The 57671-nt window shown below is 72.5% G+C and carries 46 protein-coding genes and 2 pseudogenes (1 of these 48 running past the window's edge); 23 read left to right on the plus strand and 25 right to left on the minus strand.

What is annotated here, in order from left to right:
• Both HPT28_RS16370 and HPT28_RS16375 read left to right on the plus strand, forming a co-directional pair.
• Nucleotides 1–789, plus strand: a 789-nt coding sequence (locus HPT28_RS16370) for a CAP domain-containing protein (protein ID WP_257578746.1), incomplete at its 5' end; no start/stop codon positions are given.
• A gap of 76 nt (nucleotides 790–865) precedes the next feature.
• On the plus strand, nucleotides 866–1099 hold the full coding sequence (locus HPT28_RS16375) for a hypothetical protein (RefSeq protein WP_219091839.1): 234 nt from the start codon (nucleotides 866–868) through the stop codon (nucleotides 1097–1099).
• Here HPT28_RS16375 and HPT28_RS16380 read toward each other — a convergent pair.
• From HPT28_RS16380 to HPT28_RS16405, 6 genes are all read right to left on the minus strand, one after another.
• Nucleotides 1089–1892: a thioesterase II family protein gene (locus HPT28_RS16380; protein ID WP_219091840.1), complete on the minus strand. Its 804-nt coding sequence runs from the start codon at nucleotides 1890–1892 to the stop codon at nucleotides 1089–1091. The genes HPT28_RS16375 and HPT28_RS16380 overlap by 11 nt on opposite strands.
• A gap of 106 nt (nucleotides 1893–1998) precedes the next feature.
• Nucleotides 1999–2178, minus strand: coding sequence for a hypothetical protein (locus HPT28_RS16385; RefSeq protein WP_219091841.1), 180 nt, complete (start codon nucleotides 2176–2178; stop codon nucleotides 1999–2001).
• Between the two features lie 198 nt (nucleotides 2179–2376).
• Entirely contained in the window at nucleotides 2377–3027 is a 651-nt protein-coding gene (locus tag HPT28_RS27460; RefSeq protein ID WP_219091842.1) for a LuxR C-terminal-related transcriptional regulator, read from the minus strand.
• Nucleotides 3028–3194: 167 nt separating this feature from the next.
• On the minus strand, nucleotides 3195–4598 hold the full coding sequence (locus HPT28_RS16395; protein ID WP_219091843.1) for a cation:dicarboxylate symporter family transporter: 1404 nt from the start codon (nucleotides 4596–4598) through the stop codon (nucleotides 3195–3197).
• Between the two features lie 127 nt (nucleotides 4599–4725).
• Nucleotides 4726–5517, minus strand: coding sequence for a LuxR C-terminal-related transcriptional regulator (locus HPT28_RS16400; RefSeq protein ID WP_219091844.1), 792 nt, complete (start codon nucleotides 5515–5517; stop codon nucleotides 4726–4728).
• Nucleotides 5518–5620: 103 nt separating this feature from the next.
• A complete protein-coding gene (locus HPT28_RS16405) occupies nucleotides 5621–6958 on the minus strand; it encodes a cation:dicarboxylate symporter family transporter (protein WP_219091845.1) in 1338 nt (445 codons plus the stop codon).
• A 236-nt stretch (nucleotides 6959–7194) separates the two neighbouring features.
• Between HPT28_RS16405 and HPT28_RS16410 the strand changes: the two genes are divergently transcribed.
• From HPT28_RS16410 to HPT28_RS27465, 3 genes are all read left to right on the plus strand, one after another.
• The gene (locus tag HPT28_RS16410; RefSeq protein ID WP_219091846.1) at nucleotides 7195–7944 is read left to right on the plus strand and encodes a response regulator transcription factor; all 750 of its coding nucleotides are present in this window, start codon (nucleotides 7195–7197) and stop codon (nucleotides 7942–7944) included.
• Entirely contained in the window at nucleotides 7935–9398 is a 1464-nt protein-coding gene (locus HPT28_RS16415) for a HAMP domain-containing sensor histidine kinase (RefSeq protein WP_219091847.1), read from the plus strand. Before HPT28_RS16410 ends, HPT28_RS16415 begins: the two co-directional genes overlap by 10 nt.
• 64 nt (nucleotides 9399–9462) lie before the next feature.
• Nucleotides 9463–10659 (plus strand): helix-turn-helix transcriptional regulator, encoded by a 1197-nt coding sequence (locus HPT28_RS27465; protein ID WP_219091848.1) that lies wholly within the window; start codon nucleotides 9463–9465, stop codon nucleotides 10657–10659.
• Between the two features lie 13 nt (nucleotides 10660–10672).
• Here HPT28_RS27465 and HPT28_RS16425 read toward each other — a convergent pair whose 3' ends face one another.
• From HPT28_RS16425 to mgtE, 3 genes are all read right to left on the minus strand, one after another.
• Nucleotides 10673–11098: an ASCH domain-containing protein gene (locus HPT28_RS16425; RefSeq protein WP_219091849.1), complete on the minus strand. Its 426-nt coding sequence runs from the start codon at nucleotides 11096–11098 to the stop codon at nucleotides 10673–10675.
• Between the two features lie 25 nt (nucleotides 11099–11123).
• On the minus strand, nucleotides 11124–11957 hold the full coding sequence (locus tag HPT28_RS16430) for a metallophosphoesterase (RefSeq protein WP_219091850.1): 834 nt from the start codon (nucleotides 11955–11957) through the stop codon (nucleotides 11124–11126).
• 76 nt (nucleotides 11958–12033) lie between these two features.
• Nucleotides 12034–13401: a magnesium transporter gene (mgtE, locus tag HPT28_RS16435; protein ID WP_219091851.1), complete on the minus strand. Its 1368-nt coding sequence runs from the start codon at nucleotides 13399–13401 to the stop codon at nucleotides 12034–12036.
• Between the two features lie 630 nt (nucleotides 13402–14031).
• On the opposite strand from mgtE, the gene HPT28_RS16440 reads away from it, so the two are divergent.
• The 5 genes from HPT28_RS16440 (at nucleotide 14032) to HPT28_RS16460 (ending at nucleotide 20752) form a co-directional block, all read left to right on the plus strand.
• On the plus strand, nucleotides 14032–14934 hold the full coding sequence (locus HPT28_RS16440) for a lysozyme (RefSeq protein ID WP_219091852.1): 903 nt from the start codon (nucleotides 14032–14034) through the stop codon (nucleotides 14932–14934).
• Between the two features lie 99 nt (nucleotides 14935–15033).
• Entirely contained in the window at nucleotides 15034–15705 is a 672-nt protein-coding gene (locus tag HPT28_RS16445; protein WP_219091853.1) for a peptidoglycan recognition family protein, read from the plus strand.
• Between the two features lie 54 nt (nucleotides 15706–15759).
• The gene (locus HPT28_RS16450) at nucleotides 15760–17607 is read left to right on the plus strand and encodes a glycoside hydrolase family 3 protein (protein WP_219091854.1); all 1848 of its coding nucleotides are present in this window, start codon (nucleotides 15760–15762) and stop codon (nucleotides 17605–17607) included.
• Nucleotides 17604–18920, plus strand: a complete 1317-nt coding sequence (locus HPT28_RS16455) for a DUF1343 domain-containing protein (protein WP_308119308.1) — start codon at nucleotides 17604–17606, stop codon at nucleotides 18918–18920. The genes HPT28_RS16450 and HPT28_RS16455 overlap by 4 nt, the downstream gene beginning before the upstream one ends.
• Nucleotides 18921–18946: 26 nt before the next feature.
• Nucleotides 18947–20752, plus strand: coding sequence for a serine hydrolase domain-containing protein (locus tag HPT28_RS16460; RefSeq protein WP_219091855.1), 1806 nt, complete (start codon nucleotides 18947–18949; stop codon nucleotides 20750–20752).
• A 160-nt stretch (nucleotides 20753–20912) separates the two neighbouring features.
• Here the strand turns inward: HPT28_RS16460 and HPT28_RS16465 are convergent, their stop codons facing one another.
• Both HPT28_RS16465 and HPT28_RS16470 read right to left on the minus strand, forming a co-directional pair.
• Nucleotides 20913–21578, minus strand: coding sequence for a response regulator transcription factor (locus HPT28_RS16465; RefSeq protein ID WP_219091856.1), 666 nt, complete (start codon nucleotides 21576–21578; stop codon nucleotides 20913–20915).
• Nucleotides 21575–22777 (minus strand): sensor histidine kinase, encoded by a 1203-nt coding sequence (locus HPT28_RS16470; RefSeq protein ID WP_257578749.1) that lies wholly within the window; start codon nucleotides 22775–22777, stop codon nucleotides 21575–21577. The genes HPT28_RS16465 and HPT28_RS16470 overlap by 4 nt, the downstream gene beginning before the upstream one ends.
• Nucleotides 22778–22967: 190 nt before the next feature.
• Between HPT28_RS16470 and HPT28_RS16475 the strand changes: the two genes are divergently transcribed.
• The 5 genes from HPT28_RS16475 (at nucleotide 22968) to HPT28_RS16495 (ending at nucleotide 26676) form a co-directional block, all read left to right on the plus strand.
• Nucleotides 22968–23894, plus strand: a complete 927-nt coding sequence (locus tag HPT28_RS16475; RefSeq protein ID WP_219091858.1) for an ABC transporter ATP-binding protein — start codon at nucleotides 22968–22970, stop codon at nucleotides 23892–23894.
• A complete protein-coding gene (locus tag HPT28_RS16480; protein ID WP_219091859.1) occupies nucleotides 23891–24748 on the plus strand; it encodes an ABC transporter permease in 858 nt (285 codons plus the stop codon). The genes HPT28_RS16475 and HPT28_RS16480 overlap by 4 nt, the downstream gene beginning before the upstream one ends.
• A gap of 144 nt (nucleotides 24749–24892) precedes the next feature.
• Complete coding sequence (locus HPT28_RS16485; RefSeq protein WP_219091860.1) at nucleotides 24893–25444, plus strand: SigE family RNA polymerase sigma factor; 552 nt, start codon at nucleotides 24893–24895, stop codon at nucleotides 25442–25444.
• Nucleotides 25437–26021 carry a hypothetical protein gene (locus HPT28_RS16490; protein ID WP_219091861.1) on the plus strand — a complete coding sequence of 195 codons (585 nt, stop codon included), beginning with the start codon at nucleotides 25437–25439 and terminating at the stop codon, nucleotides 26019–26021. Before HPT28_RS16485 ends, HPT28_RS16490 begins: the two co-directional genes overlap by 8 nt.
• 124 nt (nucleotides 26022–26145) lie before the next feature.
• Nucleotides 26146–26676 (plus strand): hypothetical protein, encoded by a 531-nt coding sequence (locus tag HPT28_RS16495; protein ID WP_219091862.1) that lies wholly within the window; start codon nucleotides 26146–26148, stop codon nucleotides 26674–26676.
• A gap of 159 nt (nucleotides 26677–26835) precedes the next feature.
• Here the strand turns inward: HPT28_RS16495 and HPT28_RS16500 are convergent, their stop codons facing one another.
• On the minus strand, nucleotides 26836–27384 hold the full coding sequence (locus HPT28_RS16500) for a GNAT family N-acetyltransferase (protein ID WP_219091863.1): 549 nt from the start codon (nucleotides 27382–27384) through the stop codon (nucleotides 26836–26838).
• 1077 nt (nucleotides 27385–28461) lie between these two features.
• Between HPT28_RS16500 and HPT28_RS16505 the strand changes: the two are divergent.
• Nucleotides 28462–28938, plus strand: a pseudogene (locus HPT28_RS16505) (glycoside hydrolase domain-containing protein); the annotation flags it as partial.
• A 126-nt stretch (nucleotides 28939–29064) separates the two neighbouring features.
• On the opposite strand, the pseudogene HPT28_RS16510 reads toward HPT28_RS16505, so the two are convergent.
• A pseudogene (locus tag HPT28_RS16510) lies at nucleotides 29065–30030 on the minus strand (peptidoglycan-binding protein); the annotation flags it as partial.
• Nucleotides 30031–32406: 2376 nt separating this feature from the next.
• Nucleotides 32407–33096, minus strand: coding sequence for an ATP-binding protein (locus HPT28_RS27055; RefSeq protein WP_257578764.1), 690 nt, complete (start codon nucleotides 33094–33096; stop codon nucleotides 32407–32409).
• A gap of 319 nt (nucleotides 33097–33415) precedes the next feature.
• On the opposite strand from HPT28_RS27055, the gene HPT28_RS16520 reads away from it, so the two are divergent.
• Both HPT28_RS16520 and HPT28_RS16525 read left to right on the plus strand, forming a co-directional pair.
• Nucleotides 33416–34093: a DUF5753 domain-containing protein gene (locus HPT28_RS16520; protein WP_308119309.1), complete on the plus strand. Its 678-nt coding sequence runs from the start codon at nucleotides 33416–33418 to the stop codon at nucleotides 34091–34093.
• Entirely contained in the window at nucleotides 34090–34338 is a 249-nt protein-coding gene (locus HPT28_RS16525; protein WP_219091865.1) for a DUF397 domain-containing protein, read from the plus strand. The genes HPT28_RS16520 and HPT28_RS16525 overlap by 4 nt, the downstream gene beginning before the upstream one ends.
• Nucleotides 34339–34570: 232 nt before the next feature.
• Here the strand turns inward: HPT28_RS16525 and HPT28_RS16530 are convergent, their stop codons facing one another.
• The 3 genes from HPT28_RS16530 to HPT28_RS16540 all read right to left on the minus strand — a co-directional run bounded on the left by HPT28_RS16530 (nucleotide 34571) and on the right by HPT28_RS16540 (nucleotide 37112).
• The gene (locus HPT28_RS16530; RefSeq protein WP_219091866.1) at nucleotides 34571–34852 is read right to left on the minus strand and encodes a hypothetical protein; all 282 of its coding nucleotides are present in this window, start codon (nucleotides 34850–34852) and stop codon (nucleotides 34571–34573) included.
• Nucleotides 34853–35447: 595 nt separating this feature from the next.
• Nucleotides 35448–35813, minus strand: coding sequence for an antibiotic biosynthesis monooxygenase (locus tag HPT28_RS16535; protein ID WP_219091867.1), 366 nt, complete (start codon nucleotides 35811–35813; stop codon nucleotides 35448–35450).
• A 162-nt stretch (nucleotides 35814–35975) separates the two neighbouring features.
• A complete protein-coding gene (locus tag HPT28_RS16540) occupies nucleotides 35976–37112 on the minus strand; it encodes a winged helix DNA-binding domain-containing protein (RefSeq protein ID WP_219091868.1) in 1137 nt (378 codons plus the stop codon).
• Nucleotides 37113–37439: 327 nt separating this feature from the next.
• Here HPT28_RS16540 and HPT28_RS16545 point away from each other — a divergent pair, with 327 nt between their 5' ends.
• Both HPT28_RS16545 and HPT28_RS16550 read left to right on the plus strand, forming a co-directional pair.
• Complete coding sequence (locus tag HPT28_RS16545; RefSeq protein WP_219091869.1) at nucleotides 37440–38201, plus strand: RNA polymerase sigma factor; 762 nt, start codon at nucleotides 37440–37442, stop codon at nucleotides 38199–38201.
• Nucleotides 38202–38281: 80 nt separating this feature from the next.
• Nucleotides 38282–40153, plus strand: a complete 1872-nt coding sequence (locus HPT28_RS16550) for a M48 family metalloprotease (RefSeq protein WP_219091870.1) — start codon at nucleotides 38282–38284, stop codon at nucleotides 40151–40153.
• Here HPT28_RS16550 and HPT28_RS16555 read toward each other — a convergent pair.
• The 4 genes from HPT28_RS16555 to HPT28_RS16570 form a co-directional block, all read right to left on the minus strand.
• On the minus strand, nucleotides 40116–44918 hold the full coding sequence (locus tag HPT28_RS16555) for a DNA repair ATPase (protein WP_219091871.1): 4803 nt from the start codon (nucleotides 44916–44918) through the stop codon (nucleotides 40116–40118). The genes HPT28_RS16550 and HPT28_RS16555 overlap by 38 nt on opposite strands.
• A 134-nt stretch (nucleotides 44919–45052) precedes the next feature.
• The gene (locus HPT28_RS16560; protein ID WP_257578751.1) at nucleotides 45053–47032 is read right to left on the minus strand and encodes a flotillin family protein; all 1980 of its coding nucleotides are present in this window, start codon (nucleotides 47030–47032) and stop codon (nucleotides 45053–45055) included.
• Between the two features lie 56 nt (nucleotides 47033–47088).
• A complete protein-coding gene (locus tag HPT28_RS16565; protein ID WP_219091925.1) occupies nucleotides 47089–47754 on the minus strand; it encodes an OB-fold-containig protein in 666 nt (221 codons plus the stop codon).
• A 219-nt stretch (nucleotides 47755–47973) separates the two neighbouring features.
• Nucleotides 47974–49083, minus strand: a complete 1110-nt coding sequence (locus HPT28_RS16570; RefSeq protein WP_219091872.1) for a CdaR family transcriptional regulator — start codon at nucleotides 49081–49083, stop codon at nucleotides 47974–47976.
• A 312-nt stretch (nucleotides 49084–49395) separates the two neighbouring features.
• Here HPT28_RS16570 and nhaA point away from each other — a divergent pair, with 312 nt between their 5' ends.
• On the plus strand, nucleotides 49396–50787 hold the full coding sequence (gene nhaA, locus HPT28_RS16575) for a Na+/H+ antiporter NhaA (protein WP_219091873.1): 1392 nt from the start codon (nucleotides 49396–49398) through the stop codon (nucleotides 50785–50787).
• Here nhaA and HPT28_RS16580 read toward each other — a convergent pair.
• Entirely contained in the window at nucleotides 50771–52093 is a 1323-nt protein-coding gene (locus tag HPT28_RS16580; RefSeq protein WP_257578753.1) for a DUF4185 domain-containing protein, read from the minus strand. The two genes, nhaA and HPT28_RS16580, sit on opposite strands and share 17 nt — an antisense overlap.
• A 46-nt stretch (nucleotides 52094–52139) precedes the next feature.
• On the minus strand, nucleotides 52140–54239 hold the full coding sequence (locus HPT28_RS16585; protein ID WP_219091874.1) for an FUSC family protein: 2100 nt from the start codon (nucleotides 54237–54239) through the stop codon (nucleotides 52140–52142).
• Nucleotides 54240–54501: 262 nt separating this feature from the next.
• Here HPT28_RS16585 and HPT28_RS16590 point away from each other — a divergent pair, with 262 nt between their 5' ends.
• Together HPT28_RS16590 and HPT28_RS16595 are read left to right on the plus strand one after the other, a co-directional pair.
• Nucleotides 54502–54702, plus strand: coding sequence for an AlpA family transcriptional regulator (locus HPT28_RS16590; RefSeq protein WP_219091875.1), 201 nt, complete (start codon nucleotides 54502–54504; stop codon nucleotides 54700–54702).
• Between the two features lie 143 nt (nucleotides 54703–54845).
• On the plus strand, nucleotides 54846–55064 hold the full coding sequence (locus HPT28_RS16595) for a heavy-metal-associated domain-containing protein (protein ID WP_219091876.1): 219 nt from the start codon (nucleotides 54846–54848) through the stop codon (nucleotides 55062–55064).
• 401 nt (nucleotides 55065–55465) lie between these two features.
• Here HPT28_RS16595 and HPT28_RS16600 read toward each other — a convergent pair whose 3' ends face one another.
• Complete coding sequence (locus HPT28_RS16600) at nucleotides 55466–56785, minus strand: citrate synthase (RefSeq protein ID WP_219091877.1); 1320 nt, start codon at nucleotides 56783–56785, stop codon at nucleotides 55466–55468.
• 168 nt (nucleotides 56786–56953) lie between these two features.
• On the minus strand, nucleotides 56954–57671 hold the 3' portion of the coding sequence (locus HPT28_RS16605) for an ATP-dependent RecD-like DNA helicase (protein ID WP_219091878.1). It continues 1523 nt past the right edge of the window; only the last 718 of its 2241 coding nucleotides appear in the window; its start codon lies off the right edge, out of view — the gene reads right to left on this strand; its stop codon occupies nucleotides 56954–56956.

Raw genomic sequence — 57671 nt, forward strand, 5'->3', positions numbered from 1 at the left:
GGTGCGGGCCCGTCCCCGGGCGACGGCGGGGCCGCGCGCGGGGCCGGGGCGGGCGAGGGCGGACGGCACCGGTCCACGGCAGGCGGGGGGCGGGCGACGCGGCCGGGCGTGGTGACGGCCACGGTGGCCACGCTCGTCGCCGGCGGCGCGATCATCGGGCTGGTGACGCTGTGGCCGGAGGGGTCGACCCCGGTGACCCGCTCCGGGATACCGACCGAGGCCGGGCTGCCCGACACCGGGCCCCTGCCCTCGTCCCCCGAGGCTTCTCCCTCCCGCGCACCGAGCCCGTCCACCTCCCCCAGCCCCACCACGTCCCCGTCGCCGTCGCCCACACCCACGCCCGAGAAACCCTCCCCCTCGCCGAGCCGCCCGACGCCGCCCCCGGCGCCGGAGCCCCCCGCGCCGCCGTCCACGGGCGAGGAGGTCGAGAGCCTCGTCAACGCCGAGCGGGCCAAGGCGGGCTGCGGGCCGGTGCGGACGAACTCCCGGCTGGCCGAGGCGGCGCTGGCGCACTCCCGGGACATGGCTGCACGGAGCTTCTTCGACCACACCAACCCCGACGGCGAGGACCCGGGCGACCGCATCACCGCGGCGGGCTACCAGTGGTCCCGCTACGGTGAGAACATCGCGCGCGGGCAGCGCACGGCGAGCGAGGTCGTAGAGGGCTGGATGAACAGCCCGGGGCACCGCGCCAACATCCTCAACTGCTCGTTCGAGGAGATGGGGATCGGCCGGCACACGGGCTCGGGCGGCCCGTGGTGGACGCAGGTGTTCGGCACCTCACGCTGACGGCCCGCGGCGTCCCCGCGTTCGTTCGCCCGCTGGAGCCCCCCGCGCCCACCCGTCGTTTCCCCAGGACCCCCCGGTGACGCCGGGAAGCCGCCGGAGAGCCGCGCACATCCACCTTCCTTCCGGCGGCAACGCCGTGTCGGCCGCCTCCGCGCGTTGTATGGCGCGGGCCCAGGCCGACGACGACGCCCGCGCCGAACTGCTGACCGCGCTGCGGCCGCGGCTGGTGTACGAGGACGGGGACCGGACGGTGAGGGTGAGCGCCGAGGTGCTGCACGGGCTGCCCGCCCACGGGGGGCTCACCCGGTGACGGACGGACCGTGGACGGGCAGGGCGGCGCGCACGGCGGCCATGATCTCGGGAACGGTGTCCTGGACGAAGAAGTGACCGCCGGGCAGCGTGCGCAGGTCGGTGCCGCCGGTCGTGTGGCGGCGCCAGCCGGGCAGCGAGGTGGGCGGGGTGATCGTGTCGGCCGCCCCGCCGAGCACCGTGAACGGGACGCCGAGCGGCGGCTTCTCCCGGTACTCGTAGGTGTGCAGCAGCGCGTAGTCAGCCCGGAAGGTGGGGATGGCGAGGGCCATCAGCTCCCGGTCGTCGAGGAGTTCCCGGGGTGTGCCGCCCATGGCCCTGAGCACGTCGAGGACCTCCTCGTCGGAGGCGGCGTGCAGCGTGGTGCGGGTGACCTTCCGCTCCGGGGACGCGGTCGCCGCGATGAACAGGTGCGCGGGCTGCGGGAGGCCGCGCTCCCGCAGCGCCCGCGCCAGCTCGAAGGCGATGAGGCCGCCCATGCTGTGCCCGAAGAGGGCGAAGGGGCGGTGGAGTTCGTCGGCGAGGTCCTCTGTCAGGGCCCGGACGAGGGGCGGCAGGCCCAGGAAGGGGGCCTCGCCCAGCCGCCGCCCGTGGCCCGGCAACTCCACCGGGCGGACCTCGACGTGGGCCGGGGCCCGCTCCTGCCAGCGGCGGTACATGGCCGCGCTGCCGCCCGCGCAGGGGAAGCAGTACAGCCGGAAGGCCGCCTCGGGGTCCGGCGTCCGGCCGCCCAGCCAGCGGCGGGCGGGGCTCTCCGGACCGGCCGGGGGCCGGTCGTGGGTGCGTGTCGTCATGGTGTGGTCTCCTCCCCCGCGGCAAGGCTCTCATCCCGCGGCGCCCGGCGCACCTCGCCGACGGTGACAGCTCCGGCCGGTCGGCCACCAGGGCGAGGAACCGGGTTCACTGACGCATCATCACGGCCATGACCGGCGGTGCGACGCGCTCGGGCCGGTAGAGCCACATGACGCGCGTCTCGCCGTCCATCTCGCGCGTCATGAGGTACAGGTCGACGGCGACGGGCCGCATCTCGGTGATCATCTCGGGGAACCCCGTCACCGCCGAGCTGCCGCCCGACCTCATGGAACGCACCCTCCAGCACGCTCCCCGGGCCGCACGGGCCGCGCCGAGGAGGTGGCCGGACCGGTCTCCGATCTGGTCTCCGATCTGGTCTCCGGGCGGGCCGCCCGCATCACCGGCGCCGTCCTCCGGATCGACGGCGGCAATCCACGCCTGACGGCGGCCGCGCGGGCCGCGTCCGGCCGGACCCTCACAGTGGCGTCAGTCCAGCCAGCCGCGTTCGACCGCGCGGGCGCCGGCCTCGAACCGGCTCGCGGCTCCCAGGCGGTCCATGAGGTGGGCGACCATGCGGCGCACCGTGCGCTCGGACAGGCCGAGACGGCGGGCCACGGCGCGGTCGGTGAGGCCCCGCACGAGCATGTCCAGCACCCGGTACTCCGTCTCGGTCGGCTGCTGGTCGCCGTCGGCCGGCACCGCCTCGGTGCCCTGCCGGACCAGTTCCCACAGCGCCCGCAGGGCCTGGAGGGTGGCCGCGTCCTCGACGACGGCGTAGGGGCCGCCGGGGGCGGGCCGGGAGGTGACGAGCGCGCCGTGGCCGGTGAGCAGCATGGCACCGGGCGGCAGCCGGGGGTGGTGGCCGACGTCGATTCCGTGGGAGCGCTGCCCGGCGATGCGGGAAGCCAGGGCCGGTTCACCGAGGGCGGCGGACGGGTAGACGAGGCTGACCCAGCCCTCGCGGTCCCACAGCCGGGCGCCGCTGTCGTGCAGCACGTCGAGCAGGGGGTCGTGGAGCGAGGTGTAGTTCCAGTAGCAGTGCACGTCGCCCGGTCCCGCTCCGAGCAACCGGGAGGTGGCCCGGGCTAGTTCGCCACCGGCGTCCAGCCAGCGCGAGGTACGGGCGGTCGAAGGCATCGTCGTCCCCCTTTCCGGATGCCCGGGTGCGGCCGTGCCAAGGTCGGGTCCGTCGGCGATGGTCACACGGTTTCCCACCGCCCGGCTCCCGGAGGGCCGAGCTGTCCGGTATCCGACAGCGGGAGCCGGTACCGGACAGCTCGGCCTCCGTCACGACGGCGAGCGCGTCACCGCTTGCCCGGTGAGGCGGCCGTCGCCGGCTCCTCCGCCGGGGCCGCGGGCGGCTCGCCCTCAGGCGAGGGCCTGGGCCCGGCGGCCTGGTGGTCGTGGTCGTGGTCGGCGTCGAGCATGGTCGTCTCGTCGAAGGGGCTGTGCCCGGACAGCACCCGGCCGACCTGCTCCTTGTCGATCTCCTTGGTCCAGGTGCCCACCAGCACGGTGGCGACCGCGTTCCCGGCGAAGTTGGTCAGGGCCCGGCACTCGCTCATGAAGCGGTCGATGCCGACGATGAGGCCCACCCCGTCGACGAGGTCGGGGCGGTGCGACTGGAGGCCGCCGGCCAGGGTGGCCAGGCCGGCGCCGGTGACTCCGGCGGCACCCTTGGACGCGATGATCATGAAGGCGAGCAGCGAGATCTGCTCGCCGACGGTCAGCGGGTCGCCCATGGCCTCGGCGACGAACAGCGAGGCCATCGTCAGGTAGATGGCGGTGCCGTCGAGGTTGAAGGAGTAGCCGGTCGGCACGGTGACGCCGACGACCGGCCGGGACACGCCCAGGTGTTCCATCTTCGCGATGAGCCGCGGCAGGGCGGACTCGGAGGAGGACGTCGAGAGGATGAGCAGGAACTCGCGCCCGAGGTACTTGAGCAGCGCGAAGATGTTCACCCCGGCGACGAGCCGCAGGATCAGCCCGAGGATGACGAAGACGAACAGGAAGCAGGTCGTGTAGAAGCCGATCATGATGACGGCGAGCGACTTGAGCGCGTCGACCCCGGTCTCCCCGACCACGGCGGCGATGGCCCCGAACGCGCCGACGGGCGCGGCCCACATGATCATCGCCAGCACCCGGAAGACGACGCGCTGGAGGTGGCCGATGCCGCGGACGATGGGGTCGCCCGCGGCGCCCATGGCCTGGAGGGCGAAGCCGACGAGCAGCGCCACCAGGAGCGTCTGCAGCACCTCGCCGCCGGTGAGCGCGGAGATCAGGGTGGTCGGGATGATGCCGAGCAGGAAGTCGGCCGTGCCCTCGCTGGCGCCCTCGGCCTTCGCCGCCCCGGCCTCGCGGACGTCGTCCGTCAGGTCGAGGCCGCTGCCCGGGTCGATCAGGTTGCCCACGAGCAGGCCGATGGCGAGGGCCACCGTGGACATCGCCAGGAAGTAGCCGAGGGCCAGCCCGCCCACGGTGCCGACCTTGGCCGCGTTGCGCACCGAGCCGACGCCCAGCACGATCGTGCAGAAGATCACCGGCGCGATCATCATCTTGATCAGTGCGATGAACCCCTCGCCCAGCGGCTTGAGTTCGACGGCGACCCCGGGGGCGGCGAAGCCGACCAGCACCCCGGCGAGGACCGCGGCGATGACGGCGAGGTAGAGGTAGTGCGTTCGGTCACGTCTCACTGTCGAAGCTCCCATCCGGCCGGTGACCCCATCCAGCGCAGCAGCATGCCTGCCCGAGGGCGGTGGCGGCGGCCGTTGGCCGCTGTCCGACGCGGGTGTCGGATGCCGGACGGCCGCACGACCACCGGGCGGGGCACTCGGCTCAGGCCGGGCGGGCGCCGGTCTCCAGCCAGCCGAGCCGGGCGGCCCGCACCCCGGCCTCGAAGCGGCTGCGGGCGTCCAGCTCGCCCATGATCCGGGCGACGGTCCGGCCGACGGTGCGCTCGCACACCTCCAGCCGGTGGGCGATCTGCTGGTCCGTCAGGCCCTGGGCGAGCAACGCGAGCACGGATCTGGTCTGCCCGTCGTGGCGGCCCGGCTCCTCGGTGCGCAGGGGTGCCGCGGCCTCCCACAGGCCGAGGAAGAGGTAGTGGAGCAGGTGGACCGTCTCCGGGCAGCCGGACACGGCGGGCCCGGGTGGCGCCGCCGGCCGCGCCCCGGGCTCCGGCGCCGTGGGGCCGACCAGGGAGATGTCGCAGTCCACGACGGCGAAGGTGACGGGGATGTTCCGGGCCACCCGCACCTGGGCGCCGGCCCGTGCCTGGCGCCGGGCGTACTCGGCGAGGGCGGGCGACTCCAGCAGACGTTCGTCCCAGAGGACGCTGACGCGCACCCAACGCCGCAGCAGGTCGTGGAGCGGCTCCGCCTCGCGCCGCGGCGGCTCGGGCCTCGCGGTGCCGGGGGCCCACACGAGGGCGACGTTGTGCCGGGCCGCGGCGAGCGCGGCGCTGAGGGGGTCCTCCTCGGCACCGCGTCCGGCCACGGGCGGGGGCGCGTCCGGCCGCGGGGAGGCGTCCGGGCGCGGGGGCGCGTCCGGGCGCGGGGAGGCGTCCGGGCGCGGGGAGGCGTCGTCCGGCCACACCGGGACCGGCTGGTGGGGCGAGAGCGTGATCATCGCGGGTCTCCCTCGGTTGGGGGCGGCTGAGGAGAGCGGACGGAGGCGTTCGGCTGTGGGGTGGGGCGGCATCCTGTGGACGGGCGGGATGACGTGCCGTGGGTCAGTCGGAGATGTTGATCTGGACGACGGCCGGATCGTCCTCGGGACGGCGGTGGTCGGCCGGTCTCGGCGCGGTGAGCACCTGGTGCAGCCGCCGCCGGTCCAGGCGGCCGACCCACCGGGTGATGACCACGGCGGCGACGGAGTTGCTGAGCAGGTTGGTGAACGCGCGGGCCTCCGACATCAGCCGGTCGATGCCGATGACCAGGGCCACGGCGGCCAGCGGCACCGAGTGCGCGATGGAGATGGTGGCCACGAGGGTGACCAGGCCCGAACCCGTCACGCCCACCGCGCTCTTGGAGGTGATCAGGGCGAGGGCGAGGAAGAGGAGCTGTTCCCCGAGCGAGAGGGGCTCCCCGGCCGCCGCGGCGAGGTAGACCGCGGCCGTCGTCAGGTAGACGCAGGTGCCCACGAGGTGGAGGGAGTAGCCGCCCGCGAGGACGGGGGCGGAGACGGCCCGGGGCGCGCCGGCCAGCTCCAGCTTGCGCAGGACCTGCGGGAAGACGGACTCGGAGGAGGAGGTGCCGAGCAGGACGAGGAGCTCGCTGCGCAGATAGCGGATGAGGAGCAGCAGCGAGAAGCCGTTGAGGCGGGCGAGCAGCCCGAGGCCGACGAAGACGACGAGCGCGCAGGCGAGGTAGAAGACGAGGACGAGCGAGGCGAGGCTGCGCAGCGGCACGAGCCCGAACCGGCTGACGGTGAAGGCGGCGCCGCCGAACGCGGCCAGGGGCGCGCCGGCGACCAGCAGGCGCACCGCGCGGAAGAAGATGTGGCCGAGCCGGTCGATGAGGTCGAGCACCGGCTTGCCGCGCTCACCGGACATCATCAGGGCGGTGCCGAACAGCGCCGCGACGAGCAGCACATGGAGGGCGTTGCCGCTGGTGAAGGCGGCGGTGAAGGTCTCCGGGACAATCCAGTCGAGGCTGAGCGTGCCGTCGGCGGAGTCCGCGGCCGCCCGTTCCAGGGGTGCCACGTCGCTCTCGCGGACCTGGGCGTCGTCCACACGTCCGACGGGGAGCAGGAGGAGGAGGTTTCCGGCGAGCAGCCCGAGCAGCAGGGCGAGGGTGGTGGCCACCTCGAAGTACAGGATGGCCTTCAACGACAGCCTCCCCAGGCGGCGTCCGCCGCCGACGGCGGCGATGCCGCTGACCACGGTGGTGAAGATGACCGGCGCGATGATCATCGTCATCAGGGACACGAAGGCGTCGGCGAGGAAGCGCGTCCGCACGGCGTACTCCGGCGCGAGCGCGCCGAACGCGGCGCCGGCCGCGAGGCCGATCACCACCCAGAGCGTCAGCGTGCGGTGCCACGGCCGACGGCCCCCTGCTGCGGTCCCCATGCCCGTTCGGCCCCTTCCCCATCGTCCCGGGGATCGCGCGCGGTACACCGGGAGTTCCAGAATCGGTCGATCGCACGCTACGGGGCCCGTGCTAGGCCAGCGTGCGGGTAACTGCAAGCCAGTGTGAAACGCAGGTAATATCTGCGCTTCGCCACCCGGAGACCGCCAGTTGGAACAGCGGTCCGCCGCCCGGCGTTCGTCCAGGTGACCGGCGCGACGGAGGCACCAGGGGGATCATGAAGGCTCTGCTCGTCGAAGACGATCCGGACGTCGCCGAGGCCCTGGCCGAGGGCCTGCGGCTGCACGGCTGGGAGGTGGTCCGGGTGGCGACGGGAGCCGCCGCCCTCACCGCCCAGCCCGACTGCGACATCGTCCTCCTCGACCTGAACCTGCCGGACATGGACGGCCTGGAGGTGTGCCAGCAGGTCCGGGCCCGGCTGCGGGTTCCCATCATCGCCGTCACCGCGCGCTCCGACGAGCTGGACAAGGTGCTGTGCCTTCGGCTGGGCGCCGACGACTACGTGGTCAAGCCCTACCGGCTCCAGGAGTTGCTGGCGCGGATGACGGCGGTGCTGCGGCGGCTGCGGGACGCCGCTCCCCCGGCCCCCGAACTTCCGGGCGGGGCGGAGCCGCCGCCGGAGCCCGGCACCGCCGCCCGCCCGGGGGCCGAACACCGCATCGTCCGGGGCGCGCTGACGATCGACCTGTGGCGGCGCGAGGTCCGGCTGGCCGACCGCGCCGTGCCGCTGACCCGCAAGGAGTTCGACCTGCTCACGCTCCTGGCCCGGGCGCCGGGCCGGGTCTTCAGCCGGGCCCACATCCTCGAGCACGTGTGGGGCGACCAGTGGCCGGGCACCTCCCGCACCCTGGACGCCCACGTCTCGGCGCTGCGGCGCAAGCTGGGCTCGGGCGGCTGGCTGCGCACCCTGCGCGGCGTCGGCTTCAGCTTCGAGGTCCTGTCCGGGGAAGACCTCCCGTGCGACTGACGTACGTCGCCCTGCTCGGACTCCTCGTCGGCACGGTCCTCGCCCTGCCGCTGGCGGCGACGGGCTGGCTGTACGCACGGTACGTGCAGGGCCAGTCGGTGGCCGCGGTGGCCTCAGCCGCCGCGACGGCGCAGGCCCGGCTCGGCGGCGCCGGGCGGGAGAGCGCCCTGGACGGCCCGGGGGCCGCCGAGGCACTGGACCGGCTCGCGCGCCGGGAGGGCGTCGAGCTGTCGGTGCGCCGCGCGGACGGTTCGGTGCTGACGACGGCCGAGACACCCGCCCGGGCCCGTGCGGCCCTGGCCGCGCCGCCGCCGGGCGGCGAGCCGCGGCGGCTGCGGAGCACACCGCCGCCCCTGCTGCCGCCCCGTGGCCCGTGCGCCTCCGCACGGCTCGCCCTGGGCGGCGGCGGGGACGGCGGGGGCCCGGTCCTCCTCGTCCAGCGGCCCTGCGACGCGGCCCGGGACCGGGTGCTGACGGTGTGGGCGGGGCTGGCGGTCCTGTGGCCGCTGGGCCTCGGCGGCTCTCTGCTGCCCGCGGTGCTGCTGCACCGCCGCTCGGCCCACGACCTGCGGCGCGTGCGGCGCACGCTGCGCGCCATCGCCGACGGCGCCTACCACCTGCGCGCCGAGGCCCGCTTCCAGGGCCATGACGTGAACCGGCTCGCCGAGGACGTCAACCGGCTGGCCGCCACCCTGCAGAGCATCGCCGAGGAGCAGCACCACGTCCTGGCCGACGTGGCACACCAGTTGCGCAACCCGCTGATCGCCCTGCGGCTGCGGATCGAGACCCTCGCCGGGGTGGCGCCGGAGGCCGCCGGGGAGCGGCACGCCAGGCTGCTGGCCGACGTGGACCGGCTGGACCGGACGCTGACCGACATGCTGGAGCACGCCCGCGGCAGCCGGGCGCGGCCCAGCACCCAGGTCGTCGACGTGTGCGCGGTCGTCGAGGAGTGCGTGCGGGGCTGGGCCGCCGTCGCGGAGCGGCGGACGATCCGGCTGCGGCTCGACCGGCCCCGGCAGGCCTGGGCCCTGGCCCGCACGGGCGCGGTGGAGCAGGCCACGGACGTGCTCCTCGACAACGCGCTCACCTACGCCCCGGAGGGCAGTGACGTCCACGTCGGCATCACCCTCGGCACCCGCCTGGAGATCCGGGTGCGGGATGAGGGGCCGGGGATGACGCCCGCCGAGCGGGAGGCGGCGCTCACCCGCGGCTGGCGGGGCACGGAGCAGTCCGGCGGGGGCAGCGGCATCGGCCTGTCCATCGCGGCCAAGCTGGTCGCCTCCTGCGGCGGCCGCCTCGAACTCGGCGGCGCCCCCGGCGAGGGCCTGTGCGCCACCCTGTACCTGGCCCAGGCCGCGCCCGTTCAGCGCGGCGCCGAGGGCGGGGGCGGCGCGGAGGAGGACAGGGGCGGGAGGCTCGGCCGGCCCGCCGGTATTGGCGGACTGTTCACGTAAGTGTCGGCGGAAGCCGGTGCCCGGGTTACCCGGTGGACCGGGTGCTGCGGGCACTGTTTCGGGCATGAGGCTCAGCGAACGGGAGAACGGCCTGGCGCGGCACGTGGCCGACGCCGAGAGCGTGCTGCGCGACACCCGCCTCGGTGGTCCGACGGTGCCCGTGCTCGTTCGGGCCCTGCGGGCGCTGTCGGCCGCCGGGGAGCCGGAGCGGGCGGTGCCGTGGTGCACCGCGCTGCGCGACGAGTCGGTCCGGCGCGGCATCGCGGGCTGGGCGGCGGTGTTCGGGACCGTGCACGCCGAACTCCTTCTGCGCCAGGGCGATGTGCGCAACGCCGAGCAGGCCGCCGTCAAGGCCATGGGGTGCCTGCCCGAGGGCAGTGGCGACGCGTTCGCCCTGGCCCCGGTGGCGGCCCTGGTGCTGGCCCGCACGGGTCTCGGGCGGCATACGGCGGCCGGGCGGCTGCTGGACCGCCCGGTGCCACCGGAGCTGCTCGACTCCGCCCGGGGGCTGGCGTATCTGCGGGCGCGCGGGCGGCACTCCCTGGCCACCGGCCGGTTCCACGCGGCGCTGGGCGACTTCACGGAGGCCGGCCGGGTCGCCCGCACCCGCTCGGCCGACCGCCCCTCGGTGCTGCCGTGGCGGTCGGACGCGGCCCTCGCCCTCGTGCGCATCGGTGAGCCGGTGCGGGCCGAGCAGCTCGCCCGGCAGCAGCTCGCGGGGCCCGAGGGGCATCTGCCCTGGGTGCGCGGGCTGGCGCTGCGCGCCTGGGCGGCGAGCGTCGAGCCCCGGCGCCGGACGGGCCTGCTGGAGCAGGCGGCCGAGGCGCTGGGCCGCTCCGGGGACCGGCTGGAGCTGGCCCGCGCTCTGGCGGACCTGGCCGCCTCGCTGCGCGAGCAGGGTGTCTCCGGCCGGGCCGGGGCGCTGACGCGCCGGGCATGGGGGCTGGCGCAGAGCTGCGGCGCCGAGGCCCTGTGCGAGGAGATCGCGCCCGGCCTGGCGGGACGGTCGCGCCCGGCCGCCCCCACACCCGGCGACGGACACGGCCCCGGCCTCCTCACCCCGGGCGCCCGGGCGCGCTCCCTGCTGAGCACCTCCGAACAGCGGGTGGCGGCCCTCGCGGCGCACGGCTACACCAACCGGGAGATCGCGGGCCGGCTGTTCGTCACCATCAGCACCGTCGAGCAGCACCTCACCCGGGTGTACCGCAAGCTGGACATCTCCCGCCGCCAGGAACTCCCCGTCGACCTGCGGATGTCCTAGACGTCCGCAAGGGTCACCCGAGAACCTCCACGACCCGGAAGCGCTCGGCGATGACGGGGGTGGCGTCGGTGACGGTGAAGTGCGGGTCGCCCAGCTCCCGGCGCACCGGCTCGCTGTGCCAGAAGCGCTCGTGCTCGGCGCGCCACTGGGCCACCGTCGTGTGGTTCTCGCCCTCGTCGAGGGCGTGTTGGAGGTCGACCTCTCCCACGGTGAGCCTGCGCACCCCGGTCACCTCGATGACGGCGACGGGCCGGTCCCGGGAGTCCACGACGGCCCGGCGCTCCCCGACGACGGGGAGCGGCTCCTCGCCGGCGTCGTACGCGGCGGCCAGGCTCGTCGTCGACGTCTTGGCGCCGGAGAGGATGGCGGCGACCAGCTGGTCGCGCAGCGGGCCGGGGAAGGCGAACTCGGCCCTGGGCAGCTCGTCGGGGTGCGTCATCCGGGCAGCCTAGCGCGGGCGGCGCTCAGGGCACGGGGGCGATCTGCCGGGGCACGTTGCGCGGGTGGCCGGGGCGTTGCCACTCGCGGGGGTAGCCGACGGAGACCTCCTCGAACGGGACACCGTCGTGGCGGGTGCTGCGCGGAATGTGCAGGTGGCCGTAGACCATCGTGTGCGTCGGGAACCGCAGGTGCCAGTCGGCGGTGAGGTCCGTCCCGCACCACTGGGCGAACTGCGGGAAGCGCAGGATGTCGGTCGGCTCCCGCACGAGCGGGTAGTGGTTGGCGAGGACGAGGGGCACCTCGGGGTCGCAGGCGGCGAGCCGCTGCCCGGTGGCGGCGACGCGGGCCCGGCACCAGGCGTCGCGCGAGGGGTACGGGTCCGGGTGGAGGAGGAACTCGTCGCTGCACACGACGCCCGTGTCGTAGGCCTCTTCGAGCGCCTGCTCCTTCGTCCGCGCGCCCGGGGTGCGCCAGCTGTAGTCGTACAGCAGGAAGAGGGGTGCGATGACGAGGGGGCCGCCGGGGCCCGTCCACCGGGCGTACGGGTCCTCGGGGGTGAGCACGCCCATGCCGCGGCACAGCTCCACGATGTGGCGGTAGCGGGCCTCTCCGCGCAGCTGCACCGGGTCGTCCTTGGGCGTCCACAGCTCGTGGTTGCCCGGCGTCCAGATCACCCGGGCGTAGCGGCCCGCGAGGAGCTCCAACGCCCAGGTGATGTCGGCCATCAGCTCGCCGACGTCTCCGGCGACGATGAGCCAGTCGTCCGGCGACTCGGGCCGCAGCCCCTCGACGATCTTGCGGTTCTCCTCGTAGGCGACGTGCAGATCGCTGATCGCCCAGAGCTTTCCGTCCGGCATGATCCGAACCTACGTGCTGTCCCGTGCTCGCGTCACCCCTCCCCCGGACCGGGGGAGTTGGAACGCGGCCGACGCGTCAGACACCGAGTACGGCCTTCGCGGTGAGGAAGTAGATGACGAGCCCCGTCGCGTCGACGAGGGTGGTGACCATGGGCGCGGAGACGACCGCGGGGTCGATGCGCAGCCGTTTGGCCAGCAGTGGCATGGTGCCGCCGATCGTGGCCGCCCAGGCGCAGATCAGCACCAGGGTGATGCCGACGACGGCGGCGATCTTCGCCCCGACGAACGCCGCCGCCACCACGACGCCGAGCCCGGCCAGCAGGCCGCCGAGCACGGTGCCGACACGGCACTCACGCCATATCACCTTCAGCAGGTCCGAGCCGCGCACCTCGCCGACGGCCATGGCGCGCACGCAGGCGGTGGCGGCCTGGGCGCCCGCGTTGCCGCCCGCGCCGATGAGCATGGGGATGAACATGGCCAGGGCCGCGACCTGTTCGAGCGTGCCCTCGAAGGCCCGGGTCACGGTGACGGTGAGGGTTGCCGCGACCAGCAGCAGGGAGAGCCACAGGGCGCGGTAGCGGGCGAGCTGCCACACCCCGGCGGCCATGTAGTGGCCCGCCCAGGGCGCGGCACCGGCCTGCCGCGCCACGTCCTCGGTGTCGGCCGCCTCGATGACCTCGTCGGCGTCGTCGAAGGTGAACAGGCCGACGACGCGGTCCTCGCTGTCCACGACGGTCAGGTTGAGGTCGTTGGTCTCGCGCATCAGCCGGGCCGCCTGCTCGGCGGAGTCGGTGGCCCGGGCGAAGGGAGGTTCGCTGACGACGAGCGAGGAGAGCATCGTGCCGGGCGGGCTGAGCACCAGCTCGCGCAGCTCGACGATGCCGGTGAGGCGGCGGCCGCCGTCCACCACGGGGAGCGTGTAGACGGTCTCCGCGTGCGCGCCCTTCTCCCGGACGGTACGCAGCGCCTGCTCGACGGTGAGGTCCTGTGGCAGGGCCACCACCTCGGGTGTCATGTAGCGGCCGACCGAGCCCTCGGGGTACCCGAGGAGGGCGGCGGTCATGCGGCGCTCGTGCGCGCTCAGCCCGGCGAGCACGCGCTTGGCCACCTTCGCCGGGGCCTCCCGCAGCATCCGCGCGCGGTCGTCCGGGTCCATGCCCTCGACCAGCTCGCGGAAGGTGTGGTCGCGCAGGCCCTCCAGGATCGCCTGCTGGTCGACGGGTTCGAGCTCCTCGAAGACGTCGAGCGCCCGGTCCTTGTCGAGCAGCCGGAAGGCGACCCCCGCCGTCACGTTGTCCATGCGCGCCAGCTCGTCCGCGATGATGTGCGGAGGGTGGGTCTCCAGCCACTCCAGCGCGGTGTGGAGGTGCTTGTTCTCCACTATGTCCTGGAGCGATTCGGGCAGGTCGGGGTGGAGTTCGTCCGTGACGGAGCTCTGCGGCATGGGAACGTCCTCAGCACTGCGGCGTGGTTCTGGTCGGGCAGGGGGGCCTACCGCGGGGCACCACCGACCACTGTCGCACCGCTAGGGATGCGGGACGGTGGCGCCGCGCGGTGACCGACTGGGAGGTTCGCCGCATCTGCGCAGGCCCACGGCGCCACCTCCTCCGACTCGCTCCGACTCGCTCCGGCTCGCTTCCGCCCGACGGTCCGCGGTGCGCCGCGGACGGTCCGGCTCCGCACCCTCCCGGGTGCCGTTGCAGAATACCGCCGCCTCGTCCCGACGGCAGCCGACGCCCGGCCGGGCGGGGCGACGGCCGCCGGCGGACGGGGGTCCCGAGGTCTCCGGCGGGATGCGGCGACGGCCGCCGGACCGGCGGACGAGCCCCCGGAAGATGCTCCAACCTCCCCTTCAGAGCGGAAAGTTTCGGCCAACCGGGCGGAAGCGCGCCTGCTCAGCGTCGTCACCAGAGGACTGGACCAGAGTTTTGCGCGAAGCCTCTTTACGGCGGTCTACGCGCGTGCAGTAATCGTGTCGTGCTCATGGCGAATTCAGCCAGTCGAGAGCAGTGATCGAGAGCACTGATCGTGTGCAGTCCCGGCCCACCCCCACGCCGTGCCAGGAGGCAGCGCCATGCCCGCGTACAGATCGCCCTCCCCCCGCCACACCCGTCGACCCCGGCCCCGGACGGCCGCGCTCCTCGGCGTGGTCACCGCCGTGATCGCCCTCGTCCTCACCCTCGCCGTCCCCGCCTCCGCCGCGCAGCCGCCCAGGCCACCCGGGCCGGGCGAGCGCGTGGAGCCGGGCCACGCCTACATGGGCGTGGGCACCCGCATCGAGCAGGGGCGCGACTCCGGCCACGACACTGACATCACTCCGGCGGACACCAGCGGCGTCCAGGGCATCGACGTCTCGCACTGGCAGGGCTACATCAACTGGAACTCGGTCAGGGCCGCGGGCATCGACTTCGCCTACATCAAGGCCACCGAGGGCACCAGCTTCAAGGACTCGCGGTTCGGGCAGAACTACACGAACGCGTACTACGCGGGCCTCGTCCGCGGCGCGTACCACTTCGCGCGCCCCAACTACTCCAGCGGCGCCACCCAGGCCAACTTCTTCGCCAGCAACGGCGGCGCCTGGTCCGCGGACAGCCAGACGCTCCCCGGCGTCCTGGACATCGAGCACAATCCCTCCGGCTCGATGTGCTACGGGCTGTCGACGACCCAGATGCGCAACTGGATCTACGACTTCTACACCACCTACAAGTACCGGACCGGCCGCGACATCGTCATCTACACGACGGCGAGCTGGTGGAACACCTGCACCGGATACTGGAGCGGCATGTACGACAAGGCGCCCTTGTGGGTCGCGCACTGGCACGTCTCCAGCCCCACCATCCCGAGCGGCTTCCCGACCTGGACGTTCTGGCAGTACACCGCGACCGGCCGGGTCGGCGGGGTCTCAGGTGACGTCGACCGCAACAAGTTCAACGGCTCGATGAGCCGGCTGCTCGCCCTGGCGAACAACACCGCCTGACGACGCCCCCACCTCATCCGTGACCGGGTGCCGGGGTGCGGAACGGCCGCGACCGGCCCGACCGCGCCCCGGCACCCGGCACCACGCCAGGGAGTCCCCATGGACCTCGGAAACCTCAGCCGACGCGGTCTGCTCGTCGCCGGGGCGGCGGGGCTGACCACCGCCGCCGGGCTCGCCCACGCCACGGCCGCCGCGGCCGCCGGCGGACCGTCCGCCTCCGCCCTCGAACCGGACATCGACAGCACCCGGGAGTGGGGCGCGAATCCGCCGAACGGTTCGATCACCGTCCTCTCCAAGCGCCCCGACAAGATCATCGTCCACCACACGGTGAGCGCCAACACCAACGACTTCTCCCGTGCTCAGGCCCACGCGCACGCTCGCTGGGTCCAGTACGTCCACCAGGACCGCAACGGCTGGACCGACACCGGCTACCACTTCGTCAACAGCCGCGGCGGGTGGATCACCGAGGGGCGGCACCAGAGCCTCAGCACCCTCCAGGCCGGCTGGGGGCTCGTGCAGGGCGCCCACACCTACGGCCAGAACAACCAGGCCATCGGCATCGCGAACGAGGGCTCCTACCACGAGGGCGCGACACCGCCCGACGCCCAGTGGGAGGTGCTGGTGATCCTGTGCGCCCACGTCTGCGAGCAGTACGGCATCCCGTCGCACCGCATCTACGGCCACCAGGACTTCGGCGACACCCTCTGCCCCGGCGTCCTCCAGGACATGCTGCCCCGGCTCCGGGAGGAGGTGGCCGCCGAGCTGAGCTGACGCCCCGCCCCCGCCCCTCGGTCCCGTCACGCCACCGCCCGGAAGGAAGACCCCATGCACGACGGCAGGCAGCGGCCCACAGGCCGCTTCCGCAGATCGCTCACGGCCCTGGCAGCCGCCGGTGCCCTGCTCCTCACCGCCGCCCCGGCTCTCGCCGGGGACGGCGGCCCCGGGGACGCCGGGGCCCGTGACGGCGGCGGGGACGACACGGCCCGGTGGGTCGACGGTCAACTCGACCGGATGACGCTGGAGGAGAAGGTCGGTCAGCTCTTCGTCACCTACGCCTACGGCGAGACGGCGGACACGACCGACCCCGACGACGTCGCCCGCAACCAGCGGTGGCTCGGCGTCGACAACGGCGCCGAGGCCGTGGCGGAGTACCACCTCGGCGGCGTCATCTACTTCGCCTGGTCGGACAACCTGCGCGAGCCGCACCAGGTCGCCGGGCTGTCCAACGGGCTGCAGCGGGCGGCCCTGAACAGCGGGACGGACGTGCCGCTGCTCATCTCCACCGACCAGGAACACGGCATCGTCACCCGGCTCGGCCCCCCGGCCACGCAGTTCCCCGGCAACATGGCCCTCGGCGCCTCCGGCCGGGCGAGCGACGCCCGCGAGGCCGCCAGGATCGCGGGCCGGGAACTGCGCGCCGTCGGCATCAACCAGAACTACGCCCCCGTGGCCGACGTCAACGTCAACGCCGCCAACCCCGTCATCGGCGTCCGCTCCTTCAGCGGCGACCCGGATCTCGCGGCCGAGCTGACGGCGGCCCAGGTCAGGGGCGCCCAGTCCGGCGGCCCGAACGGCGTCGCGGCCACCGCCAAGCACTTCCCCGGCCACGGCGACACCACCGTGGACAGCCACACCGACCTGCCCGTCATCCACCACACCCTCCAGGAGTGGCGGAGCGTCGACGCCCCGCCGTTCGCCGAGGCCGTGGAGGCCGGGGTCGGGGCCGTCATGACCGCCCACATCCAGTTCCCGGAGCTGGACCCCTCCGGCGCCCCCGCCACCCTCTCGGAGCCCATCATGACCGGGCTGCTGCGCGAGGAACTGGGCTACGACGGCGTCGTCGTCACCGACTCGCTGTCCATGGCCGGGGTGCGGAAGACCTACCCCGACCACGAAGTGCCCGTGCGGGCCCTGCGGGCGGGCGTGGACCTCCTCCTCATGCCGCCGGACCTGCCGGCCGCGTACGACGCCGTCCTGGACGCCGTGGCCTCCGGCGAGCTCACCGAGGAACGCATCGACCGCTCGGTGCGCCGCGTGCTGACCCTCAAGTACGAACGGGGCATCGTGGAGCGGCCCTTCGCCGACGTGACGAAGGTGGCCGAGCGCGTCGGACCGCCGCACCACCTGGCCGCCGCCCAGCGCATCACCGACCGCACCACCACGCTCGTGAAGAACGACGACGGGCTGCTCCCGCTCGCCCGCGACGGCCGCAGCGTCCTCGTCACCGGCTGGGGCTCCACGACGACGGCCCGGCTCGCCGGGCACCTCGACGCCCGCGGCGTGACCGCCACCGCGCACTGGGCGGGCTCCGACCCCGACGGCGCCGCCATCGAGGCGGCCGTCGCGGCGGCCGAGGGCCACGACACCGTCGTCGTCACGACGCGCGGCGCCGCCACCGCCCCCGGACAGGCCCGGCTCGTCCGCGCCCTGTTGGAGACCGGGAAGCCCGTCGTCACCCTCGCCGTCGGCCGTCCCTACGACATCGCCCGCTACCCGGAGGCGGCCACCCATCTCGCCACCTACTCCTACGGGGCGGGCGCGCTGGAGTCCGCCGCGCGCGTCCTGCTCGGCGAGACGGCGCCGCAGGGCACACTGCCCGTCATGATCCCGACCGCCGAGAACCCGGAGGAACCCCTGTTCCCGCTCGGCCACGGACTGGGGTACGACCGGTGAGCGGCCGCGAGCACCCCGAGAGGCGCCGGGGCCCGCGACGCCGGAGCCTGCTGACGGGCTCCGCGGCGCTCACGGGCGCGGCGGCGCTGGCGGCCGGCGCACCGGGGGCGTCGGCCGCCGCGGCCCCGGGCCGGGGGCCGCGCGTGCGCACCGGGTTCGAGACGCTGCGCCGCGGCGGGTACGCCGCGCTGGCCGGGCAGCGCGTCGGCCTCATCTCCAACCCCACCGGCGTCGACGCCGAGCTGCGGCACGTCGTCGATGTCATGACGGAGGACGCCGCCGTCGACCTCGTCGCCGTCTTCGGCCCCGAGCACGGCTTCCGCGGCACCTCCCAGGCGGGCGAGGGCGAGGACTTCTTCCTCGACGAGAAGACCGGCCTGCCCGTCTACAACGCCTACAACAACGCGACCCGGATGCGCGAACGGTTCGCCGAACTGAACCTGGACACCGTCGTGTTCGACATCCAGGACGTCGGCGCCCGGTTCTACACCTACATCTGGACGATGTACCTGGCCCTGGAGGCCGCCGCCGAGCTCGGCCTGCGGTTCGTCGTCCTCGACCGCCCCAACCCGGTCTCCGGGCGCGAGGCCACCGGGCCGGTGCTGCACCCGGAGAACGCGAGCTTCGTCGGGCTGAAACCCATCGCCCAGCGGCACGGCATGACGGTCGGCGAGCTCGCCGGGCTGTTCAACGCCGTCTTCGTACCGGAGGCCACCGGCGGACGCCGCGCCGACCTGCACGTCGAACGGCTCTCCGGCTGGCGGCGGCGCGAGGGCTACGAGGCCACCGGCCTGCCCTGGGTCGCCCCCTCCCCCAACATGCCGAGCGTCGCCACCGCCCGGCTCTACGCCGGCACCTGCTACACCGAGGCCACCGCGCTCTCCGAGGGACGCGGCACCACCCTCCCCTTCCACCTGCTCGGCGCCCCCGATGTCGACCACCGCTGGCAGGAGGCGCTCACCGCCCGGTCACTGCCCGGCGTCCGGTTCCGGGAGGCCTACTTCAAGCCGACGTTCTCCAAGTGGGCGGGCCGGACCTGCGGCGGCGTCGAACTCCAGGTCACCGACCCGGACGCCTTCGACCCCATCCACACCGCGCTGACCCTCATCGTCGAGCAGCGGCGCCTCTTCCCCGGCTACGGCTGGCGCGCCCAGGACGGCGGCGACAGCTTCTGGCTGGACCGGCTGAGCGGCAACCGCGCGGTACGCCTCGCCATCGAGGACGGCGCCGACGCGGACGACGTCACCGCCCTGTGGCAGGACGACCTCCGCGCCTTCCGCCGTCTGCGCGCCCAGCACCTGCTCTACCGCTGACACCCCCTCCGGAGGCTTCCCCCGCAATGAAACGCAGACAGTTCCTCCACCTCGGCGCGGCGGCGGGCGCGGCAGGCGCCACCGGCCTGGCCGGCGCGGTCCCGGCCGCCGCCACGCCCCCGGCGTTCACCGCCGCGGCCCCGGCGGCTCCGCTCGCCGCCGGCCCGCCCACGATCACCCCGGCCGACCTCCGCTTCCCCGCCGTCTCCCGCCCGCTGCGGTACGGCGGCGCCGCCGAGGCGGGCCTCGTCCCCGCGCAGGTCCACCGGATCGCCGACGAGGCCGAGGCGTTCACGCGCCCCTCGCCCGGCCGCCCCGCCCCGTCCTTCCCCGGGTTCGTCCTCCTCGCCGTGCGGGACGGCATCGTCGTCAGCCACGAGGCCCGGGGCCACGCCCTGCGCTACGCGAGCTGGGACGAGGAGCGGGACACGCCCGTCGAGCTGCCGCCCGAGCAGTGGGTGCCCATGGCCGAGGACACCCTCTTCGACCTCGCCTCCGTCACCAAGCTGTTCACCTCCACCGTCGCCGTCCAACTCGCCGAGCAGGGCGTCCTCGACCTCGACGCCCCGGCCGCCCGCTACCTCCCCGAGTTCGCCGCCGCGGACCGGGCCAAGGCCGCCATCACCGTCCGCCACCTCCTCGTCCACCGCTCGGGCCTCGTCCCCTGGCTCAACCTCTACGCGCTGCCCGACGACGCCGCCCGCATGGACGCCGTCTACACCTCCACCCTGCAACGCCCGCCCGGCACCGGATACGCCTACTCCGACCTCAACATGATCACCCTCGCCGCGCTCATGGAACGGGCCACGGGCACGGCCCTGGACGCCCTGATCGCCGACCGCGTCACCGGGCCCCTCGGGCTGCGCGACACCCGGTTCAACCCGCCCGCCGCCGAGCACCACCGCGTCGCCGCCACCGAGTACCAACCGTGGACCGGCCGGGGCATGGTGCGCGGCACGGTGCACGACGAGAACGCCTGGTCCTTCGGCGGCGTCGCGGGCCACGCCGGGCTGTTCTCCTCCGGGTACGACATGGCCGTCTTCGCCCAGATGCTCGCCGACGGCGGACGCTACGGCCGCACCCGCGTCCTGTCCGAGGACTCCGTGCGCGCCGTCCTCACGGATCACCACGCCTCCGGCCGTGGCCTGGGCTGGCAGGTGAACCAGCGCTGGTACATGGACGCCCTGACGACCCCGGTGACCGCGGGCCACACCGGATACACCGGCACGAGCGTCACCGTGGACCCGGTCACGCGCATGGTCTTCGTCCTGCTCACCAACCGCGTCCACCCCACCCGGGCCCGGGGCACCAACAGCGCCTACCGCCGCCGTCCCACCCGCGCCCTCGCCCACGCCCTGCCCATCCGCCCCACCACGGGCCGCACCGCCTGGCGCGCCCACCCGGCCGAGGGCACGACGGCCACCCTGACCGCGCCCCTGGCCTGCCCGCCCGGCACCACCGCCCGCACGGCCTTCCACCTCTGGTACGACACCGAACCCGACTACGACACCGGCACCTTCGCGGCCTCGTCCGACGGCGGCGCCACCTGGACCCCGGTCCCCCTCACCCTGGAGGCCGACGGCCACCGCTGGCGCACCGACGGCACCTTCCACGGCTACTCCGGCCGCCGCTGGCTCGACGCCTCCGCCACCCTTCCACCGTCCACCACCCACATCCGCTGGGCCTACTTCGTCGACGGCGGCTACGCGGGCCGCGGCGTCCACGTCGACCGCCTCCGCGTCACGGCGGGCCGCCGGCTGCTCTTCGACGACACCCGCCCCGCCGACGCCGCCCGCCTGCGCGCCGACTCCTGGTCACGCAGCCGCGCGTAGCACCGCCTCCGCGACCGAGGTGCTCCCGCAGGGCCCGCTGTTCCTCCTCCGTCAACGCCCCGGCCCGGCCGCGCTCCTCCCGGAGCGGCCAGCCCGCCTCCAGGGCGTGGCGGAGGAGGGGCGGCCCCGACGGCACCCTCCCGGTACGGGCGGGGGCCCGTCAGCCCGTCGGCGAGACGAGACCCAGCTCGTAGGCGGTGATCACGAGCTGCACCCGGTCCCGGGCGTCCAGCTTGGTCAGCAGCCGTGACACGTGCGACTTGGCCGTGGCCACCGAGATGAACAGCTCGTCGGCGATCTCGGTGTTCGACCGGCCGCGTCCGATCAGCGTGAGCACCTCCCGTTCCCGCTCGGTGATGCCCTCGACCGGCCGGGTCGGGCGCCGCGGGACGGCCGCCTCCGGGCGCGCGGCGAAGTCCGCGATGAGACGGCGGGTGACGCCCGGCGCGATCAGCGCGTCACCGCCGGCGACGACCCGCACGGCGGCGAGGATGTCGTCCAACTCCATGTCCTTGACGACGAACCCGCTCGCCCCCGCCCGCAGCGCGCCGTAGACGTGAGCGTCCTCGTCGAAGGTGGTCAGGACGAGCACGCGGGTTCCCGACCGGGTGGCCGAGATCAGCCGGGTGGCCTCGATCCCGTCCATCCCCGGCATCCGGATGTCCATCACGACGACATCGGGGGCGACTTCCGCGGCCACACGCACGGCCTCGGCCCCGGTGGCGGCCTCGCCGACCACCTCCAGGTCCGGATGGTCGGCCATGATGACGCGCAGCCCGGAGCGCACCAGCGGCTGGTCGTCGGCGAGCACGACCCGGATACTCACCGGTCGGCCACCGGGGTTCCCACGGCCACGGGGAGGGGCAGCCGGGCCGCCACCCGGAAGCCACCCTCCGGGCAGGCCCCCACGCTGAGGTCACCGTGCAGCAGCCCGACCCGCTCCCGCATGCCGACGAGGCCGAAGCCATGGCCGGTGCCGCCGACACCGCCCCCGGTAGCCCGGGCCGCCCCCCGGCCGTCGTCCACGACCTCCACGCGCAGTTCCTCGTCCCCGTACTCGATGGTCACCCGGCACCACCCGGTGCCCGCGTGACGGACCACGTTGGTCAACGCCTCCTGCACGATACGGAAGGCCGACAGGTCGACGTCCGGCGGCAGGGGACGCGGCGTCCCGCTCGTGCGGACGTCGACGTGTACCCCGGCCTCGGCCGTCGTCGCCGCCAGCCGCTCGACGTCCGCCAGGCCCGGCGAGGGGGCGAGCGCCTCCCCCGCCTCCCGCTCCGAGGCCGCCGTGTCCGCGTCGGCGCGGCGCAGGGCCACCAGCGTGCGCCGAAGGCCCGAGAGCGTCTCCCTGCTGGTGACCTCGATGGCGCGCAGCGCCGCACCGGCCTCCTCAGGCTGGGTGCGGATGACCCGGCTGCCCACCCCGGCCTGGATGGCGATGATGCCGATGCTGTGGGCGACCATGTCGTGCAACTCGCGCGCGATCCGCAGCCGTTCGGCGGTCACGGCCTCGGCCACCTCCTGCGAGCGCAACGCCGCCGCGTGCGCGCGCCGCTCCCGGCTCAGCAGCCCGACCATGCAGGCCGCGGCCATCACCAGCAGCGCGATCACCGCGTTGACGGTCAGGGTGTCCCCGTGCGCGAAGCCGCCGAGGAGCAGAACCTGCACGACGAGGGCGACGGCGAAGGCGAGGAACGAAGCCCCGCGCGTGCGGGTGGCGACGATGAAGCCCAGCACGGCGTCCACGGCCAGAAAGGACAGGAACTCCCCCACGTACGACCCGGAAAGGTCCGGTGGGACAGGGGCTGGGCGGAAGGTCACGACGGCGACGGAGCCAAGGAGTGTCAGCGCCAGCGCGAGGGGCGGCGTCCGGCGCAGCAGCCCGGCGAGAAGGCTTGCGGCGAGCAGTGTTCCGGCGCCGTGGACCGCGCCCGGGGCGCGCGGCGCGCCCCCCAGCAGCAGGACCACGGAGAGGACGTACAGGACGCCCCCGGACCAGGCCAGAGCCCTCGTTCCCCTCATCGGCGGCATGGCCGTGCGGGCGGGCGTACACAGGGTCCGAGCTGCGGTAGGGCGTCCATCCCGCGAGGCTAACCAGCCCCCGCCCGCCCCGGCATCGTCCCGGGGACGTACGCCCGTGGGCGGAACCGCGTCCGCTGTTGCCGCCCACGGCCCCATGTCCCGGACGGGCTCCCACGGCCAGGCTTGACCCGTGATCAACGTCGAAGACCTCACCAAGCGCTACGGCGGCAAGACCGCCGTCGACGCACTGTCCTTCACCGCGCGGCCGGGCCAGGTCACCGGATTCCTCGGGCCCAACGGAGCCGGCAAGACCACGACCCTGCGCATGCTCCTCGGCCTGGAGGCGCCCACCGGCGGCACGGCCACCGTCGACGGCGTCCCCTTCCGCACCCGGCCGCGCGGGCTTCGGCACGTGGGTGCCCTCCTCGACGCCACCCAGGTGCACGGCGGGCGCACCGCCGCGGCCCAACTGTCCGCCCTCGCCCGCAGCAACGCCATCCCGCCCGGCCGGGTGGACGAGGTGCTGCGCGAAGTGGGCCTGACCGAGGCGGCGAACCGCCGCATCCGCGGATTCTCCCTCGGCATGAAGCAGCGGCTCGGCATCGCCGCCGCCCTGCTCGGCGACCCGCCCGTGCTGATGTTCGACGAACCGGTCAACGGCATGGACCCGGAGGGCGTCCTGTGGGCCCGCCGCCTCTTCCGGCGGCTGGCCGCCGAGGGCCGCACGGTCTTCCTCTCCAGCCATCTGATGTCGGAGATGGAGAACACCGCCGACCACCTCGTCGTCATCGGCCGGGGACGCCTCCTCGCCGCCGAGCCGGTACGCGCCTTCGCCGACCGCGCCGCCCACCCCCGCCGCACCGTGGTCGTGGGCACGCCCCGGGCGACCGAACTGACGGCGGTGCTGACCGCCGCCGGCGCCTCCGTCGAACCGGACGGCCGGCCCGGCGCCGGGCAGCTCACCGTGACGGGGCTCCCGGCGGAGCGGATCGGCGCCCTCGCCCTCGACCACCGCATCCCGCTCACCCAACTGACCCCCCGGACGGCCTCGCTGGAGGCGGCCTTCATGCAACTCACCGCCGACAGCGTCGAATACCTGGCAGGACACTCCCGATGACCACACCGGCCCCCACCGCAGCGACCACCTCCCCCACCCCCGCCGTCGAGCCCCCCACCCGCTTCCGGGACCTGCTGGCCGCCGAGTGGATCAAAACGCGCTCGCTGCGCTCCACCCCGTGGACGATCGCCCTCACCGTCCTGACCGTCATCGGCGCGGCCGCCGTGTCGGCACTGACGCTGTACGACGACCTCCCCGAGCCCGTCGCCGGGGCTCGGCACGCCGCCGTCTTCATCCCCTCCTCCGCCTATCCGCCGGGCGGCTACTGGACGCTGATCCTCATCGCCGCCGGGGCCGGGGCCCTCACCGTCGTCAGCGAGTACGGCAGCGGCCTGATCCGCACCACCACCGTGGCCGTCCCCGCCCGGGGCTCGGTGGTGCTGGCCAAGGCGGTCGTCGTCGCCGGGCTCTGGACGGCCGTCGGCGTGACCGTCTCCACCGGGTCCTTCCTCGTCTCCCAGGCCATCCTCGACGGCCGGGACGCCGGCGTCCCGCTCAGCCACCCCGGGGTGTACCGGGCCCTGGCGGCCTCCGCGCTGCTGGCCCCGGTGTGCGCGCTGGTCGGCCTGGGCCTCGGCGTCCTGCTCCGGCACGCCGCCGCCACCATGACCACCAGCGCCTTGGTCCTGCTGATGCTCCCTCCGGTCTTCTCCGAGGGCACGCGCTGGACGGCCGTGGTCAACCACGCGATGCCCGTCTCCGCCTGGCGTCGCCTCGTCCAGCCGTGGGAGCCCGACCCCGACTCCCTCCTCGCCCACACCGCCACGGTTCCGGGCTCCTGGGCCGTCTACCTCCTCTGGCCCCTCGTCGCCGTCGCCCTCGCCGTCCTCGTCATCCGACACCGCGACGTCTGACCGCCCGACGAGACCGCCTCCAGCTCATACACCGTGGTCAACGGCAGGGGGAGCTGCCTCCACACCCGGGCCCGGGGTTAGAGTGCGTTCCTGTCGTCGGGCCCTTCGAGTGGCACGGGGCACGGTGCAGCTTGTGGGGGGCGTATGAGACCGCTGGACGAACCGCGGGCACGGGAGACCGACGAAGACGCGTTCGACGCCTTCTACGCCGCGAGCGTCAGCCGGCTCATCGGGCAGCTCTACGCGATGACGGGCAATCTGGCCGAGGCTCAGGACGTGGTCCAGGAGGCCTTCGCGCGGGCGTGGGAACGCCGGAGCGCGCTGGATCTGGACGGCGCCCCCGAGGCGTGGGTGCGCACGGTGGCCTGGCGGCTGGCGGTCAGCCGGTTCCGGCGGATGCGCACCGCGCTGGCCCTCGTCCGGCGCCAGGGCCCGCCCCCCTCGGTACCGCCCCCGGAGCCGCACCACGTGCTGCTGGTCCAGGCGCTGCGGAAGATCCCCGAGGCGCAGCGACGGGCCGTCGTGCTCCACCACCTGTGCGACCTGTCGGTCGACCAGGTGGCCGCCGAGACCGACTGCCCCGTCGGCACGGTCAAGGCGCGGCTGAGCCGGGGCCGCGCCGCCCTGGCGAAGCTCCTGGCCGATACCGAGCTTGATCCGCGGACGAGTGGGCTGTCGGAGGTGCGTCATGGCTGACGAGACTGGGCTGCAGGATTACCTCGCCGAGATCGCCGAGTCGGGGCGGCGGCATGCGTCGCCGCTGGCCGCGGAGCACATCCGGGCGCGCGGCGAACAGCGCCGGCGCCGCAAGCGCGCGGCCGCAGCGTCCGGCGGCGTGCTGCTGGCCGTGACGCTGGCCGTGGGCGGCGTCACGCTGGCCGCGGCCCCCTGGAAGCCGGAACCGGCCGCCGTCGACCCGTCGCCGAGCTCCTCGCCGTTCACGCCGCCCTCACCCTCCGCGGGCCAGGAGTACGCGACCGAACTGGGCTACGTGTACGACGCGGTGACGCGGGGCGACGCGGTGCGGATCACCGTCGAGCAGCTCCGCGCCGTCGGGGACTCGACGGAGCCCACCGGTGTGGTGCACACGCTGACCCTGCCGGGGAGAACGCCGGTCGAGACGCGGGAGCTGACGGACGGCGAGCCCGGTGAAATGGAGCTGGACCAGCTCGTGGAGAAGCTGGACGACGGACCGCGGTGGATTCTCTCCATCGACTACGACAGCGACGGCCGGGTGCAGTCGCTGCGGGAGGCCTACTGGCTCTCCCGGTGAGCCCGGGACCGGCGTCCGGGCGGGCCGTCCGAAGATTCTTCGGATCCGCATGCAACCCACCGGGCGGGCCGGTGCGTAGAGGTCACGTATCCAGATCCACTCCTGACCCAAGGGAGCCTTGACCATGCGCATCTCACACCGCCGCACCGCCGTGCACTGCCTCGTCGCCGTCGCCTTCGGCGCCGCCGTCCTGACCGGGTGCGGCAGCGACGACGGTACGGATGCCGCCCCCCAACCGTCGGTGTCGACGCAGCCTTCCGCGGCCCCGGCCTCGGACGACGCCTCGGCGCCCGCCGACGAGGCCCCCTTCGCGGGCACCAAGCAGTTCGTGCAGATCGAGAACGCCTGGACCGAGGACGGCAAGACCTACGTCTCGGTGCGGCCCGCCGAGAAGGAGGCCATGACGGAGCCGCACGAGGCGTGGATCGTGGTGCCGGGCGAGGGCCCCTACACCACGGTCCCCCTGGCGGACGAGGCCCAGGTGCTGCTGTCGGTACCGCTCGGCGACGACAGCCGGGCCACGTCGTACTCGCAGGCCGAGTTCGTCAGCCGACTGACGGCCCAGGAGGCCGACGCCCGTCCGCGCACCGGGTACGACCTGAGCTTCGACGGCGAGGGAAACGTGACCAGGCTGAAGTCGCTGTACACCTCCTGAGCCGACGGGCCGAGCCCCATCCGCACGTTCCGCCCCGGGGGTACGGGGGTACCCCGGGGTGAACGGCGGGCCACGGCGGACGGTCTCGACGGGGGACGCAGCGATCACCAACCGAGCACAGGACCTGACGACGGCTCAGCGGAGCGGAGCCCGGATGGTTCACGGCCGCCAGTCACGCCTGATCAATCCGAACACCCAGGTGTCCGATACCTCGCCCGCCACGACGCACTCTTCCCGCAGCGTCCCTTCCCGCACGAATCCGGTCTTCTCCAGAACCCGGGCGGACGCCACGTTGCGCGTGTCGGTCTCGGCCTGGACGCGGTTCAGGTCCAGTGTGTCGAACGCCCACGTCAGCACGGCACGCGCGGCCTCCGTCGCGTAGCCGTGGCCCCACATCGCCTCGTCGAAGCAGTAGCCCAACGACGCCCTGCGGTGGCCCGGGTTCCAGTCGTGCAGCCCGCACCAGCCGACGAAGGCCCCGTCAAGGGCCCGGTCGATGGCCACGCGCGCGCCGATGCCCTCGTCGGCCAGCTCCTGGCACCTGGCGACGAAGCGCTCGGCGCGGGCCGGTTCCTTCCAGGGCGGGGAGTCCCAGTACCGCATCACGTGGGTGTTGCTGTGCAGTGCGTAGAGGGCGGTCGCGTCGGCGTCGGTGAAGGGGCGCAGGCGCAGACGGTCGGTGTGGAGCGTGGGAGTGGCCAGAGTCATGCGCCCCATCCTGCGTCCTCATGGGGCGGGCGGAACACCGAATTTCCCGGCCGCGCGCTACAGGCGAAGTTCAGCCCAGACGGTCTTGCCGATGGAGTGGCGGGGTGGGCGCCCCAGCGGGTGGTGAGTGCGGTGACGAGGGTGAGCCCGTGGCCNGTGGCCGGCCTCGGGGAGGCCGGAACCGGGGTCGGGCCTGGGCTGGCGGGGGTACCGCTCGTCGCGGCCATCAGAGACCTCGACGAGCAGCGTGCCCTCGGTGCGGTGGAGTAGGGGACCCGAATGGCTGCCGAGGGCTGACGCCGCGCGGCTGGCCGCAGGCGCGCTCCCTGGCAGAGCGACTTGCGCGCAGGACTCGCGGCGGGTCTTGCCTCCCAGGGATCGCCCACCTACCCACCGCGCAGAACTCCGCCATCAACAGACGGAAGGGGTCCGCCAGCAAGCTGACAGACCCTCATCCAAGATCGAGGATAGCGTGGGTGCTATGCCACGTCGGCGATGACTCCAGCTCCCCTTCCCGGCGTCTGATCCCATCTGCGCAACTTGGCCCCGACTCGTGCCAGTCGGGAATCGGTGGGACCAACAGCCAGGTAGAAGAGGCCCTCATACCGGCGCCGGTCGTCACCGCCCCAACGAACCATGTTTTCAGTATCAGCGATGATATCCCGGATAATCAGCTGCTGACTGGCATCCAGTCCGCCACGGACTTGGGGAGGGTATGAGCCAGGACGGATCACCACGGCCGTACCCGAAGCCTGGTTAGATTCCGGAAGGGCACTATCACGCACCTCGGATGGCTTCAACCACCCCTCGACCGGGTTCGGCTCCCCGGGCAGGCCGAGGGCGTCGATCTCGTAGTGGAAGCGCCGGATCACATGCACCAGAATTGTTCCGACATCCCCAGTGCGAACCAAGACGTTCAAAGCGGTTCCCGGGATGGGGTGTTGGATGATAGCCCCCTCTCCCTCAACCGCCTTGTGCATCTCCCATCCGTTCGCAGACGGACGGCCCGCCAGGTAGCGTCGTCGTCGGGCCTCGAAACGACGAAGAGCCTCTCTTAATCCGTCCGCTACCTCTCTTCCCGAGAAGGAGATCCAGCCAGGCGAGCTAGCGACGATCAAGAAGTACGGCCTGAGATGCTTTCCCATTTTTCAGACGACTGCGCGTTCCGTCGACTACTACAGTCGTCGGCAGGGAGTCGTGGACTGCGCGATGGCGTCGCATAAAGCTCAAGAGCATGGATTTAGGGTTGCCTCGCGCATCTACTTCGCCGTCGATTACGATGCGATGGATCACGAGGTTTCCTCTCATATTTTGCCTTATTTTCAGGGCGTCTATGATCAAATGGCCAAGATGGGCAACCTGTACAAGATCGGAATTTACGGACCTCGTAACGTATGCTCGCGCGTTTCTGCGCAGGGTTACGCGGGGGCGAGCTTTGTGTCCAACATGTCGTCGGGTTTCTCCGGTAATCTAGGCTACCCAATGCCGGAAAACTGGGCATTTGATCAAATTGCCACTAAGATGATCGGATCGGGTGCCGGTGCAATAGAGATCGACAATAATATCGCGTCAGGTCGCGACATTGGTCAAGGTGAATTTGATCCGCCTCCTGTCCAGAAGCTCGATGTCGGGATCAGTCTATCTATCGCCGATGATCTCGCTTCGGAGGCGATCAATATAGAGGTAGCGGCCGATGTATTTGTATCCAGCGTCCTTCAGCGTCTGCGCGCGATCAGACGTAATCATCGTAACTCCGTCGCAAGCCTCCCCCTGGCGCGACTGGTCACCATAGGATACGAGCAGGGAGGCCCAGGTCTGGAAATCCGCTTCACCTGTGACCGGAAGTTTCAGGAACGCTTGTAGTTCCCGGACCGAGTCAGCGAGGGTTGAAGTAAACGATCTGGTGAACGGAATAGGTCGCTTGTTCAGGACCATAGCCGCCGAGAATAGCTGCACCCACACGCCTGAACTACCGTTCGACAGGGTGTGCTTCCTGAGCCCCGATCGCGTACCGGGACCGAAGACTCCGTTCGCGACTCCATCCGCCATGCCCAGTTCGTACTGAATAGCTAGCAGCATCGACTTGGCGACAGCTCGAGAGTGGTGACCGTCACACGGAATGGCGTAAAAATCCTTGCGGGAAAGGTACCGACCGTTCAGCCATTGCTGGATCGAACGTACGGTCTCCGAGCCATTATTGACAACCGTGTAGGGATCCATGTTAAATAGACCCTTTGTCACCTTTGGCTCAAGGGAGCTTCCGGGGAACATGGAGTCCACCCCCATGTTCGCCTTCATTTTCTCGACCGCAGCCTTGACACGGTCATTATAGATGCCGTTGAGCTCACCGCCGTCATAGCCCTTGCAGTACAAGGCTGATTGGATGATCTTGGTGAAGATGGCCGACGGGATAGTGGCATAATTCAGTTTTGGATATTTTGCTTCAAGTGTTGAGAGTGTAGTCGGCCCGAATGAGTTCGATAGCGCCCTGATCCCAATCTCGTACTGCAGCGCACGGGTGAGGGCATACATGGTGACCCATCCGGTCCGCCCATCTTCTTCAAGCTTTGAGATTCCGAGCCTTGCTCCGTCACCGTAGGTGTAGTTGATGAAATGTTGAGCGCGACGAACCATTTCGTCAGCCATTGGATGACCTTCCGTAGGGATTGATGAGTGCGTCCAGGTTCACAGGACTAGAGGAGTCCTATCTCCGGCAGTCCCATAGCTCGACGGAGCGAAGACCAGCAGGCTGAAATGACACAGCCGCTACCAGCCCTCAGTTTTCGGTTCGTATCTCCTGAACTCGGCCACGAGTAAATTGAGGTTCGCGATTCCGCGTCGGCATCTGAGAATTTACCTAAGCGCAAATCAAGCCATTGTTGTGTGAACGCAGATGGACCAAGCAAGCCACCGTCGCAACGCAAGAAGAGAGCTTCCAACATCATGGCGGGAGACTTCAGATTGCGCCGCTTTGCGCTTTTGAGTGCGGCCAGCTCCATGCACTGGCAGGGCACGCTGCTCTTGGCTCTCGTCGTAAACGTAGAGAGATGGGCAAAACCCCAGTCCGAGCACGCCTATAGAGCTTCACGGTCTCCGGGAGCCCGCCCCCCACGCTTCGGACATGCCTGCCAGGAAGACTTCACCCACAGGAAGAGCCCGACCAATGAAAGGATGACTGCACCTCCGAGGACAGCAACCACGAGCCCAACGGCCATCAGGATGAGCCAGCTTGTCATCGTTCTTCCCTCATCTAGTGTCCTGAGTCGTCGTTGACTGTTCCTCTACGCTCCCTCTTACTCGGACGTTCGGGACACATCCTCGATTTTCACCATCGCACGCGCCGGCGCAGGCGAACCTGATGCATCGAGTGCGGTATGTGCTTGGGATGCCGTGGCACCAGGTTCGAGAACGCTAGTCGTGGTTCGGATCGTTGCGGTGAAGCCATTAGCCCCGGTGATCCGGATTTCCACGGCGTAGCTGGCTGAAGTTTCTCCCAAATTGGTGATCTCCACAGGCACCCACATGCCGTCTCCCGAAGCCTTTGGCGTCGGCTCCCGTACTGTCACACCCTCTTTGCTGGCGGCGACTGCTCGGGAAGTTCCGGACTTGTCTGGGGAGGGATCGGACGATACCGGCGGTTGCTCTGTCGGTCCCTCCTCAACTGAGGAGTAGCTGGGCTCGGGAGTTGCAGGTTCCGGCGTGCTAGATTTCGTGTCCTCCTCAGACGGGGCAGAAATCGTTTCAGAGGGGTTCGGCTTATCAATTTCTGTCGGAGTCGGCGCAGAAGAAGACGACCCGAGTTCTTCTGCGCCAGCCTGACTATTGGTTTCCTCGGCTCCCGTCCGATGCAAAACGAGAGCGAGGGCGCCAATTAGTATCAACCCAGCCAGAGCAAGGCTGATGTTCCGCACCATTCCGGTGCGCGCAGTCTGGGCACGATGGCGCACTTGATTCCCTAGTTGCACAGACTACCGCGAACCGCGTCGATGATTCGGTAGCCCCCACTCCACATGATGGCCGTGGTCTTCGGACAGTTGTCCATGTAGACGGGACCGGCGTACTGACTAAATGTGCCTTCGTCGACGTCACACCTGGGGTTCCTCACTCGGTTCTCACACATCTTGAGTTTCATGTGCTTAGGGCTGCCCAGGTTGTTATCAAATACTGTGCAGTTCCAGCCACCGGCGAGCCCACCGTCCGCCGCGTACACAAACAGCGTCCCGAACCGTCGGTCATCGGGAAGCCGCTCGGCCAGGATCAGAGAGTATCCCGGGCCACACAGGTTGGAAGCTGCCAGAGCTGCCTGTGGGTCGGAAGCGACAAGGGTGCGCGTTTGACTGTCTGCCTCTGCGGAAACTGGGACGTTGGCGACCGCACGAGGGGGCTCGTCCTGTGCATGAGCCTGCGGGGCCATCAGCCCGACAGCTGCAGTAGCGGTGGTAGTCGCCGCTAATGCAGCGCGAATGAGGCGTCTGCAGCGTGCAATTGACATATGAATCCCTCCCTAAAGAATGCGGGCAGGGAAGAGCAACAGGCCACAGCCGAAAAAACCACAGGCCCTTCCCCCCGCGTCGCAAGGCGGTCAAGTCTCGCGATCTCGATGCAACATAGTTGAGCAATCCCTCGAGGCAAAGAGGCTTGATCACGCCAAGATTGGCAAGATGTCACTGTGCGTAGCGCCAGCATCGATCTTTACGGCAGATTCACATCTTCACCCTTGAAGCGAAGCATCGCTCGCTACCGAGCGTCACCTAAGTGCCCTAAGTCACACTGCGCTTGTCTTTGGCCGTGCACGGGTGACGCCCGCGTTTCGCTGCCCCTGGTCGTGTCGCCCTCGTAGTGCCACCCAATACGCGCGTTGCTGAACTTCGTGTGCCTCATTCCGCCGCTCTGCCTCCAGCCCATACCGACCACCGTCACGTTCCGCCGGACGGACGATGGATACGGTGACGAGGTGACCGAGCGCCTGCCTGACGACATCGCCAATGTGCTCGCGCGGCTCCTGAGCAGGGACAACCCGGTTCACCGTGCTCTCCGACGGCAAGTCTCGCTTCTCACCGTGCGGTCGAGGTGCACGTGCGGATGCGACACCACGTACTTCGACGTCGAGACCGGCGAGGTGGAGCCCGCGCCCACCGGGCCGGGCACCGTCATGGCGGCGGAAGCGCGGCTCATCACCGAGGATTGCGAGTGCCCCGGTGAGGCCCTGGTGTTCGCATGCGAGGGCCGATTGGCATGGCTGGAAGTCTGCTCATGGAGCGACGACGTCGATGCCACCCTGTCCGCCGCACGTGCGCGGCTCAGCGGCCACGCACGTGCGGCGGGGAGGTCCGCAGCGGGAGTTCGGCCCAGACGGTCTTGCCGATGGGGTGGCGGGGGTGGGCGCCCCAGCGGGTGGTGAGTGCGGTGACGAGGGTGAGCCCGTGGCCNGTGGCCGGCCTCGGGGAGGCCGGAACCGGGGTCGGGCCTGGGCTGGCGGGGGTATCGCTCGTCGCGGGCGTCGGAGACCTCGACGAGCAGCGTGCCCGCGGTGAGGTGGAGCCGGAGCTCGAAGTCGCGCCCGGCGACACAGCCGTGGCGCACCGCGTTGGCGCAGAGCTCGCCGACGACCAGTTCGGCGTCGCGGGCGGGCTCGCTGTCGTAGGGGTGGCCCCAGGCTTCGAGGCGTTCCACGGCGAGCCTGACGCCTCGTCGCGTCGAGGTGAAGCGCATGCTGAAGTGCTCGGTCACCGGGGAGAGTGCATTGACTGAATTCACACGGTAACCGTCCCGTCACGCGCCTAGCGTGAGACAGGTCCGCCCGGGTACCCCGAGGGTGCGTACGGACCGGCGCGGATCGGTGTACGGAACTGGTCAGGGAGGTGCGTACGGATGCGTCGTGCGCCGAAGGGTAAGCAACGCAGCGACGACAAGCGGCCGGAGGCCTGGCGCTGCTACGGGCGGCTGCTCAAGCTGTTCCGCGAGAAGGCCGGGCTGACACAGGAGGGGCTGGGGGACGCCATCGGGTACTCCTACGAGCAGACGGGCCTCAGTGGAGCAGGGGCGCCGGGCGGCCAAGTCCGCGTTCACGGAGGCCGCCGAGCGGGTGCTGAACGCGGGCGGGGCGCTGTGGGCCCTCCAGGAGGAGGTGGAACTGGCCAAGTTGCCGAGCTTCTTCCAGGACATGGCCAAGTACGAGCTGGAGGCGGTGAGCCGCTTCGCGTACGAGCCCCAGCTCATCCCGGGGCTGCTGCAGACCGAGCCGTATGCGGAGGCCGTGTTCGCCGGTCATGTGCCGACACTGGAGGAGGAGGTGCTGGAGCGGCATCTGGAGGCGCGGATGGAGCGGCAGAAGCTGCTGACGCGGACGCCGCTGATCCAGTTCCACTTCGTCCTGTGGGAGCCCGCCCTGCGCAATCCGGTCGGGGGTGTGGCCACGCTCAAGGAGCAGCTCCGGCATCTGCTCAAGGTCATGGAGCTGCCGAACGTCGGGGTTCAGGTCGTCCCCGCCACCTCCGGGATGCATCCCGGGCTCAACGGGCCGATGGTGCTGGTGGAGACGGCGGAGCGGCGGCGGATCGCGTATCTGGAGTCGCAGGACTCGGGCTTTGTGCTCACCGATCCGCAGACGGTGAGCGACTTCGGCCTTCGTTATGCTGAACTGCGTTCGCGGGCCCTCAACTTCGAGGAGTCGGCACGTCTGATCGAGCGGGTGGCGGGAGAGCTATGAGCAGCGAGCTGGCCTGGTTCAAGAGCAGCTACAGCGGCAGCGGCGGCGGGGACTGCCTGGAGGTCGCCGTCTCCTGGGTCAAGAGCAGCTACAGCGGCAGCGATGGCGGCAACTGCGTCGAGGTCGCGGTGTGCCCGCGGACGGTGCACGTCCGGGACTCCAAGCGCGTCACCGGCCCCGAGCTTGCCCTGACGCCAAGGGCCTGGGGCGCCTTCGTCCGGGACGTCACGGCCGGGCGCGGCTGACATCCGGCCGCCGAGGAAGCCCGGGTTGATCGCCCCCGCCTCGCCAGAGCGGGGGCGATAACCGAGGCAACGCTCAGCACCGCGTCCGGCGAGCGCGAGTGGGCTGATCGGTCAGCGGTTGACTGAGCGGCAGCCTCAGATGCCATCCGAGGCTGCCGGCCGCGCCCTGTACCCTCCGCCTGAAACCCAAGCCCGCCACACCCGCCAGAAATGCGGCTGAGCATGCCTTCTGTCATGACGGCGTCTGCTCGAAACCGATGATCTCGGCAACAGGGTCGTCCGGTACCGGGGCTTCCCCCTTGTCGATGAGAAGCCCGCCTTCCCTGGCTGCCTCCCCGGGCAGGACATGAGGAAAGCTGCGCTTCATCAGCACCTCGTACCCAGCGGGCCCCGTCACTCGCACGGAAGTGGAGAACGAGAAGGGCTCGTCCGAAGGGTTGGGGATGTGGATGGCGGCGTACACGCCCAGATCATTCGGCGTCAGCCGAACTTCCACATCGCCAAACGCATACACCTTGGCCTGTCCTGCCCTTGTCGGAGCTTCAGCGGGCGTTGTCGCAACAGCGGCAGGTGGTGCCGCCGAAGGACCGGCCGATCGAGACGGCATGTCCGGCCCACTCGGTTGCGGCGAGGTATCGCCGCAACCACTGGCCGATTCTGAGGTCTGGGCCGTTTCAACAGGCGAGGAGGGCCTGTCGTCTGATTGGCTGCAACTGACGGCTGCCAGCAGGACCACACTGGCGACGACGGGCACCAACACATCACGTGACTGGTGTTCGCGCAGGCGAGCGGCGAGGAAGGTCAGGGATGGACGGACACGTCCAGCCCACACGGTAGACAAGCACGCGAAGCCTCTGGTGGAGATCGGGCGATCTTGGTCGTGAACGACTACCAGGAGGAACGACGCCCGGCGTCGGCTGGCCGAACAGGGAACCGTCCGATGGCCTCTACAGGCCGTTGGGGATGCGCCCTCGGACGCGACTGCCCGGTACGGTCTCGGGAACCCCGGCCGCCGGTACGTCCGCCCGACGGCCGCCCCGCGCCGCACCCGAGGACCAGGGCGGCGGGCACGGGGCCGCACGTTCCCCGGGCTTCAGAGGTTGGTGGGTTCAGTCCGCCTCGGGCTTCCGCGGGCCCGGGGCGATCTCGCGGTCGGCACGGTACGTGGGGGCTCCGCTCATACGCGGTTCCGCCGTGCCGGAGAGCCCGTCCAGCGCCCGCTGGATGGCGGCCATCCGTCCCTCGGTGTCGGACGTCTCAACGAAGTGGCGGTAGTCCTCCTCGGTTTCCCAGTGCACGAGGTTGTAGACGCGGGTGCCGTCGGTGCTCACGACGAACCGGGCCGAGCGGTAGCCGGGGTAGAAGCGCACCCACCGCTCCTGGATCTCCGCGAAGGCGTCCACCAGCTCCTGCTGGGTCCGCGGGCCGTCGACGGTGTAGTCGATGATCGAGTAGAAGCCGGTTCCGGTGCTCACGTCGGGATCTCCCCTGTTCTGGGACGCCGTCGGCGTCGCTTCCAGGGAAGCGTGCGAGTTCAACTTGAGTTGAGGTCAAGCGTGATCGCGGTCGCCCGCGGGCCGGACTCCAGGTGACCGACGGCGGCGCGCCGTCCGGCTGGGGACGGCCGCGAGGGCTGCTCAGAGCAGGCGGACCTCGGCGGGGGTGGGGAGCTTGGGCCACCAGTGGTGGAAGCGGCGGTAGGGCTCGGGCTCGCGGTCGCCGAGGAAGACGCGCAGGGCCGCGGCCTCCTCCGCGAGCGCGTCCCAGGTGGCCGGGGGCAGGGGGTGGAAGGCGGTGGCCTCGACGCCGTCCTCCAGGGGGCGCCAGACGCCGGCGACCTGGCCGTCCACGAGGAGGGTGGGCAGGAAGTCGCCGTTGCGGCGGACGACCAGGGGGCGGTAGGCCGGGGGTATGACGCGGCTGCGGTCGGCGTAGGCGAGCAGGGTGCTGTCCCACATGGCCATGAGCCGGGGCGGGGCGGGGGTGTCGGCGGGCGGGCGCGGGGCGTCCGGGACGTCGAACAGGGTGCTGCCGTCCGGGCCGTGAAGCTGTTCGACGGCGCCGTCCAGGGCCCGCAGGGCCGCGCGGACGGGGGTTCGCGGCACGGTGGCGAACTGGGCGATGTCCGCGACCGTGGCGGGGCCGAAGGCGGAGAGGTAGCGCAGGACGAGGGTGCGCAGGGCGTCCTCGTCCACCGTGCGGCCGGTGCGGAAGGGCTCGGTGCCGGAGGCGACGAAGGACGGGCGGTGGCCGAAGGACCAGGGGGCGTCGGTGGGCGCGTGGCGGAGGGGTGCGTAGGCCTTCAGTCCCCACCACGCGCCCTCCTTCCTCGCAGGGCCGAGGCGTTCCTCCGCCCAGGTCTGCATCTCGGCCGACGTGCGGGGGCGGTGGGCGAAGGCGAGCAGCTCGGAGACGAGCTTGTCGGCGTCCTCGGCGGTCAGCCCTGCGGCGGCGAAGTGGCTGCCGAGGCGGGAGCCGTAGAGCGTGGGCTGCATGGCTGCGCGGAGGACGGGGTAGTCGTCGGCGTGCACGGCGTGCAGGGTGAGGCGCAACAGGGTCGCCTTGACGACCGTGCCCGTGGTGAAGGCGGCGTCGAGCTCGGCCGGGGTGAGGCCGGTGATGCGGTTCCACAGGGCGAGGTAGGGGGAGGCCGGCTGCTGCGCCTGGAGGGCGACCACGCGGCGGACGGCGTCGGGCACGGTCAGCGGCTCGCGGGTCAGGAGGAGCTGACGGGCGAGGGTGGCCCGGTTGAGTTCGCGCGCGGTGATCACCAAACCCAGCATTCCGTCTGCGACCCGGCCCGTCAACGCCCGTTCGTCCGGGAGTGGCCGGGCTTCTCGGAGATCGCGGTAAACGTTTCCCCGCCGCCGCCCTGTTATCCGTGACGACACCGTCCGAGGGAGCAGGGTGATGGTTGAGCAGATCGTGGTGACCGTGGGGATGGGAGCCGTCGCGGCGGGGGTAAGAGTCCTGGTGCACTGGCTCAGGGCCCGCGAGCGGGAGCGTGTGTTCTCCCGGGCGCTGCGGGCTCGCGGCACCGACGTGACCGTGGAGTACCGGGGTGCCAGACTGGCGGTCCGGAGTTCCCGAGGGGGGCGGCGATGACCGACGCGGTGAAGGCTGACGGCACCGTCGCGGAGGAGGACGCGGAGCCCTTCGAAGCGTTCTTCGCCCGCACGTTCACGGGGATGCTCGCCAGGGCGCTCCTGCTGTGCGGGCACCGGCAGGACGCGGAGGACGCCGTCCAGGACGCCTACGCGGAGGCCTACCGGCGCTGGGAGAGGCTGCGCGGGTACGAGGCTCCGGACGCGTGGGTGTACCGGGTGGTGCGGCAGCGGTTACGGGCGGCGGGGCGGCGTAACGCGCGGGCGCGGGCGGCCGGTCTGGAGGGGCTTCCGGCCCCGGCCGTGGCGGGGGTCGAGCAGACGGCGTACGCGCGCACCGTGCTGGCGGCCCTGGCCACCCTGCCGAAGCGGCAGCGCACGGTGCTGGTGATGCACTGCCTGAACGGCGTGCCGCAGCGGGACGTCGCCGAGGAGCTGGGGCTGAGCCGTGGCGGGGTGGCGGCCAGCCTGTCCAAGGCCCGGCGGAGGCTTCAGAAGGTGTTGGGCATGCGCGAGCGCGCGGCGCGGGGCTCCGATGGCGCGGACGACAGGCTGGTGCGGCCCGGGGTGCCGATGCGCGGCGAGGAACTGCGCCCGCTGAGCCGGGCAGTGCACCAGCGGCCGGAGGGTGACGGGCTGGCCGTGGCCCTCGCGGCGGCGGAGGCCTGGCTGCGGGTGTGTGTCGCGGCCGGTCCGGAGGCCGCCGCGCGGGTGCGGGTCGCCGTCCTCGGTCGGGGCGGGGAAGGCGGGCCGGGGTGAGGGCCGCACGGCGAGCGGCGGCATGCTCGGGGACAGGCTGGCCTGGGTCGGCGTGGCGTGGGGCGCTGGCCCTGGTTCTGGTGGCCGGGTTCTACGTCGTGTCCTGGGCGCTGGTCCTCTTCTACGCGGTCCTGGCCGTCGGCGCGCTGTGGCTGACGTTCGGGGCTCCGGGCCCGATGTCCTCGCCGACGCCGCTGTTCGCGGCGGCCTTCGGGCTGCCGGCGGTGCTCGCGATCCTTCGGGCTCTGCTGACGGCGGGCCGGGCGCCCGAGCCGCGGAAGGGCACGGTGCGGGTGAGCCGGAAGCAGGCGCCGGAGCTGTGGGAGACGGTGACGGAGCTGGCCGAGGCGGTCGGGGCGCCGGCGCCGACGGAGATCCGGCTGACGCTGGACGTGAACGCCTCGGTGAGCGAGGACACCCGGTCCGGGCTGCGGGTGGCCGGGCGGCGGATGGAGATCGGGATGCCGCTGCTGGCGGGCTTGCGGGCGGACGAGGTGCGGGCGGTGCTCTGCCATGAGCTGGGGCACTACGCGCGGCGGCACACGCGGTTCGGGGCGACGGTCTACCGGGGTTCGGCCGCGCTGCACGCCGCGCGGGCGGGGATCGCGGACGCGGCGGTGCGCAATCCGCTGGTGGCCATGTACTCGGGCCTGCAGTTCCGGGTGCTGGGGGCCTACGCGTGGCTGTATGACGCGGTGTCGCTGGCGGTGCGGCGGCGGCAGGAGTTCGAGGCGGACGCGGCGGCGGCCCGGGTGGCGGGCCCGGAGGCGATGGCCTCGGCGCTGACGTCGGTCCACGTCGTCGGGGCCGCCTGGGCGGACTTCCGGGAGCGCTTCCTGGACCCGATGGCCGGCCGCGGGCGCACGCCGGACGATCCGATGCGGGCGTTCACGGCCATGCTGACGGACACCGAGTACGGGGAGGCGTTGGAGGAGTGGCGGCGTGAGCAACCGGAGCCGCGGCGGAGGCGGCTGGACTCGCACCCGACGACGGAGGCGCGGCTGGCGGCGCTGGCGGTGCTGACGGTGGCCGGCTCCGGCGCCGGGCCCGGTCCGCGTCCCGGCGCGGGGCTGTCCGGGGAGCCGCTGCCCGAGGGGGTGTGGCGCGCACTGCTGCGGCCGCTGGGCGGGCGGGGGCCGGGTCAGCCGTGGGAGGAGTGGCTGGACGACGCCGTCGAGTTGCAGGCGATCGGCGCGGTGGAGGAACTGCGGGCGCCGCTGGCGCTGCTGGGCTCAGCCCCGGAGCCCTCGCTGGACGGGGTGCTGGGGTTGCTGGAGGCGGGCCGGGGCGCGGAGTTGACGGGCGCGCTGGCCGCGACGGACTGGGGCACGCGGCAGTGGGGCGCCCAGGGCACGGCGAAGCGGGCGGTCGGCGTGCTGGTGGGGCAGGCACTGGTGACGGCGGGCCGGGCGGCGTGGAGCGTGCGGTGGGCCTCGCCGGGCGTGCTGGTGACCTACGACGAGGAGGCGCGGGAGGCGGCGGAGCTGTCCCGGGTCGCGCTCACGGACCGGGACGCGGCGGCGCGGCTGCGCTTTCAACTGGTGCTGTGCGGGGCGAACCTCTCGGTGCCGCTGGACCACACGGGCCGGGTGTCCCGGCTGCGGGTGCCGGGCCCGCCGCGCGAGGAGCGGCGGCGGGTTCACGGCGACAAGCGGGTGGTGAGCGTGGGCGGGCTGCTGGTCGCCGTCGTCATCGGGGCGGTGTTCCTGTCGAGCCAGTTCGAGGAGGACCGGACACCGTCGCCGGTGCCGACGCGGACGGTGGACCAGCACCGGCCGAGCCCGGCCCCGCCGGGCATCCCCGGGACGGGCCCGCTCCCGACGCCGGACTGCGGCCCGGACGAGGTGGCCGTCCGCGTCTTCTGCTTCCCGGTCGAGCAGGTCCTGCCGTCCGGACGGCTCACCACGCTTCCGCTCACGCCGGCTGCCTCGCCGCCCGCCAGCGGTCCTTGAGGTGCTCCCAGCGGGTGCGCTGCTCGTCGGTGAGGCGGCCGCGGAGTTCGGCGAGCTTGAGCAGGTTGGCCTCGGCGCCGGAGGTGAGGGTGCGGGCCTCGGCCTGGTAGTGGTCGTCGAGCAGGGCTTCGAGCTCGGCGTCGTTCATGACGGGGGCGATGCGCTCGGCGAGCTTGTTGGTGTTGCGGTAGGAGCCCTGGAGGCGGAAGGGCGGTTCGGTGCGGGTGGCGTCGTCCTGTCCTGCGGAGGCGATGTAGGCCGCGTTGACGGCGAGGACGGTGCGCCGGACGTGCAGCAGGTTCCGCAGGACGCCGAGGATCTGGTCGAGTTCGGCGGGGGCGTAGGGGTGGGCGAGCCGGTCCGGGGTGGCGGCGGGGTCGCCGGCGGCGAGGCGGACGAGGAGGTCGACGTCGGCGCGGTCGCGTCCGGCGAGCGGGGCGAGGACGGGGTTGGCGGTGAGGGCGTTCTCGACGTGGCTGAGGGCGAAGAGGTCGTCCTTGCCGGTGAGGACGTCGCCGAGGTTCCACACGTCGGCGCGGTTGGCGAGCATGTCGGGGATGCGGAAGCGGCTGCCGGACTCGGTGAAGGGGTTGCCCGCCATGGCGACGGCGAACCGCTTGCCACGCAGGTCGTGGGTGCGGGGGCGGCCGTCGGCGGTGGAGACGCCGTCGATGCGGCGCTGGGCGTCGCACAGCGGGATGAACTTCTGGAGGAGTTCGGCGGACAGATGCTGGATGTCGTCGAGGTAGAGGCAGACGTTGTTGCCCAGGTCGAGCGCGAAGTTGATCTTCTCGACCTCGCGGCGGGCCGCGGCGTCGGGGGCGGCGGCCGGGTCGAGCGAGGTCGTGGCGTGGCCCAGGGCCGGCCCGTCGACCTTGACGAAGACGAGGCCGAGCCGGGCGGCGACGTACTCCATGAGGGTGGTCTTGCCGTAGCCGGGCGGGGAGAGCAGGAGCAGCAGGCCCTGGCTGTCGGTGCGGCGTTCGCTGCCCGCGGTGCCGATCTGCTTGGCCAGGTTGTCCCCGATGAGCGGCAGGTACGCCTCGTCGATGAGCCGGTTGCGCACGAACGAGGCCATGACGCTCGGCTGGAGGTCGGCCAGGCGCAGCCGCTCGCGCTCGGCCGCCAGCAGGGCGTTGCGGCGGCGGGTGTAGGCGCGGTGGGCGGGCACGTGGTGGGTGCGGAAGGCGGTGGTGCGCGCGAGGAACTCGTCCAGGCGCAGCGTGAGTTCACCGGCGCGCAGCCGGGGGTGGGAGCCGAGCAGCCCGGGGACGGTGGCGGTGAGCGGGGCGTCCACGTCACGGCGGTCGACGGCGGAGGCGCACAGCTCGACGGCGGCGGCCTCCGGGAGGTCGGCGGTGTCCAGGCAGCGGGCGGCGGCGAAGGAGGACAGCCACGCCTCGGTGAGCTGGTGGCGGGCGGCGAGGTCGTCGCCGAGGGCGCGCAGGTCCTCGGCGAACTCCTTGGCGCCGGTGGAGTCCTCGCCGCCCAGGGCGGTGCGGAAGGCGGAGAGCAGGGTGCGGGCGGCGGCACCGGTGACGAACCGCGGCCCGCCCAGGGTCAGTTCCTCGAAGAGGTAGGCGCCGGTGTCCTCGGGAGCACTCAGGGCGTTCCGCTCGGCGAAGGCGCGGACGGCGGCGTCGAGTTCGGCCGCCAGCTCGGCGACGGCCGGGCCCGCGCCGAAGGCGGCCCGAGCGCGGCCGAGGGACTGGGCCCGGGTGGCCCAGGCGGCGCGGGCGGGCTCGTCGGTGCCGTGGGCCCAGAAGAGCTGGGCGGCGGCGCGGGCGGCGGGCGGGAAGCGCAGCAGGTCGGCGGCGGCGTGCAGGCCGAGGACGGCGGTGAGGATCGCCGCCGCGTCGTGGTCGTGCACCCCGCGGTCGTACCCCTCGTCGTGGCCGGCCTCCGCGGCCTCACGGACGGCGGCGAGCAGCCCGCCCTCCCGGCCCGCGGCCTCGCGCAGCGCGGCCGGGCCGGTCTCGGCGAGGACACGGGCGGCCAGGTACTCGGCCCGGTACACCTCGGGCGTCTCGGAAGGCAGGGGAAGGTCCCAGAAGACGCGGGTCGCCTCGAACCCGGTGTCCGTCACGGGCGCCCGGTAGTCGGTGCCCGTGACGGCGAAGACGAGGGCGCCGTCCTGCGGAACGAGGGTGAGGTCGACGGGCTGGGCGTTGACGGCGAAGCGGTGCCGCCCGAGCCGCACGGTGCCCTCGGCGTCGTAGAGGTCCACGCGGTCGCGCAGGGCGCGGGCGGCCTCCTGGCGGGCGGCCTTGAGTCGGCCGTCCAGCTCCTCGGCGCGCACGGTGTCCCCGAGCGTGCGCAACTCCTCGGCCGTGGCACGGACCTTGGCCACCAGCGGGTCGCCGGCGAAGTAGGCGGCCACCTCCTCCTGGGTGCCCAGCGCGGCCGAGCGGCGGGTCACCGTGGCCAGGACCCGCCCGGCCGACTCGGCCAGCCGCTCGGCGTGCCGGGCCCGCTCGTCGAGGGCGGCCTGCTTGCGGGCGGAGAACGTCTCGTAGACCTCCTCGCGACGCTCGGCGAGCCGGGTCAGGAAGTCGTCGAAGACGCCGAAGCGGGACTCCAGGTCCTCCAGGCGCAGCAGCAGCCGGCCCAGGTGGTCGTCGCACTCCTCCGGCGTCGTGGAGGCGGCGAGACCGGCCGCGACGGCCTGGCCGAACAGCGCGAACTCGGCGGCGAACTCGGCTCGCCCCTCGCGCTCCAGCAGCTCCCGGCGACGGCCGTCCAGCACCGCCCGGGCCCGGTTGACGGCGCCCATGACCTCGCCGATGCGCTCCAGCAGCGCGGTGCGCACGGTGACGTCGGAGATCTCCAGCGTGCCGACGACGTCCGTGACGGCGGTCAGCCGCTCGGCGTGCTCGGTGATCCGCTCGCCCAACGCCTCGGCCTCGACGACGGACCCGGCCTCCCCGGCCTCGTCGGCGAGCGCGTCGACCGCGGTGCGGGCGCCGTCGAAGGCGTCGGCCCGTGAGAGGTCGCCCACGGCGCGGCGGCCGGTGGCGGCCAGCGACTCGGCCAGCTCCTCGGTGAGCGCCTCGACCCGCTCCCGGTCGGCGTGGCGCAGGTCCCGCAGGGTCTCCACGCCGCCCTGGGCGCGGCGCAGTTCGGTCAGCAGGCGCACCCAGCCGTCGGCGCCACCCGGCATCTCGCCGCGGGCCCTGCGCACGAGGGCGGTGACGGCGGCGGCCTTCTCCTCCACCGCCGCCCGCGCCCGCGCCCGCAGCTCCTCGACGCGCTGGAACTCGGCGATCACCTGCGTCGCGGCCGAGCCCAGCTCGGCCAGCGGCTCGTGCATACCCTCCAGGCCCTCGCCGTCCAGCCAGGGGAAGTCGTCGGCGACACGGGCGCAGGCCGCGGCGATGTCCTCGAACACGGCGCTGGCCGGGGCCATCTCGTCGGCCATGCGGGCCACCGACAGGGCGGCGGCGATCCCGCGCACGAGCTCGGCGTTGCCGATGCGGCCGAGCGGCCCGGCCACCGCCGGCCGGGCGGCGGCGTACGCCTCGGAGACGTACGGCGTGCGCCACACCTGGACGGGGTGCACCCGTGCCGGCTCGCTCTCGCGGGTGCGCAGCACGGCCAGGGTGCCGTCCTCGAACAGGGCGTGGCCCCGGGCGGGAATGGGGCTCGCGATCTCCTTGCGGATGACGTGGTAGGGCAGCAGCAGCGTGCGCCCCTCGGCGGGGGCGTGGAAGACGTAGAGCACGTCCTCGCCGCTGGGCGCGCGCAGCACGCTCTCGAACTCCATGCCCGCGGTGTCGGTGTCGAAGGTGCGGGCCGCGGCCCCCGCGGGGGCGGTGGCCAGGTAGTAGCCGCCGGGGAAGACGACGCCGTGGTCGTCGGGCAGGCGGTGGCAGGACAGCCCGATCGCGTCGAGCCGGACGACCTCGCCGGAGCGCTCGTTGTAGACGAGATGGCGGTCGGCGGGCTCGTTGTAGGGGCGGACGCGCAGGAGCAGCAGCGGCCCGACGCGGGCGTAGGCCACGTCGGCGTCGGCGAGGGACTGGAGGGGTTCCGCGACGGGTTCGGCGTAGGCGCACTCGGCTGTTTCGGTGTCGTTCTCGGTCTTGAGGGTGAGGCTGCCGCCCACCGTGGACAGGTAGAGGGCGCCGCCGTCGAGAGCGATGTGCGGGTGGCGGCCGGGGACGTGGTCGCCGCGGCCCGCGGTGACCCAGGTCAGGTCGTGGGCGGGCGGCAGGACGTGGTCCCGCTCGCCCTTGGCGTCGACGTACGCGGGCGTGCCGTCGGGCCCGAGGCGCCAGCGCAGCACCCGGATGTCGCTGGCCCGGTCGCCGGTGCGGAAGACGGCCAGCAGCAGCGCCCCGACGCGGCGCAGCCGCAGCAAGCGGGCCTGCCGGTAGTAACGGTGCAGCTCGGCGAAGTCGCGCCCGAAGCGCGGGTCGTCCAGCAGCCCGGGCAGCGCGTCCGGCCCGGCCTCCGTGAACTCGCCGTCGACGAGGCGGTAGAGGGTGAACACGTCCGCGACGCCGGTCTCCCGGCCCGGGGCGAGAGGGGTGTGGAACCCGGCCAGCAGCAGACCGCCGACCTGCGTGAGGTCGCGGGGCACCCGCGGCTGCCCGGTGCGCAGCGTGCCGTTGTGGCCCAGCTCGACGCCGCCCGCGCCGAAGGTGGCGGCGCGGCGGGTGTTGAGGGCCTCGGCCCGCTCACCGAGGCTCTGCGCCGCGGCGGTCATCCGGCCGCGCAGCACGTCGTAGGTGGCGGTGTCCATGGCCTGGGCTGCGCCCGTCATCCTTCTCCTCCTCGTCGTGGGGTCCCCCCGCGCCCACGCGGGGCGCGGGGAACTGCGCGCCGGTCACAGCGCACCGTCAGGGCGCGACGCGCCGGACGGGGTGGTGGCCCCGTCCGGCTGTTGCCCGGGCCGGACTACGGGGCGGCGGGCGCGGCGCCGTCTCCGTTGGCGGCGGCCAGCTTGGTGAGCAGGTTGGCGGCCGAGAGGTCGCGCAGACCGTCGGCGCCCAGCCCGGAGAGCATGGCCCTGACGTCCTCGGGGAACGTGGAGCCGCCGTCCTTGTCCAGCCAGCTCCCGGCGAGCGTCCGCACCGTCTCGCTGTTGTCGACGAAGGCGTCCACGCTCTTGCCCGCGGAGAGCGAGCCGATCAGCTTGTCGAAGAAGACGGAGTCGCCGCCGACGATGTCGATGTTGGCCTTCTCCAGCCCGGCCCCGACCAGCTTGGCCTGCGACTCCGCGATCTGCCGGTGGACGTCGATGCCCGCCACCCGGATCTCCTTCTCCGCCTCCAGCCGCAGCCGGTACTCCTCGTGCTCGCGGCTCTGCTCGTCCAGGATCGCCATGGCGTTCGCCTTCTCGGTCAGCCCCTCGGCCTCGGCCTTGAGCTTCTCGCGCATCGCCTCGGCCTCGGCGAGGCCCTTCTCCTTGGCCGCCTCGGCCTCGGCCAGCCCCATCTCCTTGGCCGCCTCCGCCTCGAACCGGCGCGTCTTGGCGATCGCGTCGGCCATCCGCTCCTGGACCTCGGCCTCGGCGAGACCGCTCGCGGCCTGGTCCGCCTTCCTGCCCTCGGCCAGCCGCAGCGTGGCCTCCGCGTCGAGGTCGGCGGCCTTGCGCCGGGCCTCTGCCATCGTGAGCTCCTCGGCGGCGCGGTGCTGCGCGGCCTGCTCGGCCGCCTCCGCCGCCTTGATGTCCTTGACCAGCCGCTCCTGCGCCTCCGCCTCGGCGGCGATGATGAGCGCCTGACGCTCGCGCTCCGCCTCCTCGACGGTGCGCAGCTTCTTGATCTCCTCCTCCTGCTGGGCGACCGTCTTCTCCACGGCGATGCGCTCGCGGATGACGTCGGCGATGTCCCGCTTCTCCGCCTCGACCTCCTTGTCGGCGGCGATGCGGCGCAGTTCGGTCTCCCGGTCCCGCGCGATGACCTCCAGCAGGCGGTCCTTCTCGATGCGCTCCCGCTCGATCGCCTCGACCCGCTCCCGGTTGAGCTTGGCGACGGCGACCTCACGCTCGCGGTTCTCGTTCTGGATGCCGAGCGCCTCCTCCGTCTTCAGGTGGGCGGTGTGGGCGCGCAGCCGCTCCTCGGCCTGGACGCGGGCGGTCTCGGCCTCCTCGCGGGCGCGAACGGTGTCGATCTCGCGCTGCTGCCGGTTCTCGGCGTCCACCTGCCGGCGTTCGAGCTCCAGGACGGCTTCCCGGGCGTCGACGTTCTGCCGGGTGATCTCCTTCTCCTCGTTGCGCTTGAACTCGTTGGTGCGCACGTGCTCGACGGCCGTCAGCTCGGTGATCCTGCGGATGCCCTGGGCGTCGAGGATGTTGTTGCTGTCCAGGCTGGACAGCGGCGTCTGCTCCAGGTAGTCGATGGCCGCGTCCTCCAGCGTGTAGCCGTTGAGGTCGGTGCCGATGAGCGCGATGATCCGGTCCCGCAGCTCGTCCCGGTGCGTGAACAGGTCGGCGAAGTCGAACTGCTTGCCGACGGTCTTGAGCGCCTCGGAGAACTTGGAGTTGAACAGGTCCTGGAGTGTCACGCGGTCGCTGGCGCGTTCGGTGCCGATGGCCTGGGCGGCCTTGATGACGTCCTCGCGGGTCTTGTTGACGCGGACGAAGAACGAGATGCGGATGTTCGCCCGGAGGTTGTCCCGGCAGATCAGGCCGTCGCTGCCGGTGCGGTCGATCTCGATCCGCTTCAGCGAGATGTCCATGACCTCGGCCTTGTGCAGCACCGGCAGCACCACCATGCCGGTGAAGGTGACCTCGACCTTGCGCATCTTGGAGACGATCAGCGCCTTGCCCTGCGGCACCTTGCGGAGGAGCTTGCTGACCGTGAGCAGCACGCAGAGCCCGATGAGCAGGCACACGGCGAGGAGCACGCCGAATCCTGTGGTGATGGCATCCATAACGATGGTTTCCCTTGTGCGGTGAAGAGTGTGGAAGAGCGGTGCGGAGGCGGCCGTCAGCGGCCGGTATCCGCCTCCGGCGCGGGACCGGCCCCGGGCGTCGACTCGAAGGGGGCGACGCGGAAGAACTCGCCCTCGGCGTCGTAGTCGAAGACGAGCGCCGTACTGCCGAGCATCAGCCGGGCGGCGTCCGTGCCGTCGGCGCGCACCTGGACGACGGCCGTCGAGCCGTCCTCGGCGGCCACCTCGGCCTGTCCGAAGCGCGCGGAGACGTGGCCGGTGCGGATGGTGCACACCCGGCCGACGAGATCAGCGCGGTCCACGCCCTCCTCACGGGGTGTGAGGTGGCGCAGCGGGGCGATCAGGAGCCGCGTGCCCGCCCAGGCGAGGAAGACCGCCACGGGCAGGACGAGGACACGGAGCCAGAGGGCGTCGAAGAGCGCCGTTCCGCTCAACGACATGAACCAGGCAATCACGATGAGAAGAGAGAGCGTCACGGTGACGGGAACGCCGCCGAGCCCGAAGGCGGCGAACACCCCCGCGATCCCGACCCCGTGACCGGCGTCCCCGGAGTCGGCGCCATCCCCTCCTTCTGTGGCGCCGACCCCGGGAACACCCCATCCCCCCAGGAGAACCGCGAGCCAGTAGCCGACCACGACGACGAGCGCCAGGCCGAACAGGGCGGCGGGGAACGCCGAGGCGGCGTCCAGGAAACCCCCGATTCCTCCCATCGCCCTTCCCCCTTCCGGCTGCGGTGTGCACTCATGGTGGCACTCGACGTGTCCACCCCGCATTGCCTGATTCCGGCAATCTTTGGGTGCGAAGTTGTGCCGAGGGCCGGTGCAACCGAGAACGGCACCGAGGACGGGGGGCCTGACGGGGCGTCACGTTCACGTCCCGTTCAGTTCGCGTACCGCTTCCGGGTCCTGACGGGGAGAGGGTCAGAGGTCGTGCTGGGGCCAGCCGAGGAGGCGGGCGCCCATCGCGGCCGTCTCCAGGGTGTAGCGCTGCAGCGCGTCGGCGGGGTCGTAGCCGGTGAGGGTGCGGATGCGGGCGAGGCGGTAGGTGAGCGTGCGCACGCCCACGCCCAGGCGGCGGGCCGCCTCGGCGTTGACATATCCGGACTGGGAGCACGCCATCAGCGTCTGCACGAGGGGCTCGGCGCCGCCGCGCGCCTCGGCGAGCGGGCCGAGCACCGTGTTGACGAGGTCCGCGATGGCGCTGCGGTCACGCAGCAGCACCGGGAAGACCAGCAGCTCCGAGGCGGTGAGCCTGACCGTGGGCAGGCCGAGCCGGTCGGCCACGTGCAGGGCCTCCACCGCCTCCTCGTAGCTGCTGACGACACCGCTGGGGCCGGTGTGCTCCCGGCCCAGGGCCACCCGTCGGGCCGAGACGTAACCGGGCCCCGGGCGTTCGGCCAGAACGGCGAAGGCGTCCAGCACCGCACGGTCGTCCCCGCTGGCCGCGATGCACACCAGCCGGCCGTCCTTCGTCGTCAGCAGCGCGTCGCGGTCGCCGAAGCGCGCCACCAGCTCCCGCTCGATGCGGCGGACGGTGGGGTGGACGTCGTCGTAGACCTCGTGGCCCTCGGCGACGGCGACGGTGTGCGTGTGGGACAGCCGCAGCCCGAAGCGCTGGGCCCGCTCGGCGAGCCGTCCCAGGTCGCTGCGGCCGTGGAGGAGGTCGTCGACGAACTCGCGGCGCTCGGCCTCCTCCTGCCGCACCGCGAGCCGGCGCGCCTGCTCGTGACCGTCCCCGAGCGCCCCGATGGCACCCTCCAGAGCGGCGAGGATGGCGTCACCCGTGCGGGCCCGCTCGGCCGGACCGGCCGCCCGCATCACCCCCGGCAGGGTCCCCCACAGGGCGCGGGTCTCGCCGACGAAGAGGGTGACGACCTCGCGCAGCTTGTGGCCGTCCTCGGCGGCGCGCTCACCCAGAGAGCGGAAGGTGTCCAGTTCGTCGCGGCGTGGCAGCCGCCCCGTCGTGGAGACCTCGGCGAGCAGCCGCGGGTAGTCGCCCAGAAAGTCCCCCGAAATGCCAGCGCGTCGCACCGTGCCTCCCCTGCCAGGCCCTCCCGGGCCTCACCCCTCGGTCTCCCCCGGCCCCTCGCCCCCGTCGACCGGGCCCGCCGGAGCCCACTCCGGCACCCTGACCAGCCTAGAGCCTGCCCGTCGGCGGGTACCGGCCGGTAGAGCGACGCAGCTCACAGCTCGGCTTGCGGTAAAGCCGTGACGTGCGGGTACGGTGAGGGACACAACAAGTGCGTCAATAATTGATCAATGGTGTGCCGGGAAGTCTGGTCGGCAGTGCGATCCGTCGCGCTTCGTTCGTTCTGTGTCCGACCTTGCCCGGAGGCCGCCCCCATGACGTCCACGCCACAGCAGAGTTCGCCGCAGCGCGCCTTCGCCCGGCCACCGCTCAAGGAGCGGCGGCTGCTCGCCGACGCGCTGCGGACGGAGACCGTCGGCGGTCTCATGCTGCTGGGCGCCGCGGTCGTCGCGCTGATCCTGGCCAACACCCCGCTCAGCGAGTTCTACGAGAACGTCAGCAAGGCCCACCTGGACATCCCGGCCCTCGGCCTGGAGCTCTCCGTCGCCCACTGGGCCTCGGACGGGCTCCTGACGCTCTTCTTCTTCGTCGCGGGCATCGAGCTGAAGCGCGAACTGGTCGTCGGTGAGCTGCGCAACCCGGCGGCGGCCGCGCTGCCCGTCGTGGCGGCACTGTGCGGCATGGTCGTGCCCGCCCTCTTCTACGTGTCCGTCGCGGCGGCCGGGAACGGCGACATGAACGGCTGGGCCGTGCCGATGGCCACCGACATCGCCTTCGCCCTCGGCGTCCTCGCGGTGATCGGGACCAACCTGCCCTCCGGCATCCGCGCCTTCCTGCTGACACTCGCCATCGTCGACGACCTCGGCGCCATCCTCGTCATCGCCCTCTTCTACACGTCCACGCTGAAGATGTGGGCACTGGCCTGGGCCGTCGTCGGGCTGATCCTGTTCTGGGCGCTGCACCAGAAGCTCAACGTCCGCGGCTGGTACATCTACGTGCCGCTCGGTCTGGCGATCTGGGTGCTGATGCTCAACAGCGGCATCCACGCCACGATCGCCGGTGTCGCGATGGGCATGCTGCTGCGCTGCCGGACCCGGCCGGGCGAGGAGACCTCGCCCGCCGAGCACATCGAGCACATCGTGCGACCCCTGTCGGCCGGATTCGCGGTGCCGGTCTTCGCCCTGTTCGCCGCCGGCGTCAGCGTCTCCCTCGGGGACCTCAGCGAGGCGGCCGGGGAGCCGGAGGCCCTCGGCGTGGCCCTCGGCCTGTTCGTGGGCAAGATCGTGGGTGTCTTCGGCGGCACCTACGTGGCCGCCCGCTTCACCCGGGCCGAGCTGAGCGACGACCTGTCCTGGTCCGACATCGTCGGCATCTCCATGCTGGCGGGCATCGGCTTCACCGTCTCCCTGCTGGTCACCGAGCTGGCGTTCGACGAGGGTGCGGCGATCACCGAGCACGTCAAGGCCGCCGTCCTCATGGCCTCCTTCCTCTCCGCCCTCGTCGCCGCCGTCCTGCTGAAGTGGCGCGACAAGCACTACCGACGGATCTGGGACGAGGAGAACCGCGACGAGGACCACGACGGCATCCCCGACATCGACCAGCGCGAGGAGGCGGAACTCGCCGCCCAGGCCGCCGCCCAGCGCGCCGTCGAGCGCCGTGCCGAGGGCCCGGGAGAGGGCGACGACGGGGTCAGCGGGAAGCGCTGACCTCCAGCCGGACGAAGCGCGGCCGGTACAGCGCCACATCCCGGTGCACGGCCGAGGTCGAGCCCGTCACGTTGACGTCATAGCTCAGCAGCAGGTCCGCCCCGCCAGCGCTGAAGGCGGGGTGGGCCTGCGGGTTGTACGCCACCGCCCCGGCCGCCCGGCCGCCCTCGGGCAGCGGGGGCGTCAGCGCGTCGGACGGGCCGTGCCAGGGCCCCTGCGGAGAACAGGCCCAGTACGAGGTCACGGTCGTCAGCCCCCGCCCGTCGGGCCCGCCCGCGTCCGTGGTGAGCAGCAGCCAGGTGCCGCCGCGCCGGGTGACCGTGTAGGTGTTGCTCGCGCCGCGGTCCGGGTCGGCCCACGGCGCGGCGCCGACGGACAGCGCCCGGGCCGCCGCCGGATCGGCCCGCCAGCCCTCGCCGTCCCAGTACCGCCAGGCCGACCGGTCGGCCAGCGCGCCCACCGGCACCCGGGCCACGTGCGCGCGCGACGACGTACCCCGCACGGTCCCCTCGTCGGCGCCGAACACGTACGTCCACCCGCCTTCGCGCACCGCCGACGTCCCGTACAGCACCCGCCGCGCCGGATCGGCCTCCGGCGGGACGTCGACGGGTTCGACGGACTCCAGCCTCAGCCCCGGCAGGCTCAGCGTGGCGACCTCCGTGGCGCGCGGCACCCCGAAGGCCCACGGCGGGCCGCCCGCCTCCCGCTGCCACAGCAGCACCCGCACGACCCGCTCCCGCGCGCCCGGCTCCCGCGGCTCGACGACGCCCTGCACCGGCCAGCGCCACACCTCCCGGCCGTCCCGCCCCGTCAGCCCGGGGAAGAACGCGCCGGGCCCCGGGCCCAGCAGGGTGCGCTCCAGTCGGCCGTCGGGCGCCATCACGACGCCCGCGTTGCGCACCCACACCGGCGAGGGGTCCCGCGAGGGGCCGCCGGCCGGGGTGGCCGGGTGCACCCGGTCCAGGAACGTGTCAGCGGACAGCCACAGCGTCCGCCCGTCCGGCAGCCGCACCGAGCGGCTGCCGTCGCCGCCGGTCCAGTCGTCCAGCCGGGCGTTGTCGTCCCCGTACCGGGCGAACTCGGCCGTCATCTCCTCGTCGGCGCGCCATCCCGTGACGCTCAGCTCCCGGCACGCCTCGGGCGTCCGGGGCCCGGCGCCGTCGTCGTCCGGTCCCGACATCAGCAGGGCGACGACGAGGGCGAGCGCCACGCCCGCCGCGAGCCCGGCGAGCAGCCTCGGCAGCGGGCCCGGCGGCGGGCCCGGCGACTCCCCACGGTCGGGACGGCGACGGCTGAGGCGGTCCATAGGCCGCCGAGGATAGGGCAACGGCGTTGCGCGTCCGTGTCCCGGCTCAGCGGTGCGGGTGCCGGGCCGGGTCCACCGCGGCGGCCAGCTCCTCCAGGGCCTCCGTCACCAGCTCCGCCACCCGCAGGGCCACACCGTCGGGGTGCTCGGCGTGCGCCTGCCACGCGGCGAGGGCCGCCCGCAGGGCCGCGAAGTCCACGGGCGCCCCGGCACGCAGGGCCGCGCCGGCGCGCTCGGCGGCCGCCCGCAGCTCCCGGGCGAAGGCGGCGGCCCCGGGGTCGTCTCGCGCGTCCGGGGGCGGCAGATGCGCCTCCAGCAGCATCGCCGAGCGACCCACCGTGCGCACGGCCTGCTGGGCGTCGGCGGCCCGGCGGCGGGGCAGCCCGCGGTGCCGCACCGGCTCGGCGTCGGCCCGCGCCACGGCCTCGTCCCACTCCAGCAGCGCGGCCCGGGCGTCCAGCAGCGCGTCCCGCACCTGCCGGGGACGGCGGTCGGCCGGGCGCCCGAAGCCGTCCAGCACGGCGACCGCGTACGCCAGCACGGCCGTCAGCCACTCCGCGAGGCGCTCGCGCAGCCGCGGCGTCTCCCAGGCCGGGTACACCGCGTAGGAGACGAGGGCCAGCGCACCGCCGAGCACGGTGAGCCAGATCCGCTGCGGCACCGTCTGTGCCCAGCCCTCCCCCGCGAGGCCCAGCAGGAAGACCACGTACGCGCCGATGCACGCCGAGATCACCAGATAGCCGCTGCGCATCAGCAGGTAGAGCAGGAACACGCTGCCGACCGCGTAGGCCGCCGCGAGGTACGTGCCCGGGTCCGTCAGGGCGATCAGCGCACCGCCCAGCGCCACCCCCGTCACCGTGCCCGCGAGCCGGGCGGCGCCGCGGGCGACGGTCTCCGAGAAGTCGGGCCGCAGGACCATCACGGCCGTCAGCCCGATCCAGTAACCGTGGCGGGTGGGCAGCGCCTCACCGAGCAGGTATCCGGCCGGGACGACCGCGGCCACCCGCAGCGCGTGCCGCAGGACCGGCGAGGAGCCCCGCAGCTCCCACCGCAGCGCCCGCAGCACCACCGGCAGCTGCCGGACCCCGCTCGGCTGCCGCAGATGGGGCCGCCGGCCGGCCTCCGTCACCTCCACCGGCTCCTGCGCGGCCTCCACCAGCTCCTCGCTCAGCGCGATGAGCCGCACGGCCGCACGGCGCGCCGGGCCGGGCGGCAGGACGGGCCCGTCGGCCGGCACCCGCAGCACCTCCAGCGCCTCGCCCGGCAGGCGCACGTGCTCCCCGTACCGGATCGCCCGCGCCACGGCGTCCAGCACCGTGGCCGCGGCCTCCAGCAGCGCCCGCACACGCTCCCGCGCCGGGCCCTCGGTCGCGCCGCCGACGACGGGGTCGGCGAGGGAGGCCAGCACGGGACGGAACCGGTCCGCCAGCAGCCGGTAGCCCTGCAACTGGCGCGGCCGGTGCCGGGCCTGGCGCGGGGTCACCGCGGCGGCACGGCGGGCCCGGACGAGCGCCTGCGGGTCGAAGGGCGCCGTCGGGTCCTCCCGCAGCGTCCGGGCGTACCCCGCGACGGACTCCAGCGCCTCGGCCAGCGCCTCCCGGCGCGCGGCCCAGCGGCGGATCGGGAAGAGCAGGATCAACCCGGCCTGCACCACCCCGCCCAGGCCGATGATCGCCGCGTGTCCCGCGGCCTCCGGCACGCTCGACGGCAGTGTCACGACGACGAGCATCATGGCCACCGTGAAGGCGCTGACCACACCGGCGACCGCCCCCGCCGCCCACGCCATGCCCGCGCCGAAGGCCCAGGCGGCCAGCATCGGGGTGAAGGCCCACGGGTGCCCGGCCAGCACATAGCCGAGGAAGGCGCTCACCGACAGTCCCAGCGCGGCGCCCAGCGCCAGCACCGGACGGGGCCGCCAGCTCCGCTGGAACGTGGCGATGCCCGAGGCGAAGGCCCCGAAGGCCGAGGAGACGGCCAGCCCGGGCGAGCCGAGCCACAGCGTGAGCCCGAGGACCAGCGCAACGCCGCAGGTGCCGCGCAGGGCCAGCAGCGGCGCGACCGCGCCCCGCTCGATCCGCAGGCCCGAGCGTGCGGTGTCCTTCAGGGCCGCGGCCCACCGGACCGTGACGCCCGACGTTCCGCACATGATCACGAGAATACGGGGCCGGACGCACGTCCCGCCCGCCGCGCCCGCCCGTCGCGCCGCCCGCCGCGCCGCGTCCTCCGGGTGGCCACGGACGGGTGATGACCGCTCGTGGTGTGCGGTGCGGTGTTCGTCACGACTGTCACCGTTACGCGGGTGCCCGGTCACGGAAGCCTGACAGCCCGGCGGTGGGAGGCCCGGACCTCGTTCGGCCCGGCACAGGCTGATGCCGCATCACCCGACACTCCTGTGGAGGTGCCCCGACATGGCCGACCACCGTCTCTGGTCGTACAAGGAGATCGCCGCGCACATCCAGGTGCAGCCCGACACCGTCCGGTCCTACCGCAAGCACGGGCTGCTGCCGGCGCCCGATCTGGTGGAGGGCGGTCGGCCCTTCTGGTACGCCGACACCATCCGCGACTGGGTCACCCGCCGCCCGGGCGCGGGCGGGCGACGCGGCACGTAGGCCGTGGGCGTGCGACAACGGAACCGACACCCGGGCCGGGACGGACCACCCGGGTGGGGTATACCCGATTTCATACGGGAGGGGGGTATACACTGAGGGCGTTCGAGCTCGGACACCCAAGGACACCGCGAGTTGGAGACACCATGAGCGAGACCACGATCACGTACCAGGTCAGCGGCATGAGCTGCGGCCACTGCGAGAAGGCCATCACGGAAGAGGTGTCCGCCCTGGACGGCGTCACCGAGGTGAAGGCCGTCGCCGCCACGGGCCTGGTCTCGGTCACCGGCGCCGCGGCCCCCGACGAGGCGGCCGTCCGCGCCGCCGTGGACGAGGCGGGCTACGAGCTCGTCGGCCGCGCCTGAGGCGCAAACCGAGGCACACCGAGGCGAACGCCCGGGCCGCGAGCGGGAAAGCGGCCGGGGAACAGGAAAACGCCCCCTCGCGAGTCCCCCCACGGGCCCGCGAACGGGGGCGTTTCCTTCTCCCGGCCCTGACTCCCCCCACGGGATCAGAGCCGGGCGTTCGGCTGGGCTGCACGTTGACCGGAGGGCCGCTCAAGCGCCCGGAAACGCCAGCCCGGACCACAACTCCGCCGGGTGTTGCAGTCACCCGGTTCGACCACACAGAGGGACCCGGGGTTGTACGCCGATCATGTGACCTGCGTCACATGATCGGGCGAGGCGCTCGGACGGGCCAGGGCGCACGCGCACGGCCCCGGTCCAGGTGGACCGGGGCCGTGTGACGGATGGAGCCGACGGGCTGGTTACCGCTGCTCGACCGGGACGTAGTCGCGCTCGACGACGCCGGTGTAGATCTGCCGCGGGCGGCCGATGCGGGAGCCGGGCTCCTTGATCATCTCGTGCCACTGGGCGATCCAGCCGGGCAGTCGCCCCAGGGCGAACAGCACGGTGAACATGCTGGTCGGGAAGCCCATGGCGCGATAGATCAGGCCGGTGTAGAAGTCCACGTTCGGGTAGAGGTTGCGCGAGACGAAGTAGTCGTCGCTCAGCGCGTGCTCTTCCAGCTTCAGCGCGATGTCGAGCAGCTCGTCGGACTTGCCGAGCGCCGACAGCACGTCGTGCGCCGCAGCCTTGATGATCTTGGCGCGCGGGTCGAAGCTCTTGTACACCCGGTGGCCGAAGCCCATCAGGCGGACGCCGTCCTCCTTGTTCTTCACCTTGCGGATGAAGGTGTCGACGTCCCCGCCGTCGTTGCGGATCTTCTCCAGCATCTCCAGCACGGCCTGGTTCGCGCCGCCGTGCAGCGGGCCCCACAGGGCACTGATGCCGGCCGAGATGGAGGCGAACATGTTGGCCTGCGAGGAGCCGACCAGCCGGACCGTCGACGTCGAGCAGTTCTGCTCGTGGTCCGCGTGCAGGATCAGGAGCTTGTCCAGCGCGCTGACGACGACCGGGTCCAGGTCGAACTCCTCGGCCGGCACGGAGAACGTCATACGCAGGAAGTTCTCGACGTAGCCCAGGTCGTTGCGCGGGTAGACGACCGGGTGGCCGACGGCCTTCTTGTAGGCGTACGCGGCGATCGTCGGCAGCTTGGCCAGCAGCCGGATGGTCGAGATGTGGCGCTGTTCCTCGTCGAACGGGTTGTGGCTGTCCTGGTAGAACGTGGACAGCGCGCTGACCACCGAGGACAGCATGGCCATCGGGTGGGCGTCCCGGGGGAAGCCGTCGTAGAAGCGTTTGACGTCCTCGTGCAGCAGGGTGTGCTGGGTGATCTCACCGCGGAAGGCCGCCAGCTCGTCCACGGTGGGCAGCTCGCCGTGGATCAGCAGATAGGCCGTCTCCAGGAAGGTGCCGCGCTCCGCGAGCTGCTCGATCGGATAGCCGCGATAGCGCAGAATGCCCCGCTCACCGTCGAGGAAGGTGATCGCGGACTTCACCCCCGCGGTGTTGCCATAGCCGGAGTCCAACGTGACCAGGCCTGTCTGGGCACGCAGCTTGGCGATGTCGAACCCCGAGTCCCCCACGGTGCTCTCCACCAGGGGGTAGCTGTACTCGCTGTCCCCGTGCCGCAGTACTACAGACTTCTCAACGTTGCCGCCGTTGTCGCTCACGTCATCCCTCACCGACGTCGTGCCTCTTGGTGAATGCGCCCGAAGGTCGTTCGAGCTTCCAGAGGTGGATACCGAAGTGCCCTGACCAGTCCACTGTGTCCACTGTCGCTCAATTCATGCCGGACGGTGCACTCGGGGTCGGCCGAAGGCGCCTGTGTGGCACGGAGTGCCGCATGAACGCTACGCTTCGGCGCCCACCGCGCGCAATCGATGATCGAGCATTGTGTGCCGACGCCCCGCCGACACCGTCCGTACCGCCTGTCCCAGCGCCCGGCGCGAGCCGACCAGTACGACGAGGCGTTTCGCCCGGGTGACGGCCGTGTACAGCAGGTTTCGCTGCAACATCATCCAGGCCCCGGTCGTGACCGGTATCACTACCGCCGGGTACTCGCTGCCCTGCGAGCGGTGGATCGTCACCGCGTACGCGTGGGCCAGCTCGTCCAGTTCGTCGAAGTCGTACTCGATCTCCTCGTCCTCGTCGGTACGGACCGTTAGCGTCTGCTCCTCCTGGCTGAGCGCCGTAACGACACCGACCGTGCCGTTGAAGACGCCGGCCGCCCCCTTCTCGTAGTTGTTGCGGATCTGCGTCACCTTGTCCCCCACCCGGAAGACCCGGCCGCCGAAGCGCTTCTCCGGCAGGTTCGGCCGCCCGGGTGTGATCTCCTGCTGCAGCAGGCCGTTCAACGCCCCCGCCCCTGCGGGGCCGCGGTGCATCGGCGCCAGCACCTGGATGTCCCGCCGTGGATCGAGGCCGAACTTCGCGGGTATGCGCCGCGCGGCCACATCCACCGTGAGCCGGCCCGCCGCCTCCGTGTCCTCCTCCACGAACAGGAAGAAGTCGGACATACCCTGGACCAGCGGCGGCGCCCCGGCGTTGATGCGGTGCGCGTTCGTGACG

The sequence above is a fragment of the Streptomyces sp. JJ38 genome, from assembly GCF_019303475.1.
Taxonomy (GTDB): Bacteria; Actinomycetota; Actinomycetes; order Streptomycetales; family Streptomycetaceae; genus Streptomyces.

Bases quoted from the DNA above. Each gene is read 5' to 3' on its own strand.
- HPT28_RS16380 (WP_219091840.1), bottom strand. From the start codon at position 1,892: ATGACGACACGCACCCACGACCGGCCCCCGGCCGGTCCGGAGAGCCCC.
- HPT28_RS16385 (WP_219091841.1), bottom strand. From the start codon at position 2,178: ATGAGGTCGGGCGGCAGCTCGGCGGTGACGGGGTTCCCCGAGATGATC.
- HPT28_RS27460 (WP_219091842.1), bottom strand. From the start codon at position 3,027: ATGCCTTCGACCGCCCGTACCTCGCGCTGGCTGGACGCCGGTGGCGAA.
- HPT28_RS16395 (WP_219091843.1), bottom strand. From the start codon at position 4,598: ATGGGAGCTTCGACAGTGAGACGTGACCGAACGCACTACCTCTACCTC.
- HPT28_RS16400 (WP_219091844.1), bottom strand. From the start codon at position 5,517: ATGATCACGCTCTCGCCCCACCAGCCGGTCCCGGTGTGGCCGGACGAC.
- HPT28_RS16405 (WP_219091845.1), bottom strand. From the start codon at position 6,958: ATGGGGACCGCAGCAGGGGGCCGTCGGCCGTGGCACCGCACGCTGACG.
- HPT28_RS16410 (WP_219091846.1), top strand. From the start codon at position 7,195: ATGAAGGCTCTGCTCGTCGAAGACGATCCGGACGTCGCCGAGGCCCTG.
- HPT28_RS27465 (WP_219091848.1), top strand. From the start codon at position 9,463: ATGAGGCTCAGCGAACGGGAGAACGGCCTGGCGCGGCACGTGGCCGAC.
- HPT28_RS16425 (WP_219091849.1), bottom strand. From the start codon at position 11,098: ATGACGCACCCCGACGAGCTGCCCAGGGCCGAGTTCGCCTTCCCCGGC.
- HPT28_RS16430 (WP_219091850.1), bottom strand. From the start codon at position 11,957: ATGCCGGACGGAAAGCTCTGGGCGATCAGCGATCTGCACGTCGCCTAC.
- mgtE (WP_219091851.1), bottom strand. From the start codon at position 13,401: ATGCCGCAGAGCTCCGTCACGGACGAACTCCACCCCGACCTGCCCGAA.
- HPT28_RS16440 (WP_219091852.1), top strand. From the start codon at position 14,032: ATGCCCGCGTACAGATCGCCCTCCCCCCGCCACACCCGTCGACCCCGG.
- HPT28_RS16445 (WP_219091853.1), top strand. From the start codon at position 15,034: ATGGACCTCGGAAACCTCAGCCGACGCGGTCTGCTCGTCGCCGGGGCG.
- HPT28_RS16450 (WP_219091854.1), top strand. From the start codon at position 15,760: ATGCACGACGGCAGGCAGCGGCCCACAGGCCGCTTCCGCAGATCGCTC.
- HPT28_RS16460 (WP_219091855.1), top strand. From the start codon at position 18,947: ATGAAACGCAGACAGTTCCTCCACCTCGGCGCGGCGGCGGGCGCGGCA.
- HPT28_RS16470 (WP_257578749.1), bottom strand. From the start codon at position 22,777: ATGAGGGGAACGAGGGCTCTGGCCTGGTCCGGGGGCGTCCTGTACGTC.
- HPT28_RS16480 (WP_219091859.1), top strand. From the start codon at position 23,891: ATGACCACACCGGCCCCCACCGCAGCGACCACCTCCCCCACCCCCGCC.
- HPT28_RS16485 (WP_219091860.1), top strand. From the start codon at position 24,893: ATGAGACCGCTGGACGAACCGCGGGCACGGGAGACCGACGAAGACGCG.
- HPT28_RS16490 (WP_219091861.1), top strand. From the start codon at position 25,437: ATGGCTGACGAGACTGGGCTGCAGGATTACCTCGCCGAGATCGCCGAG.
- HPT28_RS16495 (WP_219091862.1), top strand. From the start codon at position 26,146: ATGCGCATCTCACACCGCCGCACCGCCGTGCACTGCCTCGTCGCCGTC.
- HPT28_RS16500 (WP_219091863.1), bottom strand. From the start codon at position 27,384: ATGACTCTGGCCACTCCCACGCTCCACACCGACCGTCTGCGCCTGCGC.
- HPT28_RS16525 (WP_219091865.1), top strand. From the start codon at position 34,090: ATGAGCAGCGAGCTGGCCTGGTTCAAGAGCAGCTACAGCGGCAGCGGC.
- HPT28_RS16545 (WP_219091869.1), top strand. From the start codon at position 37,440: ATGACCGACGCGGTGAAGGCTGACGGCACCGTCGCGGAGGAGGACGCG.
- HPT28_RS16555 (WP_219091871.1), bottom strand. From the start codon at position 44,918: ATGACGGGCGCAGCCCAGGCCATGGACACCGCCACCTACGACGTGCTG.
- HPT28_RS16560 (WP_257578751.1), bottom strand. From the start codon at position 47,032: ATGGATGCCATCACCACAGGATTCGGCGTGCTCCTCGCCGTGTGCCTG.
- nhaA (WP_219091873.1), top strand. From the start codon at position 49,396: ATGACGTCCACGCCACAGCAGAGTTCGCCGCAGCGCGCCTTCGCCCGG.
- HPT28_RS16580 (WP_257578753.1), bottom strand. From the start codon at position 52,093: ATGGACCGCCTCAGCCGTCGCCGTCCCGACCGTGGGGAGTCGCCGGGC.
- HPT28_RS16585 (WP_219091874.1), bottom strand. From the start codon at position 54,239: ATGTGCGGAACGTCGGGCGTCACGGTCCGGTGGGCCGCGGCCCTGAAG.
- HPT28_RS16590 (WP_219091875.1), top strand. From the start codon at position 54,502: ATGGCCGACCACCGTCTCTGGTCGTACAAGGAGATCGCCGCGCACATC.
- HPT28_RS16595 (WP_219091876.1), top strand. From the start codon at position 54,846: ATGAGCGAGACCACGATCACGTACCAGGTCAGCGGCATGAGCTGCGGC.